Source organism: Streptomyces sp. NPDC050704 (assembly GCF_040654355.1).
GTDB lineage: Bacteria > Actinomycetota > Actinomycetes > Streptomycetales > Streptomycetaceae > Streptomyces.
The window spans coordinates 1-57,102 of sequence record NZ_JBFAHW010000043.1 but is presented as its reverse complement, the minus strand read 5'-3'; the positions used below and the strand labels follow the sequence as shown (position 1 = coordinate 57,102).

The following is a 57,102-nucleotide window of genomic DNA, read 5'->3' as shown; positions in this document are numbered from 1 at the left end:
CCTCGCCGACGACGCGTGCGACGCCGTGGTCGTCACCGCCATTCCGACGGTCGGGGAGGCCACGGCGGCGGACGCGGCCCTCGCGGAGGCGCTCCGCTCGGCGTCAGCCGCGGCTCCGGCCAAGCCGGTGCTCGTGGTCCACGTGGAGCTCGGCGGGCTCGCGGAGGCGCTCTCCGCGGCCACCAGTACGGCACCCCAGCCCGTCGAACCCCGGCTCCCCCGCCCCGCCGAACCGCCGTCGGCGAAGGTCCCCCTCGACGAGTCCCGCCTCATCCCCGCCTACCCCGCCGCCGAGCGCGCCGTCCGTGCCCTCGCCGAAGCCGTCAGGTACGGCCAGTGGCGGCGCGAGTCCGCCGACCCCGGGAGAGTCCCCGAGTACGAGGACATCGACGAGAAGGGCGCCGCCGAGCAGATCGACGGCCTGCTGGGCGACCACGGCGGTGACATGAGCGGGCTCACGCTCGGCTCCGACGACACCTGCGCGCTGCTGGGGCGGTACGGCATCGACGTACGCCGCGCCCAGCCGGCGCCGACGCCCGACGAAGCCGTCGCCGCGGCGGAGCGCCTCGGCTACCCCGTGGCGCTCAAGACCACCGCCCCGCACCTGCGGCACCGCGCCGACCTGGGCGGCGTACGGCTGGATCTGGCGGACGAGGAGCAACTGCGCCGGGCGTACGCCGAGTTGACCGCCCTCTTCGGGAAGCCCGAGGAGCTGCGGCCGGTGGTGCAGGGCATGGCGCCGCGCGGGGTCGACACCGTCGTCCGCGCGGTCATCGATCCGGCGGCCGGAGCCGTGCTCTCCTTCGGGCTCGCCGGAGCCGCCTCGGAGCTGCTCGGGGACACCGCCCACCGGCTGATTCCGGTCACCGACCGGGACGCGGCCTCACTGGTCCGGTCGATCCGGACCGCACCGCTCCTCTTCGGCTGGCGGGGCTCGGCACCCGCCGACACGGCGGCACTGGAGGAACTGCTGCTGCGCCTGTCACGCCTTGTGGACGACCACCCGGAGGTCGTCTCCGTGTCCCTGGAGCCCGTCGTCGTCGCCCCGCGCGGGCTGAGCGTGCTCGGCGCCTCCGTGCGGCTCGCGCCGCCGCCCGCCCGGGACGACCTCGGTCCGCGCACACTTCCTGTGTACTGAGCGGTGCCTCGCAGCCAGTGCGTCCCCGTAGGATGGACGTCATGGCCAAGACCAGTACGACGACCCAGGGGCTGCGAGCGGCGATCGAGCGCAGCGGCTACTACCCGGCCCTCGTGGCCGAGGCGGTGGAGGCCGCTGTCGGCGGCGAGCCCATCCAGTCGTATCTGGTCCACCAGGAGACGACGTTCGACGCGAACGAGGTGCGCCGACACGTGACGGTGCTAGTCCTCACGGGTAACCGTTTCATCGTGAGCCACACCGATGAGCAGGCGGCTGACAGCACGTCGCCGACGCCGTACGCGACCACGTCCACCGAGTCCGTGAAGATCGGCCGGATCTCGTCGGTCGTGCTCAGCCGCGTCGTCGCCAATCCGGAGAAGTACGTACCCGGGACGCTGCCCCGCGAGGTCGTCCTGACCATCGGCTGGGGCGCGGTCGCCCGCATCGACCTGGAGCCGGCCGCCTGCGGCGACCCCAACTGCGAGGCCGACCACGGGTACACGGGCAGTTCGACGGCGGACGACCTGAGCCTGCGCGTCAGCGAGGCCGGCGACGGTCCGGACGCCGTGCGGCAGACGCTCGCCTTCGCGCAGTCCCTCTCGGAGGCGACCGCGGACGTCACCCGCTGATGTCCCAGTCGCTCTGGGACCACCCGGAACCGCTCGCTCTCGACTCAGCTCCCGTCCCCGAATACGGCACCGGTTCGCTCGCCGACCTGCTGCCCACGCTGGCCGCGGGCATGGACGTACCGGATATGACCGCTTCGCTCATGGAACTGAGCGCGGCGGACCGGAACTGCGTCTTCCTGATCGACGGTCTCGGCTGGGAGCAGCTGAAGGCGCATCCGGACGAGGCCCCGTTCATGACCGCCCTGCTGGGCAGCTCGCGCGGTGGCACCGGCCGGCCGATCACCGCGGGCTATCCCGCGACGACCGCGACCTCCCTGGCCTCGGTCGGTACGGGGCTGCCGCCGGGCGCGCACGGCTTGCCCGGCTACACCGTGCGCAACCCGGAGACCGGCGAGCTGATGAACCAGCTCCGGTGGAACCCGTGGACGCCGCCGGGCAAGTGGCAGCCGTACCCCACGATCTTCCAGCTGGCCGACGCGGCGGGCGTGCACACCGCCCAGGTCTCGTCGCCGGGCTTCCAGAACACTCCGCTGACCAAGGTCGCGCTCAGCGGCGGGACGTTCCACGGACGGCTGTCGGGCGAGGAACGCATGGACTTCGCGGCCGAGCAACTGGCCGCCGGGGACCGCTCGCTGGTCTACACGTACTACGCGGAGGTGGACGGCAAGGGCCACCGCTTCGGCGTCGACTCCGACCCCTGGCGCGGACAACTCATGTACGTGGACCGCCTGGTCCAGCGCCTGGCGGAACAACTGCCGCCGCGCACGGCGCTCTACGTCACCGCCGACCACGGCATGATCGACATCCCCTTCGACGAGCAGCACCGCATCGACTTCGACGAGGACTGGGAGCTGCGCGCCGGCGTCGCCCTCCTCGGCGGCGAGGGCCGGGCCCGCCACGTGTACGCGGTCCCGGGGGCCGAGTCGGACGTCCTGACCTGCTGGCGCGAGGTGCTCGGCGAGCAGTTCTGGGTGGCGTCGCGGGACGAGGCGATCGCGGCGGGGTGGTTCGGGCCGCGGATCGACGAGCGGGTGTACGGCCGCATTGGCGACGTGGTCGCGGCGGCCCGTGACGACGTGCTGATCATCGCGTCCGAGCGGGAGCCGAAGGAGTCGGCGATGGTCGGCAACCACGGCTCGATGACGTCCGTGGAGCAACACATCCCGCTCCTGGAAGTACGTTCCTGACGCTGGCCCGTTCCCGTCGCCCCTCCCTCTCCTGTCCTTCCCGAAAGGTGCTCGACTCGCCATGCCCGAGCTGGTGTTCTTCTCCGGAACCATGGACTGCGGGAAGTCCACGCTGGCTCTCCAGATCGAGCACAACCGCTCGGCCCGCGGCCTGCAGGGCGTGATCTTCACCCGGGACGACCGCGCCGGCGAGGGCAAGCTGTCCTCCCGCCTCGGCCTAGTCACGGACGCGGTGGAGGTCGAGCAGGACCAGGACGTGTACGCGTATCTCGTCGACCACCTCTCGCAGGGCGGCCGCGCCGACTACGTCATCGCCGACGAGGCGCAGTTCCTCGCCCCCGTACAGATCGACCAACTCGCGCGTGTGGTCGACGACCTGGGCATCGACGTCTTCGCCTTCGGCATCACGACGGACTTCCGCTCCAAGCTCTTCCCCGGCTCCCAGCGCCTCGTGGAACTCGCCGACCGCGTCGAGGTCCTCCAGGTCGAGGCGCTGTGCTGGTGCGGCGCCCGCGCCACCCACAACGCCCGCACCATAGGCGGCCACATGGTCGTCGAGGGCGCCCAGGTCGTCGTCGGCGACGTCAACCAGGCGGAGGACATCGGCTACGAGGTCCTGTGCCGCCGCCACCATCGCCGGCGGATGACCGCGGCCACCGCTCAGGCGGGCGTGCTGTCACCGGATGTGCTCCCGGTGGACATGGTGCCCCAGAGCTGAGGCGTACGGCCCGGAACTGAGGCGTACGCGCCCGCGTCAGCGGCCCGTCAGCCGGATCACCGGCTCGTCCGTACCACCGAGAACATCGCGCCCTCCGGGTCCGCCACCGTGGCGATGCGGCCGTGGGGGGTGTCGCGGGGCGGTTTGAGGGCGTGGCCGCCGAGGTCCAGGACGCGGGCCAGGGCGGAGTCCACGTCCGCGACCTCGAAGTACGTCATCCAGTGGGGGCCGCGGTCACGGGGGAGGGCGTTGCCGACGCCGTGGATGCCGGCCACCGGGCGGCCCTTGATGTGGAGGGTGATGTAGTCGAAGTCGGCGGAGACGACGGGCTCCTCCTCGTAACCGAAGACCGTCTCGTAGAACTTGGCGACGCCCGCGGAGTCGCGGGTGACGAGTTCGTTCCAGGTGGGTGTGCCGGGGACGCCGGTGATGCCCGTGCCGAGGTGGGCCGCGGCCTGCCAGACGCCGAAGACGGCACCCGAGGGGTCCGAGGCGATGGCCAGCCGGCCGGCCTCGTCGGCGTCCAGGGGACCGACTCCGACCGTGCCGCCGCAGGACCGTACCGTCTCGGCCGTCAGGTCCACGTCGTCCGAGGCGAGGTAGGGCGTCCAGGCGACGGGCAGGTGGCGGTCCGGCGGGAGCTGGCCGATTCCCGCCACCTCCTGGCCGTCGAGCTGCGCCCGCACATACGCGCCCAGCTGCTGGGGGCCGGGCTGGAACTCCCAGCCGAACAGCTCTCCGTAGAACTCCTGGGTCGCGGCCATTCCGTGCACCATCAGACTCACCCAGCAGGGTGTGCCGGGCGCGTGCGCAGTGCCGTTCAGGCCGGCCGAACACCGTGCCTCGGTCATCGTCACCCTCTCCTCGGCGCCTCGTGGGGCCGCTTCGCTTCCGTTTCCGAAACGCGCGTACCGTCGCCGCGCGCTTCCGTGCCCGGTGCCGATGTTCGCACCACCAGGGGCGGTACGCGCCCCGGCCGGGCGGCCCACGGCGGGAGGATGCCCGAAACGCAGGTGTTCATCCGTTGCCCCGCGGTTGCCTGCCGGTGTCCATCGGCCGTACAGCGTGTGGTCGTGCCCGCACACCGTGTGGTCGGGCCGGTCCGGCGGAGCACAGTAGCCGGACCTGGGCGATGCGGCCACCCCGTGCGCAAGGATGGGTGCCATGAACGCCATCATCTCCGCATCCGAACTCGCGAGCGATCTCGCGGGTCCGAACCCTCCGGTCGTCCTGGACATCCGCTGGCAGCTGGGCGGTCCGAACCTGCGCTCCGCCTACGAGGAGGCGCACATCCCAGGGGCCGTCTACGTGGACCTGGACTCGGAACTCGCCGGTCCGGCCGGTGTGGCCGGCCGGCATCCGCTGCCCGACATGGCGGTCTTCGGCGCGGCCATGCGCGCGGCCGGAGTGTCCGGGGACCGTGCCGTCGTCGTGTACGACGGAGGGCTCGGCTGGGCCGCCGCGCGCGCGTGGTGGCTGCTGCGCTGGACGGGTCATCCGTCGGTACGCGTGCTTGACGGCGGCCTCGCGGCCTGGGGCGGCCCGGTCGAATCCGGCCACCCGGCCCCGGCCGCCGGCACCTTCGTACCGGCTCCCGGCGCATTGCCCCTCCTGGACGCCGACGGTGCCGCGGCGCTGGCCCGCACCGGTCTGCTCCTCGACGCCCGGGCCGCCGAGCGCTATCGCGGTGACGTCGAGCCGATCGACCGCGTCGGCGGGCACATCCCCGGCGCGGTGTCGGCGCCGACCACCGAGAACGTGGCGGAATCCGGCCACTTCCACCCCGCCGGTGATCTCGCCGACCGCTTCAAGTCCCTGGGCGCGTCCGGCACTTCCGAGGTCGGGGTCTACTGCGGCTCGGGTGTCTCCGGCGCGCACGAGGTCCTGGCACTGGCGGTCGCGGGCATCCCGGCCGCGCTGTACGTGGGCTCGTGGTCGGAGTGGTCCCAGGACGACAGCCGCCCGGTCGCGACAGGACCCGACCCGCAGTAGCTCCGCGGAAAGGGCTCGCACCGAGGTGGTGCGAGCCCCGACCACTTACTAGTCCTGCTTCTTCCGACGTGTCCCGAAGACGATCTCGTCCCAGCTCGGCACGGCGGCTCTGCGGCCGGGCCGGACACCGTCCGCCTCGGCCTGCCGGTCGGTGGCGCCGACGAGCCGGTCGCGGTGGCTGCCCACCGAACGGGGCATGAGCACGTCCGCGTAGGCGGAACCGGCCGAGGCCGCGGGTGCCGGGGCCTCCTCGGCCTCCGGCTCCGGGGCGGGCGGTTCCTCCACGGCGGGACGCTCCGTGGTGGAGGTGGTGGAAGCCGTGGAGGCGGTCGAAGGCGCCGAGGGACGCTCGGGCACCACCATGTCGCCGCGGAAGCTGGGCACCGCCTCCAGGAGGCTGGTGAGCGAGTCGCGCTCGCGCTCCTCGGCGCTCTCCTCGACGTCCTGCTCGGACGGCGGGGACGGCAGGCTCGGCCGCTCCATCTGCCGGTCCAGGGCACGGTCCAGCGGACGGTCGCGCGGCAGCCTGGCGATGCGCGGCACGAACGGGAAGCTGGGCTCCGCCGAGGCGGCCAGATCGTCGGACTCGCCGATCAGCGAGCGCGCCTCGTCGTCGACGGCCTGGACGAGCCGCCGGGGCGGGTCGTACGTCCAGCTCGCCGAGTGCGGTTCGCTCGCCACCCGGTAGACCAGCAGGACTTCCCAGGTGCCGTCGTCGCGGCGCCAGGAGTCCCACTGGACGGTCTCCTTGTCGGCGCCGCGCAGCAACAGCCGCTCCTGCACGGCCTCGCCGAGCTGGGGCCCTGTGGTCTCGCCCGGGCGGCGGACAGGAGTCTTCCGGGCCCGCTCCGCCATGAACGCGCGCTCGGCGAGCACGGGGCCCTCGAAGCGGCGCACGCGGTCGACGGGGATTCCGGCGAACTGGGCGACCTCTTCGGCGGAGGCTCCCGCACGTATACGTGCCTGGATGTCTCGGGGGCGGAGATGGCTCTCCACCTCGATCTCGATCTGGCCGAGGCGGGGACGGTCGCCGCGTACGGCGGCGCGCAGACGCTCATCGATCGGAAGCGTGTACTCCGTGCTGTCCGCAGCCTTCAGCACCAGCCGTGTGCCGTCGTTAGAGACGGCCACGACACGCAGTTCGGGCATGGGGACCTCCCGGGTGGTGCCTGCCGACGTCACGTGCGTCGCTGCTTCCGCTAGTCGAGTGTGGCCTGCCCGGGTGCAGCCTGCCACAACCTTGCCGAGTTGCCCGGCGTGTCGGGCGCGGGCCCTGACTCGCCGTTATGGCACGGTTACCTATTCGCAACGCTAAGTGACGAACTCCATCACCCTGTGCAACGAGCCCCCTCCCGGCGGTCCTGGAAGGCCCCGGACGCCCTGGCGAGTGTCCGGACCCAGGGCTCGCAACAGTACTCCATTCGGGCCACTTGCGTGGATCGGCACGCCACCGAACTTCTGTCCGGGGACGGGAGTTGGCCGCCCGCGACGACGTTCTCGTGACCATGGCGCGCACCGCACTTCACGTAATCACCAGAAACGGAACGAATCGTTTCGCCTGTGTGTCCCTTTCTCGCGCACCAGGCCGACCTGTCCGGCTATTCGCCCAGCACTCGGCGCAAGTAGTCGTTCCCGAACCGCCGTTCCGGGTCGAGCCGGTCCCGGAGTGCGGTGAACTCGCCGAAGCGCGGATAGGCCTCGGCGAGGTACTCCGCGTCGCGCGAGTGGATCTTGCCCCAGTGCGGCCGCCCCTCGTGCGCGGTGAAGATGCGCTCGGCGGCGCTGAAGTACGCCTGGTACGGGGTGCCCTTGAACATGTGGACGGCGATGTACGCGGTGTCCCGGCCGGACGCCGTGGACAGGGTGATGTCGTCCGCGGGCGCCGTACGCACCTCCACGGGGAAGCTGACGCGCAGCGGCGACCGGTCGACCATGGCCTTCAGTTCGCGCAGCGTCTCGACGAGGGCCGCGCGCGGGACCGCGTATTCCATCTCCGTGAACCGCACCCGGCGCGGAGAGGTGAAGACCTTGTAGGGAATGTCGGTGTACATGCGCGCGGACAGGGCGCGGCTGGAGATCTTCGCGATCGCGGGGATCGTGGCGGGCACGCCACGGCCCACGTAATTGGCCACCTGGAAGACGCCGTTGGAGAGGAACTCGTCCTCGAAGAGGCCACGCACCGTGCTGACCGGCTTCTCGGGGCCCGCGCTGCGGTTGTTGCGCTTGGTGGTGCAGCTGTCGGTGTGCGGGAACCAGTAGAACTCGAAGTGCTCGTTCTCCGCGAACAGTTCGTCGAAGGTGCTCGTGACCTCGTCGAAACTCATCGGCTCCTCGCGGGCCGTGAGCAGAAAAACGGGCTCTACGGAGAAGGTGATCGCGGTGATGACACCCAGGGCGCCGATCCCGATCCGGGCCGCCGCGAAGACCTCGGGATTCTCCTTCTCGGAGCAGGAGAGGACCGAGCCGTCGGCCGTCACCAGCTCAAGGCCCGTGATCTGGGCGGCGATCGAGGCGGAGTCGCGGCCGGTGCCGTGCGTGCCGGTGCTGATCGCACCGGACACCGTCTGCTCCATGATGTCGCCCATGTTCGTGAGCGACAGCCCCTCGCGGGCGAGGGCCAGGTTCAGCCGCTTCAGCGGGGTGCCCGCCTCCACGGTGACGGTGCCGGCCTCGCGGTCGATCTTCCGGATACCGGTGAGGAGTTGGGGGCGTATCAGTACGCCGTCGGTCGCGGCGGCGGCCGTGAAGGAGTGCCCGGTACCGACGGCCTTGACCCTGAGCCCGTCCGCCGCGGCCCGGCGCACGGCGGCGGAGAGCTCCTCGACGGAGGCCGGAGTGACCTCCCGGGCGGGCCGGGCGGTGACGTTCCCCGCCCAGTTACGCCAGGTGCCGCTCTTCCCGTTCGCTGTGCTGCTCATGGGTTCCTCCCCGACGCGGAACCGGCTTGCTGAGCCGGCGATACCCGAGGAAACCGACCGCCGCCGCGACGGTTCCGGCCACCGCCGGAACCCCGTACCCGGCCCGCGCCCCGGCCGTGTCGATCACCCAGCCGGACAGGGAGGAGCCGAGCGCTACGCCGACCGCGAGTCCGGTGCTCACCCACGTCATGCCTTCGGTCAGTTTCGCGCGAGGTACGTGCAGTTCGACGAGGGCCATCGTCGTGATCATCGTCGGCGCGATGAACAGGCCCGCAACGAACAGCGCCACGGCCAGGAACGGCAAGTTTCCGACCAGTAGGAGGGGGATCATACTCACGGCCATGGCACATATGCCCAGCAGCCACCTGCGGGCGGGAGCCCCCGCGAAGCGCAGCAGCCCGAACGCGGCTCCCGCCACGCAGGAGCCCGCCGCGTACACGGCCAGGACGATACTCGCGGCCCCCTTGTGGCCCTGCTCCTCGGCGAAGGCCACGGTGACCACGTCGACCGCGCCGAAGATCGCTCCCGTCGCCACGAAGGTGGCCACCAGGACCTGCAGTCCGGCCGAGCGCAGGGCCGAGCCGCCCGTGTGGTGCTCGCGCGGCTGCGGCGGGGGCTCGGTGGCGCGCTGGGCGGTCAGCCAGAAGACACCGGCCGCCAGGAAGCAGCCCGCGAGCAGCGGCCCGGCCTCCGGGAACCAGACGGTCGACAGACCGATGGAGATGATCGGGCCGAAGATGAAGCAGACCTCGTCGATGACGGACTCGAGGGCGTACGCGGTGTGCAGTTCCGGCCTGCCCCGGTAGAGGAACGCCCAGCGGGACCTGGTCATCGCTCCGATGCTCGGTACGCAGCCGATGCCGGCCGAGCAGACGAACAGCAGCCAGTCCGGTCCGTCGAAGTGCGCGGCTGCCAGCAGACCGGCGGCCGAGGTGAGTGCGACCAATGTGGCGGGGCGCAGTACCCGCCGCTGACCGTGCCGGTCCACCTGGCGCGAGATCTGCGGGCCGAGCACGGCCGCGGACAGTGCGATGGTCGCGGCCAGTGCGCCCGCGAGCCCGTACCGCCCGGTGAGCTGGGAGATCATCGTGACCACGCCGATGCCCATCATCGACAGCGGCATCCGGCCGAGGAGCCCCGCGGTGGTGAAGCCCGTCGAGCCGGGGGCGGCGAACAGGGCGCGGTAGGGGCTGGGCACGGGGATCTCCGGCGATGGTCCGGTAAGGCGTGAATGTGGCCGATACAGCTTACGAGTCGGCGGACCTCGCACCCGCCCGGGTTCCGCCCGTCACCCCGCCCGCCTGCCGTCCGGCCCCCGCCGTTGTCCGCCTGTCGGAGGCGAGTGGCAGGATCGAGGCATGCGAGACGCGCTCGATGCCACCCCCTACGACGCCCTGCTCCTGCTCTCGTTCGGCGGCCCCGAAGGCCCCGACGACGTGGTTCCGTTCCTGGAGAACGTGACGCGGGGACGCGGCATCCCCAAGGAACGCCTCAAGGAAGTGGGGCAGCACTACTTCCTGTTCGGCGGGGTCAGCCCCATCAACGACCAGAACCGCGCCCTCCTGGACGCCCTCCGCAAGGACTTCGCGGACCACGGCCTGGACCTGCCCGTGTACTGGGGCAACCGCAACTGGGGCCCGTATCTGACCGACACCCTGCGCGAGATGGTCGCCGACGGCCGTCGCCGGATCCTGGTGCTCGCCACGAGCGCGTACGCCTCGTACTCGGGCTGTCGGCAGTACCGCGAGGACCTCGCCGGGGCCCTGGCGACTCTTGAGACCGAGGGCCTGGAGCTGCCGCGGATCGACAAGCTGCGGCACTACTTCAACCACCCCGGCTTCCTGGAGCCCATGATCGAGGGTGTCCTGAAGTCCCTCTCCGGGCTTCCCGAGGGCGTCCGCGCGGGCGCGCACATCGCCTTCACGACGCACTCGATCCCGAACGCCTCCGCGGACACCTCAGGCCCCGTCGAGGACCACGGCGACGGCGGCGCGTACGTGAAGCAGCACCTGGACGTCGCGCAGCTCATCGCCGACGCCGTGCGCGAGGAGACCGGCGTCGACCACCCCTGGCAGCTCGTCTACCAGTCGCGCTCCGGCTCCCCGCACATCCCGTGGCTGGAGCCGGACATCTGCGACCACCTGGAGGAGCTGCACGGCGCCGGGGTCCCGGCCGTCGTGATGGCTCCCGTCGGGTTCGTCTCGGACCACATGGAGGTCCTGTACGACCTCGACACGGAGGCCAGGGCCAAGGCCGAGGAGCTGGGTCTGCCGGTCGGCCGCTCGGCCACCGTGGGCGCCGATCCGCGGTTCGCCGCCGCGATCCGCGACCTCGTCCTGGAGCGGGCCGCCACCGAGAGCGGCAAGGACGTGACGCCCTGCGCGCTCGGCCCGCTGGGCCCGAGCCACGACCTGTGCCCCGTGGGCTGCTGCCCCGCCCGCGCCCCGAAGCCCGCAGCCGCGGGCGCCGACAGCCAGTACGCATGAGGAGCACCGTGACCACAACAGCGAGCGACCGCCTGAAGGCCGAGCTCCTGGAGATCGCGCTCGACGCGGCACACCGCGCGGGCGCCTTCCTGCGCGACAGCCGCCCCGACGACCTCGGCGTGGCCGCCACCAAGTCCAGCGCCGTCGACGTCGTCACCGAGATGGACGTCGCCTCCGAGAAGCTGATCACCGGACTGCTGGCCGACCTCAGGCCGGACGACGGCGTGCTCGGTGAGGAGGGTGCCAGCGTCGAGGGCAGCAGCGGCGTCCAGTGGGTGATCGACCCGATCGACGGGACGGTCAACTACCTGTACGGACTGCCCAGCTGGGCAGTGTCCATCGCGGCGCTCAAGGACGGCGAGGCGATCGTCGGAGTGGTGCACGCCCCGATGCGCGGTGAGACGTGCCGGGCGGTCCTGGGCGAGGGCGCGTACGTGAACGACGTCCCCGCGCGCGTGCGGCCCGCCCCCGCCTTCGGACAGGCCCTGGTCGGCACCGGCTTCGGGTATCTCGCCGAGCGCCGGGCCCGGCAGGCCGAGGTCGTCCGGCACCTGGTTCCGGAGGTGCGGGACATCCGCCGGGGCGGTTCGGCGGCGATCGACCTGTGCGACGTGGCGACGGGCCGCCTGGACGCGTACTACGAGCGAGGGCTGAACCACTGGGACTACGCGGCCGGTGACCTCATCGCCCGGGAAGCGGGCGCGCTGACCGGTGGACGTCCCGGCGAGCCCCTCTCGACCGACCTGACGATCGCGGCCCCACCCGGCCTCTTCGAGCCGCTCCAGGCCCGCCTGGAGGAACTGGGAGCGTGGCACGACTGACAGCGCGCACACGTCCAGCACGGACTGACAGCGGGTAAAACACCCGAGCGGCTGACACCGCGTATAACACCGGCGAGTGAGTGGCGCACACATTGGCGGCGAGTGAGCCGAAGGGGCGCGCCTGTGTCGAGAGCCCGAACGCGCGGAGGCCCCGACGAAGGAGGGGTCGAGCACGATCGGGCTCTCGACACAGGCTTTGCGCCCCGGAGGCGAACCGAGCCCCAAAAAGAAGCAGCCCCGGCACTGGATCGATGCCGGGGCTGCTTCTCGTAGGACTACGTCAGACGCGTGACGCGCCGACCTCCACGCCGTGCTCAGCGGCCAGGCGGTGCAGGTCGTCCAGCTCGGCCTGCTCGACCTCCGCGAGGAAGTCGTCGCCGGTCTCGCGAGCCATCGTCAGGTCGGACTCGGTCGCCCTTATGCGCTGCAGAAGTCCTGCGGTGAATGCGTCCATGCTGCGCCCCCTCGTCCTGGGTCGTGGGTCGGTGGCACGGGGGTGTGCCGTTCAGAAGGGGCGATCACGCCTCCGGGTGCCCGCCCAGCGCTGCCCGGGCTGGGCGGCGACGGTGCCGGACACCCACGCCCGCCCTGCGGAAGCGGATCGTGGCGTACCGCATGGTGGTGCGGCACAAGCAGAGCGTGATCGCGGGGTGTAAAGCCGTCCTCCCCCCGCTCCCTTCCACGGAAACCTCAACCGAACGAGAAAATCTCCCATTCCCGGGCCCCCGCACCCGCCTTACAGCCGACTTATGGCCGAAAAGGGCAGGATGGAGGTCTCACCCTCCCCAATCGCGGCTGCGTTCGAGCGGGGACCCCCATCAGACCCTGCCCGTGTGTGCCGAGGAGGCGCTACGCGGGTGGACAGAGGAAGGACAAGCGACGTGCGCGTACTCGTCGTCGAGGACGAGCAACTGCTCGCCGATGCGGTGGCCACCGGACTGCGCCGGGAGGCCATGGCCGTCGACGTCGTGTACGACGGTGCGGCCGCCCTGGAACGCATCGGAGTCAACGACTACGACGTGGTGGTCCTCGACCGCGACCTCCCCCTGGTGCACGGCGACGACGTCTGCCGCAAGATCGTCGAGCTCGGCATGCCCACGCGCGTGCTGATGCTCACGGCCTCCGGAGACGTCAGCGACCGTGTGGAGGGCCTGGAGATCGGGGCCGACGACTACCTCCCCAAGCCCTTCGCGTTCAGCGAGCTGACGGCACGCGTGCGTGCCCTCGGCCGGCGTACGAGCCTGCCGCTGCCGCCTGTCCTGGAGCGGGCCGGCATCAAACTCGACCCGAACCGTCGCGAGGTCTTCCGGGACGGCAAGGAGGTCCAGCTCGCGCCCAAGGAGTTCGCCGTCCTGGAGGTGCTGCTGCGCAGCGAGGGCGCCGTCGTCTCGGCCGAGCAGCTCCTGGAGAAGGCCTGGGACGAGAACACCGACCCGTTCACCAACGTCGTACGTGTCACCGTGATGACCCTGCGCCGCAAGCTGGGCGAGCCCCCGGTGATCGTCACCGTGCCCGGTTCCGGCTACCGGATCTGATCTGCGATGGCCACGACACCCGCGCCGCCCAAGGCGCCTCCGAAGCCCACTTGGGACCCGAGGAAACCGGAGCCGCCGTTCCCCTGGCTGCGTCCGACCATCCGGATAAGGCTCACCCTGCTGTACGGCGGCATGTTCCTGATCGCCGGAATCCTGCTGCTGTCGATCATCTATCTGCTCGCCGCCGAGGCCCTGAACGTGGGCAGTGGTCTGCCGTTCAGGATCGTCTCCGGCGGGGTGACCAGCCCCACCTGCAACTTCCCGCCCAGCCCGTCGGCGACCGAACTCAACGAGGCGATGAACGCCTGCGTCAACGAGCAGCGTCAGCACGCCCTCGACAACCTCCTGAGCCGCTCGCTCCTCGCCCTGCTCGGCCTCGCCGTGATCGCGTTCGCCTTCGGCTACGCGATGGCCGGCCGCGTCCTCGCGCCGCTCGGCCGGATCACCCGCACCGCGCGCGCGGTGGCCGGCTCGGACCTGTCGCGGCGGATCGAGCTGGACGGCCCGGACGACGAGCTGAAGGAGCTGGCGGACACCTTCGACGACATGCTGGAGCGGCTGCAGCGGGCCTTCACGGCCCAGCAGAGGTTCGTGGGGAACGCCTCGCACGAGCTGCGGACCCCACTGGCGATCAACCGCACGCTCCTGGAGGTGCACCTGTCCGATCCCGGGGCACCCGTGGAGCTGCAACAGCTCGGCAAGACCCTGCTCGCCACCAACGAGCGCAGTGAGCAGCTCGTCGAGGGCCTGCTGCTGCTCGCCCGCAGCGACAACCAGATCGTGGAGCGCAAGCCGGTCGACCTCGCCGAGGTCGCCTCGCAGGCCGTCGACCAGGTGCGTGCCGAGGCGGACGCGAAGGGTGTGGAGATCCGCGGCGAGCAGACTGCCGCGGTCGTCCAGGGCAACGGCGTCCTCCTGGAGCGCATCGCCCTGAACCTGGTCCAGAACGCCGTGCGGTACAACGTGGCGGAGGACGGCTGGGTCGAGGTCACGACGGAGATGCAGCACGGTCAGGCGGTCCTCGTGGTGTCCAACACCGGTCCCGTGGTCCCCGCGTACGAGATCGACAATCTTTTCGAACCGTTCCGGCGGCTGCGGACGGAGCGCACGGGCAGTGACAAGGGCGTGGGTCTCGGCCTGTCGATCGCCCGGTCGGTGGCCCGTGCCCACGGTGGTCACATCGCCGCGGAACCGCGCGAGGGAGGTGGACTGGTGATGCGAGTAACCCTGCCTATCTGAGACCATGTCGCCGACACGCGAGGATGTTCGCTTTGCGCGGAATTTTCTGGGCACCTGCCCAGCGGACTCGTGTGTGATCGATCACAAGGACGAATTTCCGGCCATCTACTCTCCGTGATCAAGAAGGCTGTCGGAAAGCCGGGAACATCCGGGTTTTCGGGGGTTCAGATCACGGGAAGTACACGGTGAGACGCCTTTGAAGTGCGGCATTCGGACCGTGTACGGTCCCGTTCGCCATCCAAGCCGATCACTCTTGAGGGGTCCGATTGGGTGTCGATTGAGTAACAGACCTTGATGTGAGGCAAAATCTCCGCTTCGGGTCGGGCACAAGTCCGGCCTCTCGCGCGTTACGTGCGCTGGAGACACCGCAGACACCCAGAGGGGGAGAGCGACATGGCAACGGATTACGACACACCACGAAAGACCGACGACGACGTCGACTCGGACAGCCTTGAAGAACTCAAGGCTCGCCGGAACGACAAGTCGACCTCGGCGGTAGACGTCGACGAGTTCGAGGCCGCGGAAGGCCTGGAGCTGCCCGGCGCGGACCTCTCGAACGAAGAGCTGGCCGTCCGGGTCCTGCCGAAGCAGCAGGACGAGTTCACCTGCATGAGCTGCTTCCTGGTCCACCACCGCAGCCAGCTGGCCCGCGAGAAGAACGGCCAGCCGATCTGCCGCGACTGCGACTGAGGCAGGGTCGGCCGTGACTGGCTCGACCCCGCCCTGGAAGCGCCGTTTCCGTGACCAGGGAGCGGCCGGTCCGTCTTCGGACGGCGTACGTGACGACGAGCGGGGCCGCCCGGCCTCGCTCGAAGCGGTGGACGCGACAGGCGCCTCCGGTGCCCTGGCGGTGCCGGATCCGAAGGCGCCTGTCGCCAAACGCCGAGTGGCCGCCGTCGGCCACGGGGTCAGGGAAGGTGTCCGTAAAGGCGGCAGCCGGGCCAGGGCGGGCCTGGCGTACCTGACCGACCGAATCATCGAGAACGCCCCGCGTATCCCCGTACGCGACCTCGCGACGCTGCGGAAGCAGTTCCCCGGCCTGGGGCCCGAGCAGCTCGCGGACAAGCTCGTCGCGGGCGCGTGCAACGCGACGTCCACCGTGGGCGCCGGAGTCGGCGCCGCCGCGATGATGCCCGTACCACCCGCGATGCCCACGGAGCTGGCCGCCGAGGTCACCGGCGTCGCCGCGATCGAGCTGAAGCTGATCGCCGAGCTGTACGAGGTCTACGGCCTGCGGCCGCCGGGCAACGTGAAAGAGCGCTCCACCACGTATCTGAACTCGTGGTCGGAGGAGCGCGGCATCGACGTGACCAAGCCGTCGACGTTCAACGGGGCCCTCGGGGTCCACATGAAGCGCGAGCTGCGTCAGCAGATCATGAAGCGCATGGTCAGAAACCTGCCGAACCTGATGCCGTTCATGGTCGGCGCCGCCGTCGGGGCGGTCATGAACCGCCGTGACACGAGAAAGCTCGCCGATCGCGTCCGCAGGGACCTCCGCAAGGCGCAGGTGCCGTGGGACGCGCTGCCGGCCCTGCCGCCCCTGGAGAAACCCGCCGATCCGCTGGGCATGGGGGAGAACCCCAGGGAGCTGGGGCGCTGAACACGCGTGCGGGGTGCCCGCGCGCGCAGCACCTCACGCCGCACCCCGAGACAGCGGCGGCTTCCTGCGCGGTCTACGCGGCGCGCACCGCGTCCAGTGCCGCCACCAGGCGCTCCGGCTCCCGGGTCGACAGATACACGTACGGGGTCGGGTCCGACGGGTCCGTGATCTCCACGCGGAGGGCGGTCGGGACGTAGGAGCGCAGGAGCATGAAGGCGCGCGTGTCGGCCTTGAACGTGCGCCAGGCGCGGGCCTCCTCGGCGTCGAGGATGTGGGCCTCGCCGAGGGCGGAGACCGGGATCTTCGCATCGCCCGCGATCAGGGAGCCGCCCACCACACGGATCCGCACCGAGCCGTACGAGCTGGCCGCCACCGCCGCGACCGCAGTGCCGCCGACCAGGCCGCCCAGCAGCGGCAGCGTGCCGAACGGCAGCAGGATCAGGGCCATCGAGACGCCCACCAGGAGGCTGATGAGCCACCAGGAGCGAGGCGCGGTCAGACGTTCTTCGTACGGTGGGGCGGAAGGCTGCATACGGCCAAGCCTGCCACGGTGCGTATGTCCGGCTTACGCGGAGGTAGGGTCTGCGCCTGTGAGTGGTACATCTTCAGCACTGCGGCCCCCGGCCGACGCCGTGGCGCCGGTGCGGCACCCGGACGCGCCCGCCCCCGGCGAGCTGCTCGGCGCGCACTACGACCAGTGCTTCGGCTGCGGCGGCGAGCAGCCGCACGGGCTGCACCTGGCGGCCCGCGCCGGTGAAGGCGTGCGGATCACCGCGGAGTTCACGGTGAAGGGCGCCCACCAGGGCGCTCCCGGCCTCGCGCACGGCGGAGTCCTCGCGAGCGCCCTCGACGAGACCCTCGGCTCGCTGAACTGGCTGCTGCGCACCATCGCCGTGACCGGACGGCTGGAGACCGACTTCGTACGGCCCGTGCCCGTCGGCACCGTGCTGTACCTGGAGGCCGAGGTCACGGCGGTGGCGGGACGCAAGATCTACTCGACCGCCACCGGGCGGATCGGCGGCCCCGAGGGGCCCGTCGCCGTCCGCGCGGACGCCCTCTTCATCGAGGTGAAGGTCGACCACTTCATCGACAACGGCCGCCCGGAAGAGATCAGGGCGGCCATGAACGAACCGGACCAGGTCCGGCGTACCCGTGCCTTCGAGGTGAACCCGTGACCCCGGCTTCCATGCCTTCGACTCCCATGACCCCGGCTCCCGTGAACGTGCTGATCAAGCGCGTCGATCCGGACGTACCGCTTCCGGAATACGCGCATCCCGGCGACGCCGGCGCGGACCTCCGGACGACGGAGAACTGTGAACTGGAGCCCGGTGAACGAGCCGTGCTGCCCACCGGAGTGTCCGTCGCGCTCCCCGAGGGGTACGCGGCCTTCGTGCACCCGCGCTCCGGGCTCGCCGCCCGCTGCGGTGTCGCTCTCGTGAATGCCCCGGGGACGGTGGATGCCGGGTACCGTGGGGAGATCAAGGTGATCGTGGTGAATCTCGACCCGCGCGAGTCCGTGCGGTTCGAGCGCTTCGACCGGATTGCCCAACTGATCGTCCAGCAGGTCGAGAAGGTGCGCTTCCAGGAGGTGGCGGAGCTTCCCGACTCGGCGCGGGCCGCAGGGGGCTTCGGGTCCACTGGCGGGCATGCCGCCGTGGGCTTCGGGTCCACTGGCGGGCATGCCGCCGTGGGCGGCACATCGGGTGGGAATCGATACGCTTCGGTCGTATCCGACCGGGAAGGACATTGACGTGTTCGGACGTCGCAAGAAGGGCAGTGCCGCCGAGGACGCGGCGGGCGAGGCCGAGCAGGTCGTCGACGGCGTCGACACTGAGGCGGACGGGGCGGAGCGCGGGCGCGTGAGGCTCGAACCGGAGCCGCGCCCCGACGGTCCCTGGGACAGCGCCGAGGTGCGTGATCCGGCCGAGGGCCGGGTCGACCTTGGCGGCCTCTTCGTGCCGGGGGTCGACGGCATGGAGCTTCGCGTGGAGGTCGCGGGCGACGCGATCGTCGCGGCGACCGTGGTGCTGAAGGACAGCGCCGTCCAGCTGCAGGCCTTCGCCGCTCCCAAGCGCGAGGGCATCTGGGGCGAGGTGCGCGAGGAGATCGCCTCCGGCATCACCCAGCAGGGCGGTGTCATCGACGAGGTCGAGGGCCCGCTGGGCTGGGAGCTGCGCGCCCAGGTGCCGGTGCAGCTGCCGGACGGGACGGGCGGCTTCCAGGTCGTCCGGTTCATCGGTGTGGACGGCCCCCGCTGGTTCCTGCGCGGAGTGATCTCCGGCCAGGGCGCCGTGCAGCCGCAGAGCGGCGGCGTACTGGAGTCGATCTTCCGGGACACCGTGGTGGTCCGCGGCGACGGCCCGATGGCCCCGCGCGACCCGATCGTCCTGAAGCTTCCGGACGACGCGCAGATGGTCGCCGAGGGCGTTCAGCAGGAGGAGCAGGCCGGTTCCCGCTTCTCCGGCGGCATGGGTCAGCTGCAGCGCGGACCGGAGATCACCGAGGTCCGGTAGCCGCGTACGGCCGCTTGCAGGAAGTGGGCGATGGGCCGCACTCCCCTCGGGGAGTGCGGCCCATCGCTGTTCCCGGCGCCTTGGGTCAGGCGGGCGGGGCTCCGAATCAATAAACGTCTGATTTAAGAAACGCCCTGAACCGCAACCCCTGAGTGGCTACGCTGCGTCACCCAGGGCGGAAGAGGTTGGGGGGAGAGCCGATGTCGAGGCGTCAACTCCCTTGTTCCGCCCGGCACTTACCGAACCGGACAGACCGACATGGGGGACCTGGGGATGAGCAAGATCTGGATCGACAAAGCGCAGAGACTGGGTGACGGGAGCATCGGAGGCGCGATGGACCTCGCGTCGGCCCCCGGCCGCGTCGTCTGGCACACCACGGAGAGCGGCAGTGGTGACGACGCGTTCCGTGCCGTGGCGGCGCATCTGATCCGGGTGTCCGCCGAGCCGCACCTGCTGTACGCCCCGACCACCGACCGGCTCGGCCAGTTCGGCCCGCTGAACCAGAGCGCCCGCGCCCTGCGCAATGACGGTTCGACGCGGACCAACCGCGTCGGCAAGGTGTGCATCCAGATCGAGGTGCTCGGGCGGGCGGCCAAGCCGTTCACCGCCACCTGGAAGCCGGGTCCGAACTTCAGGGCCATGATGGCCGCGATCCGTTCCTGGAATGTCCCGGACACCTTCCCGGCGGGCCGCCTGGCGAAGTCGGCCGCCGACGCGACCAACCGCCCCCGTTCGGTGTGGCTGACCAAGGGCGGTCACTACGGCCACGCGAACATCCCCGGCAACGACCACTGGGACCCGGGCAACATCGACAAGTCCGCCCTCTTCGAGGCGGCGGACGGCAAACCGGCGCCGGGCACCGGCCCCAAGCCGCCCGAGCCGCCCAAACCGCAGAAGCCGGTCGTCGACCTGAGCAACCTGATCGCCGCCGCACGCCGCGATCCGGGCCTGCCCCAGGGCGGCAAGACACACAAGGCGGACGTCCTCGTCGTCGAGAAGGCCCTCGTCGCCGAGGGGCTGCTGCCCGCACAGTGGGCGGACGGCTCCTTCGGGACCAGGACCGTCGAGGCGTACGCGGCCCTCCAGCGCCGGTACGGCTACACCGGCGCCGAGGCCGACGGCATCCCGGGGCGGACGACCCTGGGCAAGCTCGGTGCGGAGCACGGTTTCACCGTCAAGGCCTGAAGCGCCGGCCGGCGTGCGGCCCGTGGCGTCCCGGACGACTCGACGACTTCCGGAGTGCCACGGGCCGTTGCCGTCGCCCCTGGGCCCCGGGCCCGCGTTCTGCCTCACGCTTCCCGCTTCCCGCTTCCCGCGCATCAGGGTTGCGTCAAAGACGCCCGCGCTCCGGCTTCCCGTCCCATTTGCGTGAATTGTTGGCCGTAGGGTCGACGCAGCGTACACAGTGTGTTCGGTGTGTTTGGGAAGACAATGGGGCCATGGGACGCGGCAAGCTTCGGATCTACCTCGGTGCGGCGCCGGGCGTCGGCAAGACCTACGCGATGCTGTCCGAGGCGCACCGGCGTGTGGAGCGGGGCACGGACTGCGTGGTGGCGTTCGTGGAGCACCACAACCGGCCGCGCACCGAGGTGATGCTGCACGGCCTGGAGGAGATCCCGCGCAAGGAGCTCGCCTACCGGGACACCGTCTTCACCGAGATGGACGTGGACGCGGTCCTGGAACGGGCTCCGGCCGTCGCCCTGGTGGACGAACTGGCCCACACGAATGTGCCCGGCTCACGGAACGCCAAGCGGTGGCAGGACGTCGAGGAACTCCTGTCCGCCGGGATCGACGTCGTGTCGACGGTGAACATCCAGCACCTGGAGTCGCTCGGTGACGTCGTCGAGTCGATAACCGGCGTACGGCAGCGGGAGACCGTCCCTGACGAGGTGGTGCGCCGCGCCGACCAGATCGAGCTGGTCGACATGTCGCCCCAGGCGCTGCGGCGGCGGATGGCGCACGGCAACATCTACAAGCCGGACAAGGTCGACGCGGCCCTCTCCAACTACTTCCGGCCCGGCAACCTCACCGCCCTGCGCGAGCTGGCCCTGCTCTGGGTGGCCGACCGGGTCGACGCGTACCTCCAGCAGTACCGGGGCGAGCATGGCATCCGCTCCACCTGGCAGGCCCGCGAGCGCATCGTCGTAGGCCTGACCGGCGGTCCCGAGGGCCGCACCCTGATCCGCCGTGCCGCCCGGCTCGCCGAGAAGGGCGCCGGCGGCGAGGTGCTGGCCGTCTACATCGCCCGCAGCGACGGACTCACCTCCGCCTCACCGAAGGAGCTGGCCGTCCAGCGCACCTTGGCCGAGGACCTCGGCGGCACCTTCCACCACGTCATCGGCGACGACATCCCGGCCGCCCTGCTGGAGTTCGCCCGCGGTGTCAACGCCACCCAGATCGTCCTGGGCGTGTCCCGGCGCAAGGGCTGGCAGTACGTCTTCGGGCCCGGCGTCGGCGCCACGGTCGCCCGGGAGTCGGGGCCCGACCTGGACGTGCACCTGATCACGCACGACGAGGTGGGCAAGGGACGCGGCCTGCCGGTGGCCCGGGGTGCGCGGCTCGGCCGCTCCCGGATCATCGCGGGCTGGCTGACCGGTGTCGTCGGCCCCGTGGTCCTCTCGCTGCTGCTGACCCACAGCTCCGCGGACCTCGGTCTTGCCAACGACATGCTGCTGTTCCTGACGCTGATCGTGGCGGCGGCGCTGCTCGGCGGACTGCTGCCGGCCCTCGCCTCGGCGGCCTTCGGCTCGCTGCTGCTGAACTACTTCTTCACCCCGCCGCTGCACCGGCTGACCATCGCCGACCCCAAGAACTTCGTCGCCATCGTGATCTTCGTGGGTGTGGCGGTCTCGGTGGCCTCGGTGGTGGACCTCGCCGCCCGGCGCACGCACCAGGCGGCCAGGCTGCGCGCCGAGTCGGAGATCCTCTCCTTCCTGGCCGGCAGCGTGCTGCGCGGCGAGACCAGCCTCGACGCCCTCCTGGAGCGGGTCCGGGAGACCTTCGCCATGGAGTCGGTCGCCCTGCTGGAGCGCCTGAGCGACATCGACCCGTGGACCTGCGCGGGCAGTGTCGGCCCGCATCCGCCGACGCTCCCCGAGGACGCGGACGTGGACATGCCGGTCGGCGACCACACCGCACTCGCCCTCTCCGGCCGCGTACTGCCCGCCGAGGACCGCCGGGTGCTGGCCGCCTTCGCCGCCCAGGCCGTCGTCGTCCTGGACCGCCGACGCCTCCAGGAGGAGGCCGACCAGGCCCGCGCACTCGCCGAGGGAAACCGCATCCGCACCGCCCTGCTCGCCGCCGTCAGCCACGACCTGCGCACGCCCTTGGCCGCCATCAAGGCCGCCGTGTCGTCCCTCAGGTCCGACGACGTGGCCTGGTCCGAGGAGGACGAGGCCGAACTCCTGGAGGGCATCGAGGAGGGCGCCGACCGCCTCGACCACCTGGTGGGCAACCTGCTCGACATGTCCCGGCTCCAGACAGGCACGGTCACCCCGCTGATCCGCGAGATCGACCTCGACGAGGTGGTCCCGATGGCGCTGGGCGGCGTACCCGAGGACAGCGTCCACCTGGAGATCCCCGAGACCCTGCCCATGGTCGCCGTCGACCCGGGCCTGCTGGAGCGCTCCGTCGCCAACATCGTCGAGAACGCCGTCAAGTACAGCCCCGCGGACCGGCCGGCCCTGGTCTCCGCCAGCGCGCTCGGCGACCGCGTCGAGGTGCGGGTGGTCGACCGCGGCCCCGGCGTCCCGGACGAGGCCAAGGACCGGATCTTCGCGCCCTTCCAGCGCTACGGGGACGCTCCCCGCGGTGCCGGGGTCGGCCTGGGCCTGGCGGTGGCGCGGGGCTTCGCCGAGGCCATGGGCGGCACCCTCGACGCCGAGGACACCCCCGGCGGCGGCCTCACCATGGTCCTGACCCTCCGGGCGGCTCCGTCCCGGCCCGACGGACCCGATGGACTGGGCGAAGTCGTGGAACTCGTACAACCGGAAAGGCAGGCTTCATGACCCGCGTCCTCGTGGTCGACGACGAGCCGCAGATCACCAGAGCTCTCGTGATCAACCTCAAGGCGCGCAAGTACGAGGTGGACGCGGCCTCCGACGGCGCCACCGCGCTCAAACTCGCGGCCGCCCGCCACCCCGACGTGATCGTGCTCGATCTGGGCCTGCCCGACATGGACGGCGTCGAGGTGATCAAGGGGCTGCGCGGCTGGACCCGGGTACCGATCCTGGTGCTGTCCGCCCGGCACTCCTCCGACGAGAAGGTGGAGGCCCTCGACGCGGGCGCCGACGACTACGTCACCAAGCCCTTCGGCATGGACGAGCTGCTCGCCCGGCTGAGAGCCGCCGTCCGCCGGGCCGAGCCCACCGGGGGCGACGAGGAGGACGTGATCGTGGAGACCGCGGACTTCACCGTCGACCTGGCCGCCAAGAAGGTCAACCGGGACGGCCGTGACGTGCGCCTCACCCCGACCGAGTGGCACCTCCTGGAGGTGCTGGTGCGCAACACGGGCCGCCTGGTCAGCCAGAAACAGCTGCTCCAGGAGGTCTGGGGCCCCTCCTACGGCACCGAGACGAACTACCTGCGGGTCTACATGGCCCAGCTGCGCCGCAAACTGGAGGCGGACCCGGCGCACCCCCGGCACTTCATCACCGAGCCGGGGATGGGGTACCGGTTCGAGCGGTAGCACCAGGGGTACGTAGCTGTCAGCGCCCCCCGGTACGCTTTTAGGCATGAGTGCTGTCCCTCGTTCCGAAAAGCCGGCGGGCCGGTTCCGGCGCATGCTCGACCGGCTCTCCTCCTCTCAGGAGGACCTGGAGTCGGAGGAGCTGCGCGAGGACGCCGTGACCGCGGGGTGCACGCGCATCGGGGACTGCCACGACCGACAGGTGGTCACCGTTACTGGTACCTTGCGCACGGTCACCCTGCGCCCGAGGGCCGGTGTCCCGGCCCTGGAGGCCGAGCTGTTCGACGGTTCGGCCGCCCTGGACGTGGTGTGGCTGGGCAGGCGCTCCATAGTCGGGATAGAACCGGGGCGCAAGCTGATCGCATCGGGCCGGATCTCGATGAGCCGGGGCCGCCGGGTGCTGTTCAACCCCAAATACGAACTCAGACCCCTCGGACGGGAGTAGCCGGTGACGTCGCTCGACAAGCCGACCGAAGACGCCCAGGATTCGCGGGCGGTGACCGAGGCCGCGCTCTTCGAGGCGTTCGGCGGTCTGCGGGGCATGATCGAGACGGTCCTGCCGGGACTGCTCTTCGTGACGATCTACACGATCAACAAGGATCTGCACTCGGCGGCCATCGCGGCCCTCGGTGTCTCCATCCTGCTCGTCGTGGTCCGCTTGGTCATGAAGGACACCGTCAAGCACGCCTTCAGCGGCGTCTTCGGGGTCGCCTTCGGCGTGGTCTTCGCGATGATGACGGGCAACGCGAAGGACTTCTACCTGCCGGGCATGCTCTACACGCTCGGCCTCGCCCTCGCCTACCTCATCACGACCCTCGCCGGAGTCCCCCTGCTGGGCCTGATCCTGGGCCCGGTCTTCAAGGAGAACCTCTCCTGGCGCACCCGCAACCCGGGCCGCAAGAAGGCCTACTCGAAGGCCAGTTACGCCTGGGGCCTGATCCTGCTCGCCAAGTGCGCGATCCTCTTCCCGCTCTACTGGTGGGCCGACACGACTCAGCTCGGCTGGGTCCTGGTCGCCCTGAAGATCCCGCCGTTCCTGTTGGCGGTCTGGCTCACCTGGGTCTTCCTCGCGAAGGCGCCCGCGCCGATCGACGTGTTCGCGGAGATGGAGGCGGAGGAAAAAGCGGAGCAGGAGCGCGAGGCGGCCGAGAGGGCCCAGCGCACCCAGTAGGAGCGCGTCCACTTCAGCAGCTTCAGTAGCGCATACGAGACTGAGGGCGCCCGGAGATCTCCGGGCGCCCTCAGTCTCGTATCTCCGGAAATCAGCCCGCCGCGTCCTCGCGGCGCACCGACAGCAGGTCCTCCAGCTGCTCCTCGCGGGCCTGGGCCGCCACGAACAGCAGCTCGTCGCCCGCCTCCAGGGAGTCCTCCCGGGACGGGGTGAGGACACGCGTGCCGCGGATGATGGTGACCAGGGACGTGTCCTCGGGCCATTCGACGTCGCCCACCTGTGTGCCGGCCAGGGCCGACTCGGGGGGCAGGGTCAGCTCGACCAGGTTGGCGTCGCCGTGGCTGAAGCGGAGCAGCCGGACCAGGTCGCCGACGCTCACCGCCTCCTCGACCAGGGCCGACATCAGACGCGGGGTGGAGACGGCGACGTCCACGCCCCAGGCCTCGGTGAACAGCCACTCGTTCTTGGGGTTGTTGACGCGGGCGACGACGCGCGGGACCCCGTACTCGGTCTTCGCCAGGAGGGAGACGACGAGATTGACCTTGTCGTCGCCCGTCGCGGCGATGACCACGTTGCAGCGCTGGAGCGCCGCCTCGTCCAGGGACGTGATCTCACAGGCGTCGGCGAGCAGCCACTCCGCCTGCGGGACGCGCTCGACCGAGATGGCGGTCGGCGCCTTGTCGATCAGCAGGATCTCGTGCCCGTTCTCCAGGAGCTCGCCCGCGATCGAGCGGCCCACGGCGCCGGCACCGGCAATGGCGACCCTCATCAGTGACCGCCTTCCTCTTCGGGGCCCTCGGCGAACGCCGCCTCGACCTTCTCGACGTCGTCCGTGCGCATCATCACGTGCACCAGGTCACCCTCCTGGAGCACTGTCTGCGAGGTGGGCAGCACCGCCTCGCCCAGCCGGGTGAGGAAGGCCACGCGTACGCCGGTCTCCTCCTGGAGCCGGCTGATCCGCTGGCCCACCCACGACGCGGCCGCGTGCACCTCGGCGAGCTGCACACCGCCGGTCGGGTCGCGCCACAGCGGCTCGGCGCCCGAGGGCAGCAGCCGGCGCAGCATCTGGTCGGCGGTCCAGCGGACGGTGGCGACGGTCGGGATGCCCAGGCGCTGGTAGACCTCGGCGCGGCGGGGGTCGTAGATGCGTGCCGCGACGTTCTCGATGCCGAACATCTCGCGGGCCACCCGGGCGGCGATGATGTTCGAGTTGTCACCGCTGGAGACGGCGGCGAAGGCGCCGGCCTCCTCGATGCCCGCCTCGCGCAGGGTGTCCTGGTCGAAGCCGACTCCGGTGACGCGACGGCCGCCGAACCCGGAGCCCAGTCGTCGGAAGGCGGTGGGGTCCTGGTCGACCACGGCGACCGTGTGCCCCTGTTGCTCCAGGGTCTGGGCAAGAGCGGAACCCACTCTCCCGCAGCCCATGATGACGATGTGCACGACCGTCCTTCCGGTATCAAAAGTTACTGCTCAGGCTAAATCCTGCTCAGGCTGGAACAGGGTCTCAGACCGATGCCCAAGCTACACACGCGCGGTCCGCCGGGGGCACCCCCGTGCACGGTCGCCCACGGCTTCCGGACGATCAGCGGCGGCTGATGCTGCGGACGCTGACGAGGGTCAGGATCCCGAGGCCGACGAGTCCGGCGGCGGCGCCGAGGAACTCCGCGGTGGCATGCATGTGACCTCCATGAAGTGGTAAAGCAGAGCAAAGGTTTGGCCTTTTTCATATAGGCACGCGGATCGGTGCGGCCGCGCGATCCGCAACCGGGGCCGCACCGATTTCACTCGGAGAGCAGAGGGCGGGAAGAAAGTCCTCGTAATCGGGCGTCGCCCGGGGCGGGGGAGGGTGGGCGTGGCCGTGTTCGACCGCTTACGATCCTCTGCGTGTCCAAACTGACCGACGTGCCCAAACGGATCTTGATCGGGCGCGCACTGCGCAGTGACCGGCTGGGAGAGACACTCCTGCCGAAGCGCATCGCACTGCCCGTCTTCGCCTCCGACCCGCTTTCCTCCGTGGCGTACGCACCGGGGGAAGTACTCCTGGTCCTCTCCATCGCGGGCGTGTCGGCCTACCACTTCAGCCCCTGGATCGCCGTCGCGGTCGTCGTGCTGATGTTCACCGTCGTGGCCTCGTACCGGCAGAACGTGCACGCCTACCCCAGCGGCGGCGGTGACTACGAGGTCGCCAACACCAACCTCGGCCCCAAGTCCGGCCTTACCGTCGCCAGCGCGCTGCTGGTCGACTACGTCCTGACCGTCGCCGTGTCGATCTCGTCCGGCATCGAGAACCTCGGCTCGGCCATCCCGTTCGTCATCGAGCACAAGGTGCTCTGCGCGGTCGCCGTCATCGTGCTGCTCACGCTGATGAACCTGCGCGGGGTCAAGGAGTCCGGGAAGCTCTTCGCCATCCCGACGTACGTCTTCGTGACGGGCGTCTTCCTCATGATCGCGTGGGGCGCGTACCGCGGACTGGTCCTCGACGACACCATGAAGGCGCCGACCGCCGACTTCGAGATCAAGGCCGAGCACCAGGGACTCGCGGGTTTCGCCCTGGTCTTCCTGCTGCTGCGCGCCTTCTCCTCGGGCTGTGCCGCGCTCACCGGCGTCGAGGCGATCTCCAACGGCGTCCCGGCCTTCCGCAAGCCCAAGTCGAAGAACGCGGCGACGACGCTCGCGATGATGGGCCTGCTCGCCGTCACCATGTTCTGCGGCATCATCGCCCTGGCCATGGAGACGAAGGTCCGCATGGCCGAGAACCCGGCGCACGACCTGCTCCGGAACGGCGTCGCGGTCGGCTCCGACTACGTCCAGAACCCGGTGATCTCGCAGGTCGCCGAGGCCGTGTTCGGCGACGGCAGCTTCCTGTTCATCGTGCTCGCCGCGGCCACCGCGCTCGTCCTCTTCCTGGCCGCCAACACCGCGTACAACGGCTTCCCGCTGCTCGGCTCGATCCTCGCGCAGGACCGCTATCTGCCCCGCCAGCTGCACACCCGCGGCGACCGCCTCGCCTTCTCGAACGGCATCGTGCTGCTCGCCGGCGCGGCCATCCTGCTGGTGTGGGTCTACGGCGCCGACTCGACCCGTCTCATCCAGCTCTACATCGTCGGCGTGTTCGTGTCCTTCACGCTCAGCCAGACCGGCATGGTCCGGCACTGGAACCGCCACCTGGCCACCGAGAAGGACCAGGCCAAGCGCCGCCGCATGATGCGCTCCCGGGCGATCAACACCTTCGGTGCCTTCTTCACCGGCCTTGTGCTGGTCGTCGTGCTGGTCACCAAGTTCACGCACGGTGCCTGGGTCGCGCTGCTCGGCATGGTGATCTTCTACGCGATCATGTCCGCGATCCGTAAGCACTACGACCGGGTCTCCGAGGAGATCGCCGCGCCCGAGGGCCCCTCCGACGACAGCGTGCGCCCCTCCCGCGTCCACTCGGTCGTCCTGATCTCCAAGATCCACCGCCCGACGCTGCGCGCCCTCGCCTACGCCAAGCTGATGCGCTCCGACACCCTGGAGGCGCTCAGCGTCAACGTCGACCCGGCCGAGACGAAGATCCTGCGCGAGGAGTGGGAGCGGCGCGGCATCGACGTACCGCTGAAGGTCCTCGACTCGCCGTACCGCGAGATCACGCGGCCGGTCATCGAGTACGTGAAGAGCCTGCGCAAGGAGTCCCCGCGCGACGCGGTCTCCGTGATCATCCCCGAGTACGTGGTCGGCCACTGGTACGAGCAGCTGCTGCACAACCAGAGCGCGCTGCGGCTCAAGGGGCGGCTGCTGTTCACGCCGGGCGTGATGGTGACGTCCGTGCCGTACCAGCTGGAGTCCTCCGAGGTCGCGCGGAAGCGGGCCCGCAAGCGGCAGGAGTGGAACGCGCCGGGTGCGGTGCGGCGCGGTCCGGCGGAGGAGCGGCCGAAGGAGTCCAGCACTCCCAAGGGCTGACGGGCTTGTGGTGAGCGGTCGGGCGGCGTCCACGTAGACTGGTGGGCTGTTGTCCGGCCGTTCCCCATTTCGCATCTGGAGTCACCCCGCCATGCAGGCAGAACCCAAGAAAACGCCGGCGGGGTCGCTCGTGGGGCAGGAGTACGAGGTCGAGATCGGCCCGGTCGCCCACGGTGGGCACTGCATCGCCCGTACGGCCGAGGGCCAGGTCCTCTTCGTCCGGCACGCGTTGCCCGGCGAGAAGGTCCTCGCGCGCGTCACGGAGGGCGAGGAGGACTCGCGCTTCCTGCGCGCGGACGCGGTCGAGATCCTGGAGGCCTCCAAGGACCGGGTCGAGGCTCCCTGTCCGTACGCCGGACCCGGCCGCTGCGGTGGCTGCGACTGGCAGCACGCCAAGCCGGGCGCGCAGCGCCGCCTCAAGGGCGAGGTCATCGCCGAGCAGCTCAAGCGGCTCGCGGGCCTCACTCCGGAGGAGGCCGGCTGGGACGGCACGGTGATGCCGGCCGAGGGCGACAAGCTGCCCGCCGGTGAGGTGCCGGGCTGGCGTACGCGCGTGCAGTACGCGGTGGACGAGGACGGCAACGCCGGTCTGCGCCGCCACCGTTCGCACGAGGTCGAGCCCGTCGAGCACTGCATGATCGCGGCGCCCGGTGTCTCCGAGCTGGGCATCGAGAAGCACGACTGGTCCGGGATGCAGTCGGTCGAGGCGATCGCGGCGACGGGTTCGCAGGACCGCATGGTGATCCTCGAACCGAAGCCGGGCGCACGGCTGCCCCTCGTCGAACTTGACAGGCCCGTCTCCGTGATGCGCGTCGAGGAGCACGACGGCGGTATCCACCGCGTCCACGGCCGTGGCTTCGTCCGCGAGCGCGCCGACGACCGCACCCACCGGGTCGGCAGCGGCGGCTTCTGGCAGGTCCACCCGAAGGCGGCCGACACCCTCGTCAAGGCGGTCATGCAGGGCCTGCTGCCGCGCAAGGGCGACATGGCCCTCGACCTCTACTGCGGCGTCGGCCTCTTCGCCGGCGCCCTGGCGGACCGCATCGGCGACAAGGGCGCGGTCCTCGGCATCGAGTCCGGCAAGCGTGCGGTGGAGGACGCCCGGCACAACCTCGCCGCATTCGACCGCGTCCGCATCGAGCAGGGCAAGGTCGAGGCGGTCCTGCCGCGCACCGGCATCACCGAGGTCGACCTCGTCGTCCTCGACCCGCCCCGCGCGGGCGCCGGCAAGAAGACGGTCCAGCACCTGGCTTCGCTGGGGGCTCGCAAGATCGCTTACGTCGCGTGCGACCCGGCGGCGCTGGCGCGGGATCTGGGGTACTTCCGGGACGGGGGGTATCGGGTGCGGACGTTGCGGGCGTTCGATCTGTTTCCTATGACTCATCATGTGGAGTGCGTCGCCATCCTTGAACCGGCGGCCAAGGGCTCCTGACCTGCGGTTTTGTTGGGGAACGGAGGCGGGGACGCGACGTTCACTGAGTGGCCGCGGTGGGGGACATCCCTACCCGCCGATGGGCGGGCAGGGACACCGGAGACGTCGTGATGCGACGGCTCGGAGGCGGCGGGACCGACCGGTACGGGGCCTGTCGGGGGTCAGGCGCCCGGGTGCAGGCCGGGCCAGCCGGGGGTCGGGTCGCCCTTGACCTCGCCGAAGTAGAGGGCGAAGGTCTGCTTCAGGCGTTCGACCTGGGCCCGGTCCTCCATGAAGCGGGGGAAGCCGTCCAGGTTGGCGTTCGGGTACTCCCAGATCGGCTTCAGGCCGGTGGGCGGCGCGATGTCCGTGCGTACCGACCAGCTGTTGGAGGTCTGGCGCTCGGTGGACAGCTGCCAGTTGAGGTAGAGCTTGGCCGCCGTGGGGTTGGCGGCCTGCTTCAGGATCGCGATCCGCTGTCCCCACGCCATGAACGGGTGCCCGTCGGTCATCATCCAGCGGTTCGGGCTGGTGGCGAGCGGGTTGCCACCCGCGCCGACGCCGATGATCTTCTCCTTGCTGGTGACCGCGGTGCCGGGGGAGAAGGAGCCGCGGGCGAACTGCGGCTGCTGGGCGGCGAAGTCGGCCACCCAGTCCCAGCCGTAGGTCTCGGCGTAGAGGGCGAAGAGGTAGAGCACCGCGTCGTCGTCGTGCGGGTAGGAGGAGGCGATGGCGCCCTTCCAGCGCGGGTCGACCAGGTCCAGCGGCGTCTGCGGCGCGTCGGCCCCGGCCGCCGCCACGTCGTACAGGTAGCTGAAGGCGATGACCATGCCGGCCACCCAGGCACCGTCCGCGTCCCTGAACTTCTTGTGGAGCTTGCTGAAGCCGGCGGGCTTGTAGGACAGCAGCCGCCCCTGGCGCTTCCAGCGGGTGAAGTCGTGCAGCGTCTGCAACTGCACCACGTCGGGGACGAGGGTGTCGGTCGCGAACTGGTTGTCCACGCGTACGTCGTGGTACTTGCTGTAGTCCACGATGAGGTCGAGGTCGATCTCCGGGAACCGCTGGCGGAAGGCGGTCCGGGCGCCGGCGCCGCTGCCCGAGTCGGCGAGGTCGCCGCCCGCGTAGATCACGAGCTTGCCGCCTTCGGCGACGGCGGCCTGGTACAGCTCGTCGAGGGTCCTGGTCTCCTCGGCGCCGGCACGGGCACTGGCATCGGCACCGCGCGTGGCTGTGGCAGGGGCGGCCGCGGCGGGGGACGCGGTGGCGCCGAGCGCGCCGAGGCCGAGTGCGGCGCCCGCTCCGGTGGTGAGGAGGCGCCGTCGACTGGGAAGGCTGGTCACTTGGGTAACCCTTTCTGCGTGGGGGCAGGGATGTTCCCGGCGTACGGGCGGCGGACCGCCTCGGCCGGGACGGCGGAAGTGGAACCGGCGAAGCCGGTGTTCTGGTGCGGCGTGCTCATCAGGCCGGTGGTGAGGCCGGCGGTGAACTTCTTGCCGGAGTCGAGGATCTCGGCGGCGCGCCGGTGGCGGTCTTGCTCTTGCTGCCGACCGGGAAGTCCGGATCGATGACGGTGAATTCGAGTGTGTCCATCAGAGCTCGTCGCTGTTCGGTCGCGAATGGGGCCCGCGCCCGCTGGGTGCGAGCCGTTCACCTGACAAGACGGTATCTGACTAGTCAGGTGTTCTTGTCGTGGGTGCACGCAGTGTGATGCGAGTCGCATGGTGCTTGTTGCGGCCACCGTTGGCCGGGTGGGCGGCCGGCCCCTCGTTGAGGCCGACCCAGTGGCGCCGAGTCGGTCGGCGGATGCGGTGCTTGTAGAAGCACGTTTCACTCACGCCCAAGGCGCGGCACGAGACACGGTGCGGGATGCGGTGCGGTCTGAAGTCGCTGATCACCCGTCATGATCCGTACCGCACCTTCACGGAACGCCGAATCGAACTTCCGTCGCTTCTCCGCCATGACTGTCTGATCTGCCTGATCCGCGCGGCGGCAGACGTGCTACGAGACCTCGCCGGCACGGGCCCTTGCGGAACCGGAGGGCTGCCGGGGTTCCGGCAGGCCGCGAGTGGTGGAGGCGCTCCGCAGCCCTCTTGGCGCGGCGCCCCACGGCCGGCGGAGCCCCATCGCCTTCTGTGCCGCGGACACCATGTCGTGGCGCCCCGCGGCCGCCGCTGCCAGCGCCTCCGTTCGCTCGGACGCGGACCCCGCGTTCTGCACCGTGCGCTGAAGCCGCAGGAGCGCCTCGCCGGCCCGCACCACGTCGGGGGGCGACAGCAGCCGTAGCCGCGTCAGCTGATTGCGCATCTCGCCGTACTGGCCGGCCATCGCCTCGGCCGATGAGGTGTCAGGCGGTGTCGCCGACACCTTCGCGAGGTCGGAATGCTGCCAACTCGCCGTCAGGAAGGCGACGAACGCGTCCGTCAGTGCCTCGCGTGCCCATAGGCGGTTCTCCCTGCGTCCCCCGACGACCGTCGTCACCACCAACGTGGCGACACTCGTCACCGCAGCGGCCCACGCCGCGTACCCACCCGCGTCCATCACTCCAGTATTCCTGGCCGCGTCCCGCTGTCCAACCTCAGCAGGCGTCTCGTGCCCCACCTCGCACAACGGTCGGTCAAGTCGCCTCGGACACTGTCAGGCGTTGGGGTCGAAGGAGATGCCCGCCGGCTTGGCCTTCGCGAGGTCGTTGTTGAAGTTGGCGTCCTTCAGGGCGAAGTTGGCGCTGCCGAAGTCGTACTGGGACAGCTTGTCGCGGAGGCCCGCGGGGTAGCCGTTCCAGCCGACCAGGCTGGGGTACTGCCAGGTGTGGTTGTCGTTCTCCGGCGGCTCGTCGCCGGAGTCCGCGGCGCGGAAGGCGTGCGTGCTCACGCCGTCCTTGTGGTAGACGATCTTGGGGTGTGTGCCGTCCCAGCGGATCCGGTCGCGGCCGTAGACGGTGAACTCGCCGTGGGCGGAGGTGGATACGTACTGCGCCTGGTTGTTCTGCACCCACACAACGGCGTGCTCCCAGTCGTGGCGGTGGCCGCCGATCGTCGCCTGGTCCTTCTCGAAGTAGAGGCCGTACATGATCGCGCACCAGCCGTTGTTGCACTTGGACCGCGCGTACCCGTTGGTGTTGGCGAGGTCCGACGCGTCGTGGCACTCGGCCTGCGGGGCGCCCGACGGGTTGAGGCCGCCGTTCACGGTTCCGTCGGGGCCGATGGCGGGCGTGGGGTAGCAGCCGTCCGTGTCGTAGTCGTACGCCGGTTGGTACGTCTTCTCGAGCTCGTCCGCGTTGCCGGGCAGGGCCCCCGGCGGGGCGGCGAACGCGCTGCTCGGGAAGGCGATGACCAGCGCGACCGCGCTGCCGAGGGTGAGTGAGGCTTTGCGGATGCGCGAGCTCTTCTGCACTGCGTCCTCCTGGTCGGCCGCGGTGTGGGGTAGGCGGCCTGCTTGGCATGCGCAGATCACTCTCCTGGGGCGCGTCGACAAATGCGAGCGTCAGGATGTGTCGGAGTGATGAAGGATCAGCCAACAAAGCGGAGGCGGCAGTTGGGGCGGAGGTGCAGGTGGGCGGAGAGGGGATCGGTCAAGTGGAGTCACGGGGGACTCGGTGGGTGACGCCTGCGGACGCGGCCGCGTGAATGGCGTACAACTTGAAAGTACAAGTATGTTGTCGGTGCGATCTTTCTCAGTCCCCCCACAGGAACCGGAGAACAGAACACCGTGAGCATCGTCAACGCACCCGCCCGCCGGACCCTCGCTGCCACGCTCGCCGTCGCGGCCGTCACCGCCGTGGCCGTCGCGCCTTCCGCGGTCGCCGCGCCCAACTCCTTGCCCGCGGTCGTCGCGCACGGCGCCGGACAGGAGAAGGCGTACGAGAAGTCCGTCGCCGTCCGCGTCCTCAAGGGCGTGTTCGAGCGCGGCGACACCCAGGTCGTCGACCGCTTCGTACGGCCGGACTACATCCAGCACAACCCGTTCGCCCCCGACGGTTCCGCGGCGCTCAAGAACCTCGGCACCACCGTGCACCAGCAGTTCCCCGACGCGAAGTACGACGTCAAGCGCGTCATCGCCGACGGGGACCTCGTGCTCGTGCACTCCAACGTCGTCATGACGCCCGGCACCCGGGGCTCCGCGGTCTTCGACATCTTCCGCTTCCAGGGCGGCAGGATCGCCGAGCACTGGGACGCCGGCCAGAACGTGCCGGAGACCACGGTCAGCGGTAACGACATGTTCTCCACGCTGAGTTCACCGCGCACCGAGGCTCCCGGCTCACCCTGCGACACCAAGGCCAACAAGCGCCTGGTGACCGCCTTCTTCAACAAGGTGCTGGTGGGTCATGACGTGTCGGCGGCCGGCAAGTACGTCTCGGCGAAGACCTATTACCAGCACAACCCCGCCTTCGGGGACGGGTTGAAGGAGTTCCAGGCGGGCTTCACCGACTACTTCAAGCAGTTCCCGAACGCGGTGACGCTCCCCAAGCGCGTCATCGCCGAAGGCGACCTGGTGGCCGTCCACAGCAACGACAAGACCAGCCCCGACGACCGGGGCAACGCGGTGGTGGACCTCTTCCGGGTCCGTAACGGAAAGATCGTCGAGCACTGGGACGTCACGCAGGCCGTGCCGGAGACCTCGGCGAACGACAACACGATGTTCTGAGCCGTCGTGCTCGGGTGTCGGACTGAGCTGGGCCGGGGCCTCCGTGAGGGGGCCCGGCCCAGCTCAGTCCGGAGCGCGGCAAATCGGAATTAGCCCGCGAATCAATGCTCTCGGCGCATTCACCGCGAGTGTTGTGGACGGGGTTTTTTCGGCGGGCGAAATAACCGTGATTCATGCGACCCGCACACTCTCTCCACATGATTTCAACAGCGAGAGCCAACTCTGTTGAATTTAGGTCGCCGGACTTCTCTTGAAGCGACCCGAGGAAATAAGCCAGAGTTCCGTTCGCGGTAACCAGGCAAGCAGGTTGCCGTCAGTCCCGCAGCCATCCTGTGGAATCGACTCACCAGTCATTGCACAGACCCCCCATGTACGGCTGCGCGGTCTGAGACCGGAAGGAATGACTGTGCGAGTTTCCCGGAAAACACTCGTGGTCGTGGCCGTCGGCGCGCTGCTCTCCGTCACCTCGGTGACCGGCGCCCAGGCCGGTGAGCTGACGGCCCAGCAGACCGCCGAGCGCTACGATCCGGCGATGATCAAGGCCCTGGCGACGAGTCTCGGCGTCAGTGAGCAGGTCGCGGCCGACCGGCTCGACGGCCAGGCGGCCCAGCAGAACGAGCTCTCGAAGCTGGCCCGGCAGGGCGTCCCGATGGACGGCGCCTACTTCGACAAGGCCGGCGCCCTCGTCGTCAACACCACCGGCAGCCGGAGCGAACAGCGCATCGAGGACGCGGGCCTGACGTCCCGGGTGCCCGAGCACGGCCAGGCCGCGCTCGACCGGATCAAGGCCGAACTGGACGCCAAGGCGCTGAAGCGTACGCCCACCGGTGTCACCGCCTGGTCGGTCGACCTGGCCTCCGACACCGTCACCGTGAACGTCGACAGCGACCGGAGCGCCGCGGCCAAGTCCTTCCTCCGGGCGGCCGAGGCCCACGGTGACGCCGTACGCGTGGTGGAGGACCAGCAGAGACTCGTCACGCAGGCGGTCGTCACCCCGGGCGACGAGATGGCCTTCAACGGCTTTGTCTGCTCGGTCGGATTCGGTGCCCGGAACTCCTCGGGCAAGCAGTACCTCGTCACCGCCGGCCACTGCATCGAGGACCTCCCGGTCCTGTCGTACAAGGGCACGCGCTTCGCCCAGGGCACCGACTCCCGGTTCGCGGTGGGCAGCGACAGCGTCGACATGGGCATCGCGGCCCTCGACTCCGGCAACTCCATAGCCACCCAGGTCGGGACGTACGGCAAGGCCGGCACCGTCGCCGTCCAGGGCAGCCGGCGGGCCGCGTCCGGGGCGGACCTGTGCAAGTCGGGCCGTACGACCGGCTGGACCTGCGGCAAGGTCAGCTCGTACAACGTCACCGTCACCTACAGCGACGCCAACGGCGGCCCCGACACCGTCGTCACCGGCCTCGGCAGCTCGTCGGTCTGCACCCAGGGCGGCGACAGCGGCGGCGCGTACATCTCCGGCAACCAGGCCCAGGGCATGACCTCGGGCGGCCCGTCGAGCCAGCGGTGCAACGGCAGCGTCAACTCGCCCGGCTCGTCCTACTTCCAGCCCCTGGATGACGCTCTCTCGCACTACGGCCTGACCCTCAACACCAACTGACCGGTCACCGCCCTCAGGACAGGCCGGGCCGCCCATCGGATACGGTGGGCGGCCCCGTCCGTCCGGATGCCGGAGGCGCAGTGGATCAGGACACCCCCCTCCCGCCCGGACCGGCTCTGCCCGATGAGCCGCCGCCGGCGGAATCCACCTTCGCCCTGGTCTTCCAGGGAGCCGTCAAGAGACGTGGTCTGTCGCTGGAGAGAGTGCGCAGCCGGCTCGCAGACCAGGGCATCCAGATCAGCCTCGCCACCCTCAGCTACTGGCAGCGCGGGCGGAGCGAGCCCGAACGCGCCGACTCCCTGAGGGCCGTGGACGCGCTGGAGACCATCCTCGAACTGCCGCCCGGCACGCTCCGCGCGCTGATCGGCCCGTACCGGCCCCGGGGCCGTACCGCGCCACCGGGTCACGACCTGCTCTCCTCCCACCGCGTGCTCGGCGAGAACTCCCTCGCGGAACAGATCCTCGGTGCCGATTTCGCCCGGCTCAACGAGTCGGTCAGCACCCTGAGCATCTGGGAGACCGTCACCATCGACGAGAACCGGCGGCTCAGCTCCATCGCCATCCAGCAGGTGCTGCGCGCCAGCCGGGACGGCGCCGACCGCCTCACCGCCGTCCACACCTTCGACAGCGGAGCCCGCGCGGTCCGTACCGACGTGCGGTGCGGAGTATCCGGAGAAGTGCGTTTTCTGCCCGAGCTGAATACCGTTGTGATCGATATCGAATTCGGCCGGAAACTCGTGAGAAACGAGACCGTGGTCGTCGACTACACGGTCTCCGTCGAACCCGGTGACGGGACCGACCATCATTACGAGCGCTACACCCGCGTTCGGCTGCGCGATTACCTGCTGCACATCTATTTCCATCCGGCGGCTCTGCCGACGGTCAGTCACCGCTATTACCGTGAGTATTCCGGAGCGGACAAGAGCTACAACCACCGTGTCGCGCTGGACGCCTCGCACACGGTCCACGCGGCCCCGGGCCGCTGCGCGGCCGGCATCCACGGCATCGCCTGGGAGTGGCCGGAGTAAGCGGGTTCGGGCGGCGCCCGAGCAGCATGGCCTCGCCTTCGAGCGGCATGGCTGTCATCTGCGATGTGTATGCTGCACGAGGCGTGCATCATGCACATCGTATGCATAGCGCATGAGGGAGTACCCGTGGAAAGACCCAAGCTCGAAGCCGGCTCCGGCGGTGTCGTCGGCATCCTCGCCTTCGCGGGCATCGTCGCCGCGATCACGCAGACCCTGGTGGTGCCGCTGATCGGGGAACTGCCCACCCTGTTCGACACCAGCGCCTCGAACGCCTCGTGGGTCATCACCGCCACGCTGCTCGCGGCCGCCGTCATCACCCCTGTCGCCGGCCGCCTCGGTGACATGTACGGCAAGAAGCGCATGCTTCTGGTCTCGCTGGCCCCGCTGGTCATCGGCTCCGTCGTCTGCGCCCTGTCCTCCTCGGTGGTCCCGATGATCGCCGGGCGCGGTCTGCAGGGCCTCGGCATGGGTGTGGTGCCCCTCGGTATCAGCCTCCTGCGCGACGTCGTACCGGCGGAGAAGCTCGGCTCGTCCATCGCGATCATGAGCGCGTCCATGGGGGTGGGCGGCGCGCTCGGCCTGCCGTTCGCCGCGGCGATCGCCGAGAACGCCAGCTGGCGCGTGCTGTTCTGGGTCGTCGCCGCGCTGGCCCTCGCCGTCGGCACCCTGATCGCCGTCTTCGTGCCCGCCGGCCGGGAGAACACCGCGAAGGGCAGCTTCGACCTGCTCGGCGCGTTCGGTCTGGGCGTCGCCCTGGTCTGCCTGCTCCTCGCCGTCTCCAAGGGCGCCGACTGGGGCTGGGGCAGTGGCAGCACGCTCGGCCTGCTCGCCGCCGCGATCGTCCTGCTGCTGGTCTGGGGCCGGTGGGAGCTGCGTACCGCCGAGCCGCTGGTCGACCTGCGCGTGACCGCCCGTCCGCAGGTGCTGATGACGAACGCGGCCTCGATCCTCATCGGGTTCGCGATGTACGCCCAGTCCCTCGTCGTACCGCAGCTGCTCCAGCTGCCCGAGGCCACCGGCTACGGCCTGGGCCAGTCGATGCTGGCCATGGGCCTGTGGATGGCCCCGGCGGGCCTGATGATGATGGTCATGTCGCCGATCGGCGCCAAGCTCTCCGCGGCCAAGGGCCCCAGGGTCACCCTGGCCGTCGGAGCCGCCGTCATCGCCCTCGGCTACGGCATCTCCCTGCCGATGATCGGCACCGGCTCCCTCTGGGGCCTGCTCGTCGTGACCATCGTCGCCAACACGGGTGTCGGCTTCGCCTACGGTGCGATGCCCGCCCTGATCATGGGCGCGGTTCCGCAGTCGGAGACCGCCTCGGCCAACAGCTTCAACACGCTGATGCGCTCCATCGGCAGCTCGGTGTCGGCCGCCGTGATGGCCGTGGTCCTCGCCCAGATGACCACGGACTTCGGCGGCTTCGCCCTGCCCTCGGAGAGCGGCTTCCGCGTCGCCATGCTGATCGGCTGCGGAGTGGGCGTCGCGGCGGCGATCGTCGCCTTCCTCATCCCCGTCCCCAAGGCGGCCGTGCGGTCCGGGCCGGACACGGCGCCGGATTCCGCTCCCGAGGCAACCGGGGAAGCCGAGGTGTCGGGGGTGTCGGGGGCGTCCGGGGTCAAGGCCTGACCCGAGCGTTCCTCGAAAGCCGGTCGCCCAGTCTTGCCGTGGGGCGGTCGGCTTTTGCCGTCGCGCTCTTCCCTCCACCCGGAACCGCATCTGCCATGGACGATCCGGCAAGGCATTGCAGTTGCGAGGCCTAACGGCATAATCTTGCGCATATGCAGTCCTACAGCATCGGTCAGGCGGCACGCCTGCTGGGCGTCAGTCCCGACACCGCGCGCCGCTGGGCGGACGCCGGCCGGGTCGCCACCCACCGCGACGAGGGCGGCCGTCGCCTCATCGACGGCCGGGATCTCGCCGCCTTCTCCGTCGAGCTCGCCCAGAGCGGTGCGGGTGGCGCCGGCGGCACCAGCGGCTCCGGCGAGGAGGACACTCCGTACACCTCGGCCCGTAACGCCTTCCCCGGCATCGTCACCGCCATCAAGCTCGGCGACGTCGCGGCCCAGGTCGACATCCAGGCGGGCCCGCACCGGCTGGTCTCCCTGCTGACTCGGGAGGCAGTCGAGGAACTGGGCCTGGAAGTCGGTATGCAGGCCACCGCCCGGGTGAAGTCGACCAACGTGCACATCGACCGGACCTGACCGGACCTGACCGCACCTGAATGCACCTGACCGGACAGCACCGGCCGGCCCCAGTCCCCAGGAGCCCCGCACCATGTCCCAGCCCATGACCCACGTCACCAAGACGCGACGCCGTGCCGCGGCCGCCGTCCTGGCCACCGCCCTGCTCCTGTCGCTCGCCGCCTGCGGGGGCGGGGACGGCGGGGACGGCGGAGGCACCGAGGCCGCGGGCTCCTCCAAGGTCGGTCTGACCGTGCTGGCCGCCGCCTCGCTGACCGACGTGTTCAAGACCGCCGGCGCCGCGTACGAGAAGGAGCACCCGGGCACGAAGGTGACCTTCTCCTTCGCCGGGTCCCAGGAACTGGCCGCACAGGTGGAGCAGGGCGCCCCCGCCGACGCGCTCGTCACCGCCGACACCAAGACCATGGACGGGCTGGGTTCCGACACCGGCACCCCGACCGTCATCGCCAAGAACCGCCTGGTCATCGCCACCGACAAGGGCAATCCGGAGAAGATCGACAGCCTCAAGGACCTCGCCGACAGCAGGCTGAAGGTCGTGCTTGCCGCCCCCGAGGTCCCGGTCGGCCGCTACAGCAGGCAGGTCCTCGACGCCCAGAAGATCACCGTGAAGCCGGTCTCCGAGGAGGCCAGTGTCCGCGCGGTGCTCAGCAAGGTCGAGCTCGGCGAGGCGGACGCGGGCATCGTCTACAGGACCGACGCGGCCACGGCGATCGACCAGGTCGACACCGTCACGATCCCCGACGACCAGAACGCCATCGCCTCCTACCCGGCGGCGACCCTCAAGGAGGCCCGGCACTCCGCGGCGGCCCAGGCCTTCGTGACCTGGCTCTCCACGGCCGAGGCCCAGAAGATCCTGCGTGCCGCGGGCTTCGAGAAGCCGTAACGCAGTAACGCGACAACGCAGCAACGCGACAACGCAGCAACGCGGCAATGCAACAACGCAACGACGCAGCAACGGACCGAGAGGCCGGAACGGATCATGAAGGCCGTACGCCCCAGCGAGCCGGACCACGAGACCAGGCGCTCCCGTGGCTTCCGTCGCTCCGGTGGTTCCGGTGGCGTCCGTACCCCTCAAACCCCTCGTACCTCCCGCGCCTCCCGTGCCTTCCGCACGCCCCTCCCGCTGGCCCTCCCCGCCCTGCTCGCCATTGCCTTCCTGGTCCTCCCGCTGGCCGGCATCCTGGCCCGCACCGACTGGGGCGACCTGGGCGGCCACCTGACCAGCCCCGGCACCAGCCAGGCGCTGAAGCTCTCGCTGGTCGTCTCCTTCTGGTCGCTCGGGCTGTCCCTCGTACTCGGCGTCCCGCTGGCCTGGCTGCTCGCCCGGGTGCCGTTCCCCGGCAAGAGCCTCGTCCGCTCGCTCGTGCTGCTGCCGATGGTGCTGCCGCCCACCGTCGGCGGTGTCGCGCTGCTGCTCGCCTTCGGCCGGCGCGGGCTGCTCGGTCCCTGGCTGGAGGACACCTTCGGCATCACGCTGCCGTTCCACACCTCGGGCGCGGTCCTCGCCGCCACCTTCGTCGCGATGCCCTTCCTGATCATCAGTCTCGAAGGGGCGATCGCCGGACTGCGACCGCTCTACGAGGAGACCGCGGCCTCACTGGGCGCCTCGCCGCTACGGGTCTTCGCGACCGTCACGCTGCCCATGGTGGCCCCGGGCCTGATCGCCGGCGCCGCCCTCACCTGGGCCCGCGCCCTCGGCGAGTTCGGCGCCACCATCACCTTCGCGGGCAACCTCCCCGGCACCACCCAGACCCTGCCCCTCCAGGTCTATCTGCTCCTCCAGGAGAACCCGGCGGCCGCCACCTCGGTCTCCCTCCTCCTGCTCGCCATCGCCATGGCGGTACTCATCGCCCTGCGCGGCCGCTTCACGGGCACACCGGGAAGTACGCGCCCGTACGCGGTCAAGTCCCCGGCGGACGAGGACAGTTCACCGGCGACCGGTGCGGCGGAGCCCGTCGCCCCCGACAGGGAACTCTGGTCCCTGCACGCCGAGGTCACCGGCTTCACCCAGCTCGTCCTGGACGCCGACCCCGGCACCACCATCGCCGTCGTCGGCCCCAACGGCGCGGGCAAGACGACCCTGTTGCGGGCCCTGCTCGGCCTCACCCCGCGCGCCCACGCCGAGCTGCGCCTCGGCAACACAGACGTCACCCGACTGCCCCCGCACCGCAGGGGAGTCGCCTGGGTGCCCCAGGACGGCGCCCTCTTCCCGCACCTCACCGCGCTCGCCAACACGGCGTACGGCCCGCGCGCCCATGGCGTACCGCGGGCCGAGGCCCGCCGCACCGCACAGGTGTGGCTCGACCGGCTCGGCGTCGGCCATCTCGCGCACCGCAAACCGTCCCAGATCTCGGGCGGTCAGGCCGGACGGGTCGCGCTGGCAAGGGCGTTGGCGGTCCGGCCCCGGCTCCTGCTCCTCGACGAACCCCTCGCCGCGCTCGACCAGACGACCCGCGCCCAGGTACGCCACACCCTGCGCCGCCATCTCGACGGCTTCGGCGGGGTCTGCCTGATCGTCACGCACGACCCGGTCGAGGCCGTGTCACTGGCCGACCGCGTCCTGGTGCTCGACGAGGGCCGCGCAGTCCAGGACGCCGTACCCGCCGAGGTCACCCGGCATCCGCGCTCGCCCTGGGTGGCCCGCATGCTCGGGCGCAACGCCTGGCCGGGCACGGCGACCGCCGACGGGCTCGAACTCGTGGACGGAGGCGGCCTGTTCGTCGTGGCCGACCCGCTGCCGGCGGGCACGGAGGCGCTCGCGGTCATCGCCCCCGAAGCGGTCGCCGTACATCGGGACAGGCCGAGTGGCAGCCCTCGCAACGTCTGGCCGGGCACCGTCCGCGAGATCACCGCCAGCGGCAGCCGGCTGCGCGTACTGATCACCTCCGAGCGGGCGCCGGACGTGGTCGCGGAGATCACCCCGCAGGCCGCCGCCGAACTCGGCCTCGCGGACGGGGTGTCGGTGTGGACGAGCATCAAGGCGACCGAGACGACCGTCGTCCCGCTCTGAGACCCCCTCGGCTGTCGGAGTACCGCGGGCCCGGACCTGACGCCCGGTCAGTACACGTCCTTGAGGTACCGCTTGTCCGCCGCGAGCTGCTTCACGTACGCGGCGGCCTCGGTCTCGCTCAGGTGGCCGTGCGCGACCGCGATGTCCCGCAGCGCCCGGTCGACGTCCTTGGCCATGCGGGAGGCGTCCCCGCAGACGTAGAAGCGGGCGCCGCTCTGGAGCCAGGACCACAGTTCCGGGCCGTGCTCGCGTATCCGGTCCTGGACGTAGACCTTCGCGCGCTGGTCGCGGGAGAACGCCGTGTCGAGGCGCGTGAGGGTGCCGTCGTCGAGGAAGCCGGTCAGCTCCTCCTCGTAGTAGAAGTCGGTGGCCCGGTGCTGTTCGCCGAAGAAGAGCCAGTTGGGGCCCCGGTGGCCGAGGGCCCGTCGCTCCTCCAGGAAGCCTACGAACGGCGCCACCCCGGTACCCGGCCCGATCATCACCGTCGGTGTCGCCGAGTCGGCCGGCGGCCTGAAGTACGGGGAGCGCTGCACGAACACCGGTACCGGCGTGTGCTGTTCGGAGTCGGCGAGGAAGGGCGAGCAGACACCGCCGCGGGCCCGTCCGCCGAGACTCTCGTACCGCACGACGGAGACCGTCAGCGAGACGAGCCGCGGGTCGACGAGCGGGCTCGACGATATGGAGTACAGGCGGGGCTGCAGCCGCTTCAGCACCCCGGCCCACTCCTGGGCACTCGCCCGCACCGGGAACTCGGCGAGCACGTCGACGGCCTGCCGCCCCCAACTCCACTTCGCCAGACCGTCCTTGTTGTCCGGCCGCAGCAGCCTCTTCAACTCCCGGTTGTCACTGATCCGTTCGGCGACGAAGCGCAGCAGGTCCGGGGTGATCCTGGTGATGTCGAGCTGCCGGCTCAACGCCTCGGCGAGGGAGGTCTCGCCAACGCCGTTCACTTCCAGGGTGGTTGAGGCGTCCAGGCCGGTCACGTCCAGCCACTCCATCACCAGTTCGGGGGAGTTGACCGGCCGCACGCCGAGCGCGTCCCCCGCCTCGTACGTCAGCGGGGTCTCGCTCTCCCGCGTGTCGAAGGTGAACCGGCGGACCTCCTTGCCCGCCCCTGGCCGGCTGAGCAGCCGGTTGCCGGTGAGCCGGGCGGTGACGGGAGCGGGCTTCTTCGGCCGCGGAGTGCTCGCGGCGACCGGAGCGTTCGGGCCGGCCGGCGCGTTCGCGGTACCTGGCGCGTGCGGAGTACCCGGGGCCTGCGTGATGCCCGTTCCCGGAGTGTTCGGAGCCGGCTGCGCGGTGGGTGCTTCGCCGGGGACGAGGGCGGTGAGCACCTGGTCGAGCCAGGCCTGCGCGGAGGGCTCGTAGTCCGGCTCGCAGTCCGTACGCGGGGCGAGCCGCACCGCCCCCAACTCGCCCAGCCGCTGGTCGAGTCGGCGGCCGTGCCCGCAGAAGTCGTCGTACGAGGAGTCGCCGAGGGCCAGCACGGCGAAGCGCACCCCCTCCATACGCGGCGACTCGGGCGTGTCCAGCGCCGCCCAGAAACCGGAGCCGTTGTCGGGCGCGTCACCGTCGCCGAACGTGCTGGTGATCAGCAGCAGGTCCGCCCCGGGCGGCAGCGCCCGCGGGTCGGCGTCGTCCATGCCGACGAGCGTGGCCCGGTGCCCGGTGGCGGCGAGCCGCTCGGCGGCCGCGGTCGCGACCTCCTCGGCGTTGCCGGTCTGGGAGGCCCAGAGGACGACGACTTCGCGCACCGGCGTGGCCGGTGCCTGCGGGGCGTCGGCCGTCCGGGAGTACATCCCGGCGAGGACGCCGTTCACCCAGAGAGCGTGTTCGGGGTCGAAGGGGGCGTCCGGCGGAAGTACGGGCACGCCGGACGCGCCCGCGGGGATCCCGGCGAGAAAGCCGGTGAGGTACTGGCGTTCCTGGGCGGTGAGGACGGGCGGCGGACTGGGGTCGAGACCGAAGGCGTTCCGCACCGGGTCCTGAGTGACAGTCGTCGGTGTGATCGCCTCAACAGGCTCTGGCTCTGCTGCCACCGGAGTCGGCCCGGCCACCCGCGCCAGCGCCACCGCGCACACCTTCAACTCCGGCTGGAACGACACCGGATCCACCGCGTCACTGGTCACCGCGTTGATGCTCAGATACTCACCGAAGAGATCGTTCCAGTGGAACGGCGCGAAGAGAGACCCGAGTTGGACCCGGTCCGTCACCACCACGGGCAGCACGGCCCGCCCCCGCCGCGAGGCGACCTCGACCCGGTCGCCCTCGGCCACCCCGAGCCCGGCGGCATCGTCGGGATGCACCTCCACGAACGGCCCGGGATTGAGCTTGTTGAGCTTGGCGACCTTCCCCGTCTTGGTCAGCGTGTGCCACTGGTGCTGCAGCCGCCCGGTGTTCAGGACGAAGGGGAAGTCGTCGTCGGGCAGCTCCGCGGCCGGCATGTGCGGCCGCGGGTGGAACACGGCACGCCCACTGGCCGTGGGAAACACCGGCCCGCCGGCCGCGGAGCCGCCGTCGACGGAGTCCCCGTCCACGGAGGCCACGTACCGGATCGGATTCCGGTCAGGACCGTCCTCCCGCGCGGCGGGCCACTGCACGGACACGTCCCGCAGCCGCTCGTACGTCACACCCCGCAGATCCCACCCGGTCTTCGGGTTCCACGCGCGCTTGATCTCCTCGAAGACCTCCTCCGCGCTCTCGTACGAGAAGCCCTTCTCGTACCCCATCTCACAGGCCACCCGCGCGATGAGCCGCCAGTCCGCGAGCGCCTCGCCGGGCGGCTCCACGGCGGGCCGCGCGAGGGTGAGGTTGCGCTCGCTGTTGATGAGGACGCCCTCGGTCTCGGTCCACATCGCGCCGGGGAGTACGACATCGGCGTACGCGTTGGTCTCGGTCTCCGCGAAGACGTCCTGCGTGACGACGAACTCGGCGGCTTCGAGACCCTCGATGACGGTCTTGCGGTTCCCCACCGAGGCGACGGGGTTGGTACAGATGATCCAGCAGGCCTTGATCTCACCGTCCGCCATCTTCTGGAACATCTCGACCGTGCCCCGCCCGACCCCGTCCTTGCGGAGGGTCTCCGGCGGCAGCTCCCACAGCTCCTCGACGAAGGCACGCTCGTCGTCGACGAGAACGGACCGCTGCCCCGGCAGACCGGGCCCCATGTACCCCATCTCACGGCCGCCCATGGCGTTGGGCTGCCCGGTGAGCGAGAAGGGCCCCGAGCCCGGGCGGCAGATCGCTCCGGTCGCGAGATGCAGGTTGACCAGGGCGTTCGTGTTCCAGGTGCCGTGCGTGGACTGGTTCAGGCCCATGGTCCACAGGCTCATCCACTCGCCCGCCTCGCCGATCAGCCGGGCGGCCTCGCGTATGTCGTCCTGCGGAATGCCAGTGATCTCCGAGACCGCCGCGGGCGCGTAGTCGGCCAGGAAACCGGGCATCGCCTCCCAGCCCTCGGTGTGGGCGGCGATGAAGCCGGGATCGGTGTGCCCGTTCTCGTGAAGCAGGTACAGCAGGCCGTTCAGCAGGGCCAGATCCGTACCCGGCTTGATCTTCATGAACAGATCGGCCTTGTCGGCGGTCGCGGTGCGCCGGGGATCGACGACGATCACCTTCGCGCCCGCCGTCTTCACCCGGTCCATCATCCGCAGGAACAGAATCGGGTGGCAGTCCGCCATGTTCGAACCGATGACGAGGAAGACGTCCGCCTTCTCGAAGTCCTGGTACGAGCCGGGCGGGCCGTCGGCGCCCAGCGACAGCTTGTATCCGAAGCCGGCGCTCGCCATGCACAGCCGGGAGTTCGACTCGATCTGGTTCGTCCGTACGAAGCCCTTGGCCAGCTTGTTCGCCAGGTACTGGGCCTCCAGGCTCATCTGCCCGGAGACATAGAAGGCGAAGGCGTCCGGGCCGTGCTCGTCGATGACCGCGCGCAGCCGCCGAGCGGTCTGGGCGATCGCGTCGTCGACCGACGCGGGCACCGGCTCCGCCCCGCGGTCGTCCCGTACGAGAGCGGTGGAGAGCCGTCCGGGCGCGGCGAGCATGTCGGCCGTGGTCGCGCCCTTGGTGCACAGCCGGCCGAAGTTTGCAGGGTGCGCCTTGTCCCCGTACGCCTTGAGGACCGTACGCCGCCCGTCGGGCCCCATCCCGATGTCCAGAACCATTCCGCAGCCCACGCCGCAGTACGAGCAGACGGTGCGCACCTGCGTCGTGGGGGTGGTCGTGGTCACGGGCTGCCCTTCTCCGCTACGGAACCTCGGTTCTACGGAACCTCGGTCCGTGAGCGTACGAATTGCCCGTTACGCCTGTGTCACATGGCGCGATCTTGGAGGGTTACGCCCGTCACACAGTCGCCGCGAACGCGCTGTGAGGGAGCCGTGTGACGCACGACCGGGTTTGCGGCCCGTGTCGCTGTTGGGCCGAACGGGTGACCATGCGCAAGAATTGGCCGGTGCAGGTAATCAGTGCGAGTCAGGTCGGGGGGAGCCGGTGAACAGCCACGACGTCACCGATGAACAGTGGGAAGGGCTCGCCCAGGTCGTACCGCTGCGAGGCCGTGATGCCTGGCCGTCGCAGGTCGACCACCGGTCGATCCCGGAGGCGCAGACCGAGGCGCGGCGCCGTTTCGTGGTGCTCCGCGTCAACATCTTCGCGGACGCCCGCGACGTCGCCGAGACCCTGATGGCCGGTATCCCCGTCCTTCTCGACCTCACCGGCGCGGAGACGGACGTTGCCAAGCGCGTACTCGACTTCAGCACCGGCGTTGTCTTCGGGCTCGCGAGCGGGATGCACCGGGTCGACCGGAACGTGTTCCTTCTCACGCCGCCGGGCACCGAGGTGGGCGGACTGATGGAGGGAGCGGGGATTCCCGGGGCCTGACTTTCCGCTCCTCCGGCCGGCTCTCCCCCGTCCGCGTCCCGGCCGGACCCCTCGGTCCGGTCCCTCGAACGTAGGAAGGTCCTACGGGCGAAACGGTTCGTCCCGAGGCGGAGCCCTACCGTCCGGATATGACCGTGTCATCCCCCGGGAACCGGCCGAGCGTCACCGAACTGCGGCTCTCCGCGTTCGCGACGCACCGCCGCGCCGGATTCCCCCTCGGGCCGCTCAGCCTCTTCACCGGGCTCAGCGGCAGCGGCAAGTCGAGTGCCCTGCGGGCGTACGAGGCACTGGCCCGGCTGGGCGGCGGCGCCGAGCTGGGCGAGGTGTTCCCGGACCCCGCCGCCTGTGTGCCCGAGCGGGCCCGGCCCGACGCCCAGCGGCGGCGCGGCTTCCGCATCGGCTGCACGGCGGACGGCCCCGAAGGTCCCGTACGCCTCGATGTCGCGGTGCAGGCCGAGCCCGAACTCCGCATCGTGGGCGAGCGGTTGACGGCGGGCGGACTGACCCTGCTGGAGACGGCCCTGCGCGACCCGAGCCGGCGTACCGTCCAGGCGGCCTGGCACACGGCGGGCTCGTCCCCGGTGACCCGGGCCCCGCTCCCCGACGATCGCCTCGGTACGGCGCTGCTGCCCCTCCGGGTCGCGGGCAAGACGGACGGTCAGCGCCAAGTCCTCGCCGCCGCCGAGCAGATGGTGGTCGCCCTGCGGTCCGTCTTCGCCTGCGATCCGCTGCCCCGCGCCATGCGGACCGCCGTGCCGCTCGGCGCGGGCCGCCTGCTGGGAGGCTGCGAGAACCTCGCCGAAGTGCTGTGGCGCACCCGGTCGGAGTGCGGGCGCCGGCACGGCCTCCTGGTCGATGCGGTCCGGGCGGGCTGCGCGGGACCGGTCCACGACCTGCTGGCCGAGCGGCCGGCCGACGGGGCCGCCGGGACGGTATGGGCGGTGCTCGACCGGGGCGACGGAGTGCGGACGCCTCTCGGACTGCTGGGAGACGGGGAGTTGAGGTATCTCGCACTGGCCCTGGTGCTGCTCACCGGGCCGGGGGTGCTGGCGGTCGACCCGGCCGGCGAGGTACCCGCGGCACTGCAGACGCTCACCGTGCTGGCCGACGGGTTCGACCGCGATCTGGACGCACGGCAGCGGGACGGGCTGGTACGGCTGGCGGCGCGGATGTGCGAACGCGGGCACATCCGGCTGGTGGGGGCCGTGAGCGACGCGTCCTGGGCGGCGGGGGTGGACGGCGTCACGGTGGTAGACCTTTAGCCGTGACCGAACTTGATGTGCCGACATTGCAGCGCAGGCTGGCGGAGTTCGCGGCGGCGCGGAACTGGCAGCCCTATCACACGCCCAAGAACCTCGTCGCCGCGCTCAGTGTGGAGGCATCCGAACTCGTCGAGATCTTCCAGTGGTTGACGCCCGAGGAGTCGTCCGGGGTGATGGACGACCCGGAGAGGGCGCCGCGTGTGACGGACGAAGTCGCCGATGTGCTGGCCTACTTGCTGCAGCTGTGCGAGGTGCTCGGTATCGATCCCCTTGCGGCGCTCGATGCGAAGATCGACCGGAATGAACGGAGGTTTCCGGTGGGAGAGGGGCCCTGACCGACCCGGAAAGGGACTCGAAAACCCCGTTTGTCACTCTCCGGAGTTGTCGATCTATCCACATCCAACTCGTTGTCCACAGATTTCAGGCTTCCTCTGGCTTTTCGTCCCGAGTGACCTCACTCTGGGTAGTGGACAGGCGGAGTGCGGGCAGGCGTGTGAAGAGCGCGTCGGGACAGACGGGGGCAGCGGATGGACGCGGTGCGGCTCATCGGCGCGAGCAGGCGTGCCCTGATGGGGAGCGGTGACGCTCTCGTGATCATGGCGGAGGCCTGGCAGGCGCAGGCCCTCGCCCAGGCGATCGGCAGTCGGCTGGCGGTCTCGGGGCCACCCGAATTACGCGGCGAGGCACTGGGGTTGACCGAGCTGGCCGGTCGGGGATGCGGGGTGCTGGACCCGCCGTTGCTCGAATCAGGACGCTTACGCGCGGCCCAGCTCACCGAACTCGGCGATGCCCGACGGGCCCTTCTCGACCTCGGCGGCCTCCTCGGCGAGGTCGGCATCGCCCTCGTCGGGATCGCCTGCGCGGCGGACGACGAGGCGACGTACTGGCAGTGCATGGAAGCCATCGACGCGGCGGACGAGTCCCGGGACCGGGTACTCGAGATGCTCCGAAGACTTGCTGTACGGGATCAAGGGGCGGCGGCGGGGTAGGGGGTTCTTGGCCCCGCCGCAGGCGCCGTCCGTCCGTCCGTCCGTCCGTCCGTCTGTCTCTCCGGGCCGGCCGTCAGACGCGGTCGGTCTCCTCGGCCGGGGCGGCAGGCGAGGCCGACTGCTGGAAATCGGCATCGAGCTGAGACAGATCCGCATTGAGCGCCGCCATCAGCTCCTCCATCTGTTGCAGCAAACTCTTGGGCTGCGACGACGGAACGGCTTCCTGGGACATGACGGCCTCCTCGGCCTTCGACCTCCCCCACGGGGAGAACCAGCAACGTGCCGGGCGCGGACGCTCCGGCTCCGCCCGAGCCAACGATCACCGCGGATGCGGGTCACTGGCGAAGGCCGGCCCAAGGTGCGGGGTTGACGGATTTTCACCCGACCGGGGGCGAGGCTGACCGGTGGGACCGATGAGGTTGACCGGCGTTCGAGCGTGCAGGATGGAGGCATGGATCTTCGAATCTTCACCGAGCCCCAGCAAGGGGCGACCTACGACACCCTGCTCACCGTGGCGAAGGCCACCGAAGACCTGGGGTTTGATGCCTTTTTCCGCTCCGACCACTATCTCCGGATGGGTTCGACGGACGGCCTCCCGGGCCCCACGGACGCCTGGCTCACCCTCGCCGGCCTGGCCAGGGAGACCAAGCGCATCCGCCTCGGCACGCTGATGACCGCCGGTACGTTCCGCCTGCCCGGCGTCCTGGCGATCCAGGTCGCCCAGGTCGACCAGATGTCCGGCGGCCGTGTCGAACTGGGCCTGGGCGCGGGCTGGTTCGAGGAGGAGCACAAGGCGTACGGCATCCCGTTCCCGAAGGAGAAGTTCGCCCGCCTGGAGGAGCAGCTGGCGATCGTCACCGGCCTGTGGGAGACGCCGGCCGGCCAGACCTTCAGCTACGACGGCACCCACTACCAGCTCACCGACTCACCCGCGCTGCCCAAGCCCGCGCAGTCCAAGGTGCCGGTGCTCATCGGCGGCCACGGCGCGACCCGCACCCCGCGCCTCGCGGGCCGGTACGCCGACGAGTTCAACATGCCGTTCGCGTCGGTCGAGGACAGCGAGCGCCAGTTCGCCCGGGTGCGGACGGCGGCGGAGGAGGCCGGCCGCAAGGGGACCGACCTCGTGTACTCCAATGCGCTCGTCGCCTGCGTGGGCAAGGACGACGCGGAGGTGGCCCGCCGGGCCGCCGCGATCGGCCGCGAGGTCGAGGAGCTGAAGGCCAACGGCCTGGCCGGTTCCCCCGACGAGGTCGCCGACAAGATCGGCCGGTACGCGGAGATCGGCGCCCAGCGCATCTACCTCCAGATCCTCGACCTCGACGACCTGGACCACCTGGACCTGATCTCGGCCCAGGTGCAGTCGCAGCTGCAGTAGCCGAGCAGTCCAGTAGTCGGCGGTCGCCGTGGCTCGGGCGATCCGTCGGTCGACGACCGTCGCGGGCTCGTCCCGTTCTCCCGGCCGGTGGGAAAAGGCCTGGCCGGGGGCAGGGCCGAGCCCGCCCCGCACGATGAACTTCCTGCCAGACATGGTGAGTCGACAGTCGATGGCTCTACGTTTGTATCCCTCGTATCCCTGAAGCAAGCGATCGTTCCCACCACGGAGGTTGCCCGGTGACGCAGGATTCGGCCGGTTCCAGCAGGACAGCGGCGTCAGCGAAGATCGACACGTCGGTGCCGCATTCGGCCCGGGTGTGGAACTACTGGCTCGGCGGCAAGGACAACTACGTCGTCGACCACGAGCTGGGTGACGCCTTCCAGGCGATCTTCCCGGGCATCACCGATCTCGCCCGTGACTCGCGGGCCTTCCTCGGCAGGGCCGTGCGTCATCTGGCCGGTGAGGCCGGGATCCGGCAGTTCCTCGACATCGGCACGGGTCTGCCGACGGCGGACAACACCCATGAGATCGCCCAGCGGGTGGCCCCCGACGCCCGCATCGTCTACGTGGACAACGACCCTCTGGTACTGGCCCATGCCCGGGTGCTGCTGACCAGCTCGCGCGAGGGGGTGACTGACTACCTCGACGCCGATCTGCACGACCCCGAGGCCGTCCTGCGGCAGGCGGTCAGGACGCTGGACTTCGAACAGCCGGTCGCCCTCACGCTGATGCAGGTCAGCGGGCACATCGCCGACTACGACGAGGCGCGGGCCATCGTCGGCACGCTGATGGGGGCATTTCCGTCCGGCAGCTACTTCGCGTTCAACGACAGCGTGAACACGAACAAGGCCAACGCCGAAGCCACCCAGCGCTACAACGAGAGCGGGGCGGCCCCGTACTACCTCCGCAGCCCCGAGGAGCTCGGCGGTTTCTTCGACGGCCTGGAACTGCTGGATCCCGGCGTCGTCCCCATCACCGACTGGCGGCCCGACCCCGAAACGGTCAGCACTTCCGGTGAGGTCATCGCCGTGGGCGGCGTCGCACGCAAGCCGTGAGACGCGGAGCGGCCGCCCGCGGAGTGGCCGTTCCAGGTCAGTCAGTTCGGTTGTGGGGCACGGACTGTCTTACGAAACTCTTACGCGGCCGAATCGGGTGACGTCACGTGCCTACGCTCGCAGCGTGTCGACCATCCGAAGCATCGCCCTCGTGACCGCCGCACCCCTTCTACTGGCTGCGGCGGGTATCGCGCACCCGCATGGGCTGTCCAGATCGACGGCCGCGGACTGGGCGCAGTTGCACATCGCCCTGTTGCCGCTGTTTCCGCTGCTCACGGTCGGCCTACTCGTTCCGCTGTGGCGCCGGCCCCGCCCGGACCTCGCGGGCGCCGCCACCGTGCTGGCCTGGCTCGGTGCCTTCACCTACGCGTCCTTCTACACAGGACTCGACGCGGTCGCCGGCATCGCGGCCGGCACCGCGGTCGAGCACGCCGCCGGGACAGCGAGCCTGGGGCCGATCAAGCGCCCGCTCTACGACACGGGTGAGGCGCTCGGGCAGGCCGGCGCCTACGCCCTCATCGGCGCCGTCGCGGCCACGGCGGTCGCGCTGTTCCCCAGACACGGCGTCCGGGTCCTTCCCGGCACGGCGGTACTCCTCGTGGCCGGCTGGTTCTTCGTCGACAGCCACATCTTCTGGCCCCGCGGCGTATGGACGATGCTCGGCTTCGCCCTGGGCTTCGCTCTGCTCGCCTGGGGGACCGGGAGGAGCACACTCACCACCGGGGCCGGCCGCCCCGCATGAACCGAGGCCCTTCCGCTCGGGAAAATTCGTGAGTCCGCCTGGGGCGTTCGCTGTACGTTGTGCAGGCGCGCCGGAGACGGGGCGCTGCGTGGGCGGCTGACCGCAGCGCGGCGTGTGCACCGTCACGAGGTGAGGAAGGGCCAGGAGCCGTGATCACCGAAGCGCGCGCTCCCGTCGACAGCGTTTCGAGGCATACCCACTGTGTTCCTGACGATCAGTACCCACGGCACCCCAGAGCGCCCCGCGACCGACCTCGGCTTTCTGCTGCACAAGCATCCCGAGAAGGCGCAGGCGTTCTCCACCTCCTACGGCAAGGCGCACGTCCTCTACCCCGAGGCGAGCGCCGAGCGCTGCACGGCCGCGCTGCTGCTGGAGGTCGATGCCGTGGCGCTGGTCCGGCGCGGCAAGGGCAAGGGCCGCGGCGGAGCCCCGGACGCGGCCCTCGCGCAGTACGTCAACGACCGGCCGTACGCCGCGTCGTCCCTGCTCGCCGTGGCGCTGAGCAGTGTGTTCTCCAGCGCGATGAAGGGCACCTGCCTCGCGAGGCCGGAGCTGCCCGGGCGGCCGCTGCCCCTGCGCATCGAGGTACCCGCACTGCCGGCCCGCGGCGGCGCCGATCTCGTACGGGCGCTCTTCGAACCGCTCGGCTGGACGGTGGCGGCGGAGCCCGTCGCGCTGGACACCGAGTTTCCCGAGTGGGGCGACTCGCGGTACGTGAGCCTCGTACTGGAGGGTGAGCTGCGGCTGGCCGAGGCGCTGCGGCACCTGTACGTACTCCTGCCGGTGCTCGACGACGCCAAGCACTACTGGGTCTCGTCCGACGAGGTCGACAAACTGCTGCGGGCCGGGGAGGGCTGGCTGCCCGACCACCCGGAGCAGAAGCTGATCACCAGCCGCTATCTGTCGCGGCGTTGGTCGCTGACCAGGCAGGCCATGGAGCGGCTGGAACTCGTCCGGCTCGCCGAGGCGGACGACAGCGAGGTCGAGGAGATCGACAACGCCGTCGACGAGACCCAGGACACGGACGAGAAGCCCGTGCCGCTCGCCGTACTGCGGCGGGACGCGATCGTCGCCGCGCTGCGGGCCGCCGACGTCGGCCGGGTGCTCGATCTCGGCTGCGGTCAGGGCCAGTTGGTGCAGGAGCTGCTCAAGGACACGCGCTTCACCGAGATCGTCGGTGTCGACGTCTCGATGCGGGCGCTCACCATCGCCTCCCGGCGGCTCAAGCTGGACCGGATGGGGGAGCGACAGGCCGAGCGCGTCAAGCTCGTGCAGGGCTCGCTCGCGTACACCGACAAGCGGCTCAAGGGGTACGACGCCGCGGTACTCAGCGAGGTCATCGAGCACCTCGACCTGCCGCGGCTGCCCGCCCTGGAGTACGCCGTGTTCGGGTCCGCGCACCCCCGGACCGTGATCGTGACGACGCCGAACGTCGAGTACAACGTCCGCTGGGAGACCCTCCCCGCCGGTCACGTCCGGCACGGCGACCACCGCTTCGAGTGGACCCGCGAGGAGTTCCGGACCTGGGCGCAGACGGTGGCCGAACGGCACGGCTACGGCGTCGAGTTCGTGCCCGTCGGGCCCGACGACCCGGAGGTGGGGCCGCCGACCCAGATGGCCGTCTTCACCGTGAAGACCCAGACCGTGAAGACCCGGACCGCGAAGACCCGGACCGCGAAGGAGGAGAAGGCCGCATGACCAGCAGCGAGAACAGCAGCGACAACAAGGCTCGTACCCTGCCCGTCACCGATCTCTCCCTCGTGGTGCTGATCGGCGCGTCCGGCTCGGGCAAGTCCACCTTCGCCCGCAGGCACTTCAAGCCGACCGAGGTCATCTCCAGCGACTTCTGCCGAGGGCTCGTCGCCGACGACGAGAACGACCAGAGCGCCAGCCGGGACGCCTTCGACGTCCTGAACTACATCGCGGGCAAGCGGCTCGCGGCGGGCCGGCGCACCGTCGTCGACGCGACCAGCGTGCAGTCCGAGAGCCGCAAGCAGCTGATCGAACTCGCCAGGAAGCACGACGTGCTGCCCATCGCCATCGTGCTCGACGTACCCGAGGAGGTGTGCGCCGAGCGCAACGCGTCCCGCTCCGACCGCGCCGACATGCCGCGCCGCGTCATCCAGCGGCACACCCGTGAACTGAGGCGCTCGCTGCGGCACTTGGAGCGCGAGGGGTTCCGGAAGGTGCACATCCTGCGGGGTGTGGAGGAGATCGAGAGCGCCGAGGTCCGCACCGAGAAGCGGTTCAACGACCTGACCCACCTCACCGGCCCGTTCGACATCATCGGCGACATCCACGGCTGCGCCTCCGAACTGGAGTCGCTGCTCGGCAAGTTGGGCTACGTGGACGGCGTGCACGCGGCGGGCCGTACGGCCGTCTTCGTCGGCGACCTCGTCGACCGCGGCCCGGACAGCCCCGGCGTACTGCGCCGCGTGATGTCCATGGTGGCCTCGGGCGACGCGCTGTGCGTGCCCGGCAACCACGAGAACAAGTACGGCCGTTACCTCAAGGGCCGCAAGGTCCAGCACACCCACGGGCTCGCCGAGACGATCGAGCAGATGGCGGGGGAGAGCGAGGAATTCAAGCAGCGGGTACGGGAGTTCGTGGACGGGCTCGTCAGTCACTACGTACTCGACGGCGGGCGGCTCGTCGTCTGCCACGCAGGGCTGCCCGAGAAGTACCACGGGCGTACGTCGGGACGGGTGCGCTCGCACGCGCTGTACGGCGACACGACCGGCGAGACCGACGAGTTCGGGCTGCCGGTGCGGTACCCGTGGGCGGAGGACTACCGGGGCCGGGCCGCGGTCGTCTACGGCCACACACCCGTGCCGGAGGCCACCTGGCTGAACAACACCATCTGCCTGGACACCGGTGCCGTGTTCGGCGGCAAGCTCACCGCGCTGCGCTGGCCGGAGCGCGAGCTCGTCGACGTACCGGCCGAGCGGGTCTGGTACGAGCCGACCAGGCCGTTGCGCACCGAGGCACCAGGCGGACAGGACGGACGCCCGCTCGACCTCGCCGACGTGCACGGCCGCCGGGTCGTCGAGACCCGGCACACCGGACGGGTCGCCGTACGAGAGGAGAACGCCGCCGCGGCCCTGGAGGTCATGAGCCGCTTCGCCGTGGACCCGCGGCTGCTGCCGTACCTGCCGCCGACGATGGCGCCGACCGCGACCTCGCGCGTGGAGGGCTACTTGGAGCACCCTGTCGAAGCCTTCGCGCAGTACGCGGCGGACGGGGTCGCGCGGGTCGTGTGCGAGGAGAAGCACATGGGGTCGCGGGCGGTCGCGCTGGTGTGCCGGGACGCGGAGGTCGCGCGGGAGCGGTTCGGGACGGGAGGGGTGACCGGTTCGCTGTACACCCGTACCGGGCGGCCGTTCTTCGACGACGTCGCCGTCACCGAGGAGATCCTCGGGCGGGTACGGGCAGCCGTGACCGAGGCCGGGCTGTGGGCGGAGCTGGAGACCGACTGGGTGCTTCTGGACGCCGAGTTGATGCCGTGGTCGCTCAAGGCGTCCGGGCTGCTGCGCTCGCAGTACGCCGCGGTCGGGGCGGCGGCCGGGGCGGTGTTCCCGGGGGCGGTCGCCGCGCTCGAAGGGGCCGCGGCGCGCGGTGTCGACGTACAGGACCTGCTGGTGAAGCAGCGGGAACGGGCCGCCGACGCTGCCTCCTTCACCGAGGCGTACCGGCGGTACTGCTGGGCCACGTCCGGGCTTGACGGTGTGCGGCTGGCTCCCTTCCAGGTGCTTGCCGTGCGGGGGCGGAGTCTGGCGGCCGTGCCGCACGACGAGCAGCTGGCGCTGATCGACCGGCTGGTGGCGGGGGATCCGTCCGGGCTGCTGCAGACCACTCGGCGGCTGTTCGTCGACACGGGTGATCCCGCGTCGGTGCAGGCCGGGGTCGACTGGTGGCTGGAGATGACCGGGCGTGGGGGCGAGGGCATGGTCGTCAAGCCCGTCGAGGCTGTGGTGCGCAGTGGGGAGGGGCGGCTTGTGCAGCCCGGGATCAAGTGCCGGGGGCGGGAGTACCTGCGGATCATCTACGGGCCCGAGTACACGCGGCCCGAGAATCTTGACCGGCTGCGGGGGCGGTTCCTGAACCACAAGCGGTCGTTGGCGATCAGGGAGTATGCGCTGGGGTTGGAGGCGTTGGATCGGCTGGCGGAGGGGGAGCCGTTGTGGCGTGTGCATGAGGCGGTGTTCGGGGTGCTGGCGCTGGAGTCCGAGCCGGTGGATCCACGGTTGTAGGCTTTTTCGCCCCCGCCGCCCCTACCCGTCCCGTCCCCTGGGGCTCCGCCCCAGACCCCGTGTCGTGTGTTGTCGGACCGCACC

General features: G+C 70.5%; 51 protein-coding genes (1 of these 51 only partly in view). 37 read left to right on the top strand and 14 right to left on the bottom strand.

Annotated elements, in window-relative coordinates; genetic code table 11:
* The 4 genes from AB0I18_RS25040 to AB0I18_RS25025 form a co-directional block, all read left to right on the top strand.
* A protein-coding gene (locus AB0I18_RS25040) for a GNAT family N-acetyltransferase (protein ID WP_363107797.1) crosses the window boundary here: on the top strand, positions 1–1,138 show its 3' end. Its footprint begins 1,673 nt before the window's first position; only the last 1,138 of its 2,811 coding nucleotides appear in the window; its start codon lies off the left edge, out of view; it ends in the stop codon at positions 1,136–1,138.
* Between the two features lie 41 nt (positions 1,139–1,179).
* Complete coding sequence (locus AB0I18_RS25035) at positions 1,180–1,767, top strand: DUF5998 family protein (RefSeq protein ID WP_363107796.1); 588 nt, start codon at positions 1,180–1,182, stop codon at positions 1,765–1,767.
* Positions 1,767–2,954, top strand: coding sequence for a nucleotide pyrophosphatase/phosphodiesterase family protein (locus tag AB0I18_RS25030; protein WP_363107795.1), 1,188 nt, complete (start codon positions 1,767–1,769; stop codon positions 2,952–2,954). The genes AB0I18_RS25035 and AB0I18_RS25030 overlap by 1 nt, the downstream gene beginning before the upstream one ends.
* Before the next feature lie 61 nt (positions 2,955–3,015).
* Positions 3,016–3,672, top strand: coding sequence for a thymidine kinase (locus AB0I18_RS25025; protein WP_363107794.1), 657 nt, complete (start codon positions 3,016–3,018; stop codon positions 3,670–3,672).
* A gap of 56 nt (positions 3,673–3,728) precedes the next feature.
* Here the strand turns inward: AB0I18_RS25025 and AB0I18_RS25020 are convergent, their stop codons facing one another.
* The gene (locus tag AB0I18_RS25020) at positions 3,729–4,523 is read right to left on the bottom strand and encodes a VOC family protein (RefSeq protein WP_363107793.1); all 795 of its coding nucleotides are present in this window, start codon (positions 4,521–4,523) and stop codon (positions 3,729–3,731) included.
* Between the two features lie 313 nt (positions 4,524–4,836).
* Here AB0I18_RS25020 and AB0I18_RS25015 point away from each other — a divergent pair, with 313 nt between their 5' ends.
* Entirely contained in the window at positions 4,837–5,664 is an 828-nt protein-coding gene (locus AB0I18_RS25015; protein ID WP_363107792.1) for a sulfurtransferase, read from the top strand.
* A 48-nt stretch (positions 5,665–5,712) separates the two neighbouring features.
* On the opposite strand, the gene sepH is transcribed toward AB0I18_RS25015, so the two are convergent.
* From sepH to AB0I18_RS25000, 3 genes are all read right to left on the bottom strand, one after another.
* Complete coding sequence (gene sepH / locus AB0I18_RS25010; RefSeq protein WP_363107791.1) at positions 5,713–6,813, bottom strand: septation protein SepH; 1,101 nt, start codon at positions 6,811–6,813, stop codon at positions 5,713–5,715.
* A gap of 449 nt (positions 6,814–7,262) precedes the next feature.
* The gene (locus tag AB0I18_RS25005; protein ID WP_363107790.1) at positions 7,263–8,582 is read right to left on the bottom strand and encodes a D-arabinono-1,4-lactone oxidase; all 1,320 of its coding nucleotides are present in this window, start codon (positions 8,580–8,582) and stop codon (positions 7,263–7,265) included.
* Complete coding sequence (locus AB0I18_RS25000; RefSeq protein WP_363107789.1) at positions 8,542–9,780, bottom strand: MFS transporter; 1,239 nt, start codon at positions 9,778–9,780, stop codon at positions 8,542–8,544. Before AB0I18_RS25000 ends, AB0I18_RS25005 begins: the two co-directional genes overlap by 41 nt.
* Before the next feature lie 160 nt (positions 9,781–9,940).
* Between AB0I18_RS25000 and AB0I18_RS24995 the strand changes: the two genes are divergently transcribed.
* Together AB0I18_RS24995 and AB0I18_RS24990 are read left to right on the top strand one after the other, a co-directional pair.
* On the top strand, positions 9,941–11,068 hold the full coding sequence (locus AB0I18_RS24995; RefSeq protein ID WP_363107788.1) for a ferrochelatase: 1,128 nt from the start codon (positions 9,941–9,943) through the stop codon (positions 11,066–11,068).
* The gene (locus AB0I18_RS24990) at positions 11,065–11,889 is read left to right on the top strand and encodes an inositol monophosphatase family protein (protein ID WP_363107787.1); all 825 of its coding nucleotides are present in this window, start codon (positions 11,065–11,067) and stop codon (positions 11,887–11,889) included. Before AB0I18_RS24995 ends, AB0I18_RS24990 begins: the two co-directional genes overlap by 4 nt.
* A gap of 280 nt (positions 11,890–12,169) precedes the next feature.
* On the opposite strand, the gene AB0I18_RS24985 is transcribed toward AB0I18_RS24990, so the two are convergent.
* Positions 12,170–12,343, bottom strand: a complete 174-nt coding sequence (locus AB0I18_RS24985) for a hypothetical protein (protein ID WP_189841132.1) — start codon at positions 12,341–12,343, stop codon at positions 12,170–12,172.
* 427 nt (positions 12,344–12,770) lie between these two features.
* Here AB0I18_RS24985 and AB0I18_RS24980 point away from each other — a divergent pair, with 427 nt between their 5' ends.
* From AB0I18_RS24980 to AB0I18_RS24965, 4 genes are all read left to right on the top strand, one after another.
* A complete protein-coding gene (locus AB0I18_RS24980) occupies positions 12,771–13,424 on the top strand; it encodes a response regulator transcription factor (protein WP_006380516.1) in 654 nt (217 codons plus the stop codon).
* Between the two features lie 6 nt (positions 13,425–13,430).
* Entirely contained in the window at positions 13,431–14,663 is a 1,233-nt protein-coding gene (locus AB0I18_RS24975; RefSeq protein ID WP_363107786.1) for a HAMP domain-containing sensor histidine kinase, read from the top strand.
* A 393-nt stretch (positions 14,664–15,056) separates the two neighbouring features.
* Positions 15,057–15,353 carry a DUF4193 domain-containing protein gene (locus AB0I18_RS24970; RefSeq protein ID WP_005481602.1) on the top strand — a complete coding sequence of 99 codons (297 nt, stop codon included), beginning with the start codon at positions 15,057–15,059 and terminating at the stop codon, positions 15,351–15,353.
* 13 nt (positions 15,354–15,366) lie between these two features.
* On the top strand, positions 15,367–16,263 hold the full coding sequence (locus AB0I18_RS24965; protein WP_363107785.1) for a hypothetical protein: 897 nt from the start codon (positions 15,367–15,369) through the stop codon (positions 16,261–16,263).
* A gap of 73 nt (positions 16,264–16,336) precedes the next feature.
* On the opposite strand, the gene AB0I18_RS24960 is transcribed toward AB0I18_RS24965, so the two are convergent.
* Positions 16,337–16,795 (bottom strand): DUF3093 domain-containing protein, encoded by a 459-nt coding sequence (locus AB0I18_RS24960; RefSeq protein WP_363107784.1) that lies wholly within the window; start codon positions 16,793–16,795, stop codon positions 16,337–16,339.
* Between the two features lie 58 nt (positions 16,796–16,853).
* Between AB0I18_RS24960 and AB0I18_RS24955 the strand changes: the two genes are divergently transcribed.
* The 8 genes from AB0I18_RS24955 to AB0I18_RS24920 all read left to right on the top strand — a co-directional run bounded on the left by AB0I18_RS24955 (position 16,854) and on the right by AB0I18_RS24920 (position 24,634).
* Positions 16,854–17,438: a PaaI family thioesterase gene (locus AB0I18_RS24955; RefSeq protein WP_363107783.1), complete on the top strand. Its 585-nt coding sequence runs from the start codon at positions 16,854–16,856 to the stop codon at positions 17,436–17,438.
* 26 nt (positions 17,439–17,464) lie between these two features.
* Entirely contained in the window at positions 17,465–18,013 is a 549-nt protein-coding gene (dut, locus tag AB0I18_RS24950) for a dUTP diphosphatase (protein ID WP_363107817.1), read from the top strand.
* 1 nt (position 18,014) lies between these two features.
* Positions 18,015–18,776, top strand: coding sequence for a DUF3710 domain-containing protein (locus AB0I18_RS24945; protein ID WP_363107782.1), 762 nt, complete (start codon positions 18,015–18,017; stop codon positions 18,774–18,776).
* A gap of 273 nt (positions 18,777–19,049) precedes the next feature.
* On the top strand, positions 19,050–19,961 hold the full coding sequence (locus AB0I18_RS24940) for a peptidoglycan-binding domain-containing protein (protein WP_363107781.1): 912 nt from the start codon (positions 19,050–19,052) through the stop codon (positions 19,959–19,961).
* 254 nt (positions 19,962–20,215) lie between these two features.
* Positions 20,216–22,783: a sensor histidine kinase KdpD gene (locus tag AB0I18_RS24935; RefSeq protein WP_363107780.1), complete on the top strand. Its 2,568-nt coding sequence runs from the start codon at positions 20,216–20,218 to the stop codon at positions 22,781–22,783.
* Positions 22,780–23,463 (top strand): response regulator, encoded by a 684-nt coding sequence (locus tag AB0I18_RS24930; protein ID WP_363107779.1) that lies wholly within the window; start codon positions 22,780–22,782, stop codon positions 23,461–23,463. The genes AB0I18_RS24935 and AB0I18_RS24930 overlap by 4 nt, the downstream gene beginning before the upstream one ends.
* 46 nt (positions 23,464–23,509) lie before the next feature.
* Positions 23,510–23,908 (top strand): OB-fold nucleic acid binding domain-containing protein, encoded by a 399-nt coding sequence (locus AB0I18_RS24925; protein ID WP_363107778.1) that lies wholly within the window; start codon positions 23,510–23,512, stop codon positions 23,906–23,908.
* 3 nt (positions 23,909–23,911) lie between these two features.
* Positions 23,912–24,634 (top strand): DUF3159 domain-containing protein, encoded by a 723-nt coding sequence (locus AB0I18_RS24920; RefSeq protein ID WP_363107777.1) that lies wholly within the window; start codon positions 23,912–23,914, stop codon positions 24,632–24,634.
* A 91-nt stretch (positions 24,635–24,725) separates the two neighbouring features.
* Here the strand turns inward: AB0I18_RS24920 and AB0I18_RS24915 are convergent, their stop codons facing one another.
* Together AB0I18_RS24915 and AB0I18_RS24910 are read right to left on the bottom strand one after the other, a co-directional pair.
* Positions 24,726–25,403 (bottom strand): TrkA family potassium uptake protein, encoded by a 678-nt coding sequence (locus AB0I18_RS24915; RefSeq protein ID WP_363107776.1) that lies wholly within the window; start codon positions 25,401–25,403, stop codon positions 24,726–24,728.
* Positions 25,403–26,074: a TrkA family potassium uptake protein gene (locus AB0I18_RS24910; protein ID WP_363107775.1), complete on the bottom strand. Its 672-nt coding sequence runs from the start codon at positions 26,072–26,074 to the stop codon at positions 25,403–25,405. Before AB0I18_RS24910 ends, AB0I18_RS24915 begins: the two co-directional genes overlap by 1 nt.
* A gap of 444 nt (positions 26,075–26,518) precedes the next feature.
* Between AB0I18_RS24910 and AB0I18_RS24905 the strand changes: the two genes are divergently transcribed.
* Complete coding sequence (locus AB0I18_RS24905; RefSeq protein WP_363107774.1) at positions 26,519–28,570, top strand: APC family permease; 2,052 nt, start codon at positions 26,519–26,521, stop codon at positions 28,568–28,570.
* Positions 28,571–28,661: 91 nt separating this feature from the next.
* Positions 28,662–30,002, top strand: a complete 1,341-nt coding sequence (locus AB0I18_RS24900; RefSeq protein WP_363107773.1) for a class I SAM-dependent RNA methyltransferase — start codon at positions 28,662–28,664, stop codon at positions 30,000–30,002.
* A 161-nt stretch (positions 30,003–30,163) separates the two neighbouring features.
* Here the strand turns inward: AB0I18_RS24900 and AB0I18_RS24895 are convergent, their stop codons facing one another.
* The 4 genes from AB0I18_RS24895 to AB0I18_RS24880 all read right to left on the bottom strand — a co-directional run bounded on the left by AB0I18_RS24895 (position 30,164) and on the right by AB0I18_RS24880 (position 33,371).
* Complete coding sequence (locus AB0I18_RS24895) at positions 30,164–31,321, bottom strand: ABC transporter substrate-binding protein (protein ID WP_363107772.1); 1,158 nt, start codon at positions 31,319–31,321, stop codon at positions 30,164–30,166.
* Between the two features lie 118 nt (positions 31,322–31,439).
* A complete protein-coding gene (locus AB0I18_RS24890) occupies positions 31,440–31,571 on the bottom strand; it encodes a hypothetical protein (RefSeq protein WP_363107771.1) in 132 nt (43 codons plus the stop codon).
* Positions 31,572–31,979: 408 nt separating this feature from the next.
* A complete protein-coding gene (locus AB0I18_RS24885; protein ID WP_363107770.1) occupies positions 31,980–32,519 on the bottom strand; it encodes a hypothetical protein in 540 nt (179 codons plus the stop codon).
* Positions 32,520–32,615: 96 nt separating this feature from the next.
* Positions 32,616–33,371: an NPP1 family protein gene (locus AB0I18_RS24880; protein WP_363107769.1), complete on the bottom strand. Its 756-nt coding sequence runs from the start codon at positions 33,369–33,371 to the stop codon at positions 32,616–32,618.
* Between the two features lie 315 nt (positions 33,372–33,686).
* Here AB0I18_RS24880 and AB0I18_RS24875 point away from each other — a divergent pair, with 315 nt between their 5' ends.
* From AB0I18_RS24875 to AB0I18_RS24845, 7 genes are all read left to right on the top strand, one after another.
* Positions 33,687–34,622 (top strand): nuclear transport factor 2 family protein, encoded by a 936-nt coding sequence (locus tag AB0I18_RS24875; RefSeq protein ID WP_363107768.1) that lies wholly within the window; start codon positions 33,687–33,689, stop codon positions 34,620–34,622.
* A 406-nt stretch (positions 34,623–35,028) separates the two neighbouring features.
* Positions 35,029–36,228: a S1 family peptidase gene (locus AB0I18_RS24870; RefSeq protein ID WP_363107767.1), complete on the top strand. Its 1,200-nt coding sequence runs from the start codon at positions 35,029–35,031 to the stop codon at positions 36,226–36,228.
* An 80-nt stretch (positions 36,229–36,308) separates the two neighbouring features.
* On the top strand, positions 36,309–37,256 hold the full coding sequence (locus AB0I18_RS24865) for an XRE family transcriptional regulator (RefSeq protein ID WP_363107766.1): 948 nt from the start codon (positions 36,309–36,311) through the stop codon (positions 37,254–37,256).
* Between the two features lie 126 nt (positions 37,257–37,382).
* Positions 37,383–38,882 carry an MFS transporter gene (locus tag AB0I18_RS24860; protein WP_363107765.1) on the top strand — a complete coding sequence of 500 codons (1,500 nt, stop codon included), beginning with the start codon at positions 37,383–37,385 and terminating at the stop codon, positions 38,880–38,882.
* A 152-nt stretch (positions 38,883–39,034) separates the two neighbouring features.
* Positions 39,035–39,457, top strand: a complete 423-nt coding sequence (locus tag AB0I18_RS24855) for a helix-turn-helix transcriptional regulator (protein ID WP_363107764.1) — start codon at positions 39,035–39,037, stop codon at positions 39,455–39,457.
* Between the two features lie 85 nt (positions 39,458–39,542).
* The gene (modA, locus tag AB0I18_RS24850; RefSeq protein WP_363107816.1) at positions 39,543–40,340 is read left to right on the top strand and encodes a molybdate ABC transporter substrate-binding protein; all 798 of its coding nucleotides are present in this window, start codon (positions 39,543–39,545) and stop codon (positions 40,338–40,340) included.
* A 96-nt stretch (positions 40,341–40,436) separates the two neighbouring features.
* Complete coding sequence (locus AB0I18_RS24845) at positions 40,437–42,467, top strand: ABC transporter permease (protein ID WP_363107763.1); 2,031 nt, start codon at positions 40,437–40,439, stop codon at positions 42,465–42,467.
* Between the two features lie 47 nt (positions 42,468–42,514).
* Here AB0I18_RS24845 and AB0I18_RS24840 read toward each other — a convergent pair whose 3' ends face one another.
* Positions 42,515–46,696, bottom strand: coding sequence for a bifunctional nitrate reductase/sulfite reductase flavoprotein subunit alpha (locus tag AB0I18_RS24840; RefSeq protein ID WP_363107762.1), 4,182 nt, complete (start codon positions 46,694–46,696; stop codon positions 42,515–42,517).
* 259 nt (positions 46,697–46,955) lie between these two features.
* On the opposite strand from AB0I18_RS24840, the gene AB0I18_RS24835 reads away from it, so the two are divergent.
* The 4 genes from AB0I18_RS24835 (at position 46,956) to AB0I18_RS24820 (ending at position 49,596) form a co-directional block, all read left to right on the top strand.
* Positions 46,956–47,345, top strand: coding sequence for a cell division protein SepF (locus AB0I18_RS24835; RefSeq protein ID WP_363107761.1), 390 nt, complete (start codon positions 46,956–46,958; stop codon positions 47,343–47,345).
* 128 nt (positions 47,346–47,473) lie between these two features.
* Positions 47,474–48,607: an ATP-binding protein gene (locus AB0I18_RS24830; RefSeq protein ID WP_363107760.1), complete on the top strand. Its 1,134-nt coding sequence runs from the start codon at positions 47,474–47,476 to the stop codon at positions 48,605–48,607.
* A gap of 2 nt (positions 48,608–48,609) precedes the next feature.
* Entirely contained in the window at positions 48,610–48,942 is a 333-nt protein-coding gene (locus tag AB0I18_RS24825) for a nucleotide pyrophosphohydrolase (RefSeq protein ID WP_363107759.1), read from the top strand.
* A gap of 192 nt (positions 48,943–49,134) precedes the next feature.
* Positions 49,135–49,596, top strand: coding sequence for a DUF6099 family protein (locus tag AB0I18_RS24820; protein WP_363107758.1), 462 nt, complete (start codon positions 49,135–49,137; stop codon positions 49,594–49,596).
* Positions 49,597–49,669: 73 nt separating this feature from the next.
* Here AB0I18_RS24820 and AB0I18_RS24815 read toward each other — a convergent pair whose 3' ends face one another.
* Entirely contained in the window at positions 49,670–49,828 is a 159-nt protein-coding gene (locus tag AB0I18_RS24815) for a hypothetical protein (RefSeq protein ID WP_363107757.1), read from the bottom strand.
* Positions 49,829–50,047: 219 nt separating this feature from the next.
* Between AB0I18_RS24815 and AB0I18_RS24810 the strand changes: the two genes are divergently transcribed.
* The 5 genes from AB0I18_RS24810 to AB0I18_RS24790 all read left to right on the top strand — a co-directional run bounded on the left by AB0I18_RS24810 (position 50,048) and on the right by AB0I18_RS24790 (position 57,018).
* Positions 50,048–50,971, top strand: a complete 924-nt coding sequence (locus AB0I18_RS24810) for an LLM class F420-dependent oxidoreductase (RefSeq protein WP_363107756.1) — start codon at positions 50,048–50,050, stop codon at positions 50,969–50,971.
* A 236-nt stretch (positions 50,972–51,207) separates the two neighbouring features.
* Positions 51,208–52,026: an SAM-dependent methyltransferase gene (locus AB0I18_RS24805; RefSeq protein WP_363107755.1), complete on the top strand. Its 819-nt coding sequence runs from the start codon at positions 51,208–51,210 to the stop codon at positions 52,024–52,026.
* Between the two features lie 124 nt (positions 52,027–52,150).
* A complete protein-coding gene (locus AB0I18_RS24800) occupies positions 52,151–52,768 on the top strand; it encodes a hypothetical protein (RefSeq protein ID WP_363107754.1) in 618 nt (205 codons plus the stop codon).
* Positions 52,769–52,969: 201 nt separating this feature from the next.
* Positions 52,970–54,466 (top strand): 3' terminal RNA ribose 2'-O-methyltransferase Hen1, encoded by a 1,497-nt coding sequence (locus AB0I18_RS24795; RefSeq protein ID WP_363107753.1) that lies wholly within the window; start codon positions 52,970–52,972, stop codon positions 54,464–54,466.
* Entirely contained in the window at positions 54,463–57,018 is a 2,556-nt protein-coding gene (locus AB0I18_RS24790) for a polynucleotide kinase-phosphatase (RefSeq protein WP_363107752.1), read from the top strand. Before AB0I18_RS24795 ends, AB0I18_RS24790 begins: the two co-directional genes overlap by 4 nt.
* Positions 57,019–57,102: the final 84 nt, after the last annotated feature.

What these genes read in the sequence shown, in the direction of transcription:
- AB0I18_RS24925 (WP_363107778.1), top strand. Translation starts at nt 23,510, where the DNA reads ATGAGTGCTGTCCCTCGTTCCGAAAAGCCGGCGGGCCGGTTCCGGCGC.
- AB0I18_RS25020 (WP_363107793.1), bottom strand. Translation starts at nt 4,523, where the DNA reads ATGACCGAGGCACGGTGTTCGGCCGGCCTGAACGGCACTGCGCACGCG.
- AB0I18_RS24960 (WP_363107784.1), bottom strand. Translation starts at nt 16,795, where the DNA reads ATGCAGCCTTCCGCCCCACCGTACGAAGAACGTCTGACCGCGCCTCGC.
- AB0I18_RS24900 (WP_363107773.1), top strand. Translation starts at nt 28,662, where the DNA reads ATGCAGGCAGAACCCAAGAAAACGCCGGCGGGGTCGCTCGTGGGGCAG.
- AB0I18_RS24970 (WP_005481602.1), top strand. Translation starts at nt 15,057, where the DNA reads ATGGCAACGGATTACGACACACCACGAAAGACCGACGACGACGTCGAC.
- AB0I18_RS24845 (WP_363107763.1), top strand. Translation starts at nt 40,437, where the DNA reads ATGAAGGCCGTACGCCCCAGCGAGCCGGACCACGAGACCAGGCGCTCC.
- AB0I18_RS24975 (WP_363107786.1), top strand. Translation starts at nt 13,431, where the DNA reads ATGGCCACGACACCCGCGCCGCCCAAGGCGCCTCCGAAGCCCACTTGG.
- AB0I18_RS24885 (WP_363107770.1), bottom strand. Translation starts at nt 32,519, where the DNA reads ATGGACGCGGGTGGGTACGCGGCGTGGGCCGCTGCGGTGACGAGTGTC.
- AB0I18_RS25025 (WP_363107794.1), top strand. Translation starts at nt 3,016, where the DNA reads ATGCCCGAGCTGGTGTTCTTCTCCGGAACCATGGACTGCGGGAAGTCC.
- AB0I18_RS24830 (WP_363107760.1), top strand. Translation starts at nt 47,474, where the DNA reads ATGACCGTGTCATCCCCCGGGAACCGGCCGAGCGTCACCGAACTGCGG.
- AB0I18_RS25005 (WP_363107790.1), bottom strand. Translation starts at nt 8,582, where the DNA reads ATGAGCAGCACAGCGAACGGGAAGAGCGGCACCTGGCGTAACTGGGCG.
- AB0I18_RS24790 (WP_363107752.1), top strand. Translation starts at nt 54,463, where the DNA reads ATGACCAGCAGCGAGAACAGCAGCGACAACAAGGCTCGTACCCTGCCC.
- AB0I18_RS24820 (WP_363107758.1), top strand. Translation starts at nt 49,135, where the DNA reads ATGGACGCGGTGCGGCTCATCGGCGCGAGCAGGCGTGCCCTGATGGGG.
- AB0I18_RS24990 (WP_363107787.1), top strand. Translation starts at nt 11,065, where the DNA reads ATGAGGAGCACCGTGACCACAACAGCGAGCGACCGCCTGAAGGCCGAG.
- AB0I18_RS24995 (WP_363107788.1), top strand. Translation starts at nt 9,941, where the DNA reads ATGCGAGACGCGCTCGATGCCACCCCCTACGACGCCCTGCTCCTGCTC.
- AB0I18_RS24855 (WP_363107764.1), top strand. Translation starts at nt 39,035, where the DNA reads ATGCAGTCCTACAGCATCGGTCAGGCGGCACGCCTGCTGGGCGTCAGT.
- sepH (WP_363107791.1), bottom strand. Translation starts at nt 6,813, where the DNA reads ATGCCCGAACTGCGTGTCGTGGCCGTCTCTAACGACGGCACACGGCTG.
- AB0I18_RS25015 (WP_363107792.1), top strand. Translation starts at nt 4,837, where the DNA reads ATGAACGCCATCATCTCCGCATCCGAACTCGCGAGCGATCTCGCGGGT.
- AB0I18_RS24890 (WP_363107771.1), bottom strand. Translation starts at nt 31,571, where the DNA reads ATGGACACACTCGAATTCACCGTCATCGATCCGGACTTCCCGGTCGGC.
- modA (WP_363107816.1), top strand. Translation starts at nt 39,543, where the DNA reads ATGACCCACGTCACCAAGACGCGACGCCGTGCCGCGGCCGCCGTCCTG.
- AB0I18_RS24915 (WP_363107776.1), bottom strand. Translation starts at nt 25,403, where the DNA reads ATGAGGGTCGCCATTGCCGGTGCCGGCGCCGTGGGCCGCTCGATCGCG.
- AB0I18_RS24985 (WP_189841132.1), bottom strand. Translation starts at nt 12,343, where the DNA reads ATGGACGCATTCACCGCAGGACTTCTGCAGCGCATAAGGGCGACCGAG.
- AB0I18_RS24930 (WP_363107779.1), top strand. Translation starts at nt 22,780, where the DNA reads ATGACCCGCGTCCTCGTGGTCGACGACGAGCCGCAGATCACCAGAGCT.
- dut (WP_363107817.1), top strand. Translation starts at nt 17,465, where the DNA reads ATGACCCCGGCTCCCGTGAACGTGCTGATCAAGCGCGTCGATCCGGAC.
- AB0I18_RS24810 (WP_363107756.1), top strand. Translation starts at nt 50,048, where the DNA reads ATGGATCTTCGAATCTTCACCGAGCCCCAGCAAGGGGCGACCTACGAC.
- AB0I18_RS25035 (WP_363107796.1), top strand. Translation starts at nt 1,180, where the DNA reads ATGGCCAAGACCAGTACGACGACCCAGGGGCTGCGAGCGGCGATCGAG.
- AB0I18_RS24940 (WP_363107781.1), top strand. Translation starts at nt 19,050, where the DNA reads ATGAGCAAGATCTGGATCGACAAAGCGCAGAGACTGGGTGACGGGAGC.
- AB0I18_RS24815 (WP_363107757.1), bottom strand. Translation starts at nt 49,828, where the DNA reads ATGTCCCAGGAAGCCGTTCCGTCGTCGCAGCCCAAGAGTTTGCTGCAA.
- AB0I18_RS24935 (WP_363107780.1), top strand. Translation starts at nt 20,216, where the DNA reads ATGGGACGCGGCAAGCTTCGGATCTACCTCGGTGCGGCGCCGGGCGTC.
- AB0I18_RS25030 (WP_363107795.1), top strand. Translation starts at nt 1,767, where the DNA reads ATGTCCCAGTCGCTCTGGGACCACCCGGAACCGCTCGCTCTCGACTCA.